The following is a 55,349-nucleotide window of genomic DNA, read 5'->3' on the forward strand; positions in this document are numbered from 1 at the left end:
CTGGCAGCCCAGGCCCAGGCGCAGCGCCCGCCCGCGGGCAACGCCGGAGGGGGCAAGGGCGATCGCGCGCTGGGCAATCGCCACGAGCTGGGCGACACCCGCTTTCGCCTGGTGCGCTACCGCTTGCGCGCCACCACGCGCTTTCGCGAATACCTGCCGCCCGCGCTCTACGCGCAGACGGAGCTGGTCACGCGCGCCGGGCCGTTTGCACTGCAGCGGCGAGCACTGCTGGGCGCCGACACCGACCCCGGAGCGCCCGTGCTGTTCGACGTGGAGGGCGCTCAGCCCCAGGGCGTTGCCCTGCTCAGCAGCGCCGCGCCCGACGTACCCGTGGTGATCTACACCGTGCCCACGCTGGGCTGGCAGCGCGACCTGGCGCCCGGCCAGGCGCAGCGCACCAGCGAGCGGCTGGGCGGCGGCCTGCGCGTCTACCTTGACCGGCCCTGGTTCAGCTCGGGCGACGGCGAGCTGCTGGGCGTGGTGCTGCAGCCCGAAGGCCAGCGCTTTGGCGCGCTGGCGCCCGAGCTGCAGCCCTACGTCACGCAGTGGGGGCTGGACCCGATGTTTGACTCGGCCCTGCCCAAGGAGGCCAGCCAGGCGCGCCATTTCACCGCCCAGGTGGCCAGCGCCAGCGTCGAGCTGCTCGAACTGCCGGGCCGCCAGGTGCTCGTCGTTGGCCACCGCGTGCAGTGGGACGCGCAGCGCCGCCTGTGGTTTGCCGACATCGAGCTCGACGTGGGCAACAGCTATATGCCGTTTGTGCGCCTGTCGCTGGTGCGCTGGCAGCCGCAGTCGCTCGATCGTTTGAGCGTCTCGCGCACCGTGCTCACCGAGTTTGCCCAGCTGCTGGCGCACCGGCGCGCCGTGCTGCGCCAGGGCGCTGCCGGCGCCTGGGACATGGCGCTGTACGGCCCGGTGCCGGCCCAGGGCCCGATGCGCCTGTACAACGATTCGCCGCACCTGAACATCTCGCTGCAGCCCCAGCCCGGCAGCGAGATCGAAGGCGGGCGCAACCGCGTCGAGCTGGTGCTGCAAGAGCGCGACGCCAAGCTCGACTCCGACCTGGCCTGGAGCGACGTGGCCGTGCTTGCCGACGGCCAGGCCCTGCCCCCGGGCCAGCAGCCCGAGCGCGTGCCGGGAGTGGTGATCGTGCCGCCCAGGCTGCCGCTGCCGCGCCTGCCGGACCTTTTCGCGCAGCCGGCGCAAGCGCCGCAAGTGGTGGCGCCCACGCAGGTCACGCGCCAAAGCCGGCTGGGCGAGGCCTTGCGCTTTGATACCAGCATCGAGCTGCAGCGCCAGCCGGGGGCCATTACGGATCTCGACCGGTTCAAGGATTTGTTCGACCTGGCCGTTTGGCGTGCGTCGTTCCAACTGCCCGCAGACCAGGGCAAGGCGCCGCGGCGCCTGGTGATTCGCGAGTTCGAGCGCTACTACACCGACCGCTTCGTGGCCGAGACCGCCGGCGGGCGCAAGCTGCAGCGCCGCGTGGTCGAGGAGCGGCTGGTCTACACAGAGTTTTTCCCGCTGTAGAGCGGCTGCATCGCCGTTATCGCTATTTCAGGCGGATGGGAATGGTGGCTGCGTCGTTGTCAGGATCGCCAATTTGCAGGACGACCTCGCTCACGTCATCCGCAACCACGAACTCGACGGTGCCGTCCATCGCGGCATGGCTGGCGACGAGCTGGTTGAGTTCGTTGGTGGGTGCCTGGGGCTGGTTGCCGACCAGCAGGCGAAACGAACGATCCCAGAAATTGGCGTCATACCTGTCGTTGTTCGTCATTTGCACTTGAAAGACCAGCAAGCGCTTTCCAGGGGCATAACGATCGACGCCAATTGATCATATGTTGTAAACCACCTGCCCGATCCGGACTTGTTGCCCAGAGGGGAGCGCGGCATTGTGAGGGGCGGCCTCCTGGCCTGCCGCAGCGCCGGGTGCGCCTGCCGCGACAGGGGCTTGTTTGCTGGTTTCGGGCGGCTTGGGGTCGCTGCGCGCAATCACCGGCTTGGCTTGCGAAGAGTCAAACAAACCGGTTTGGTGCAGCGCCGCGACCAACCCCGCGATGGCCGTGATGACGGCAGCGACGGCCGTCAAAACTCCTGGAAGGGTTTGCCACCACCCCTTGGCGATGGGATTCTTGTCCATGATTCGAACTCCATGCTTTGCATTTGTGGAACTCGTGAACAAACACGCTTTTGTGCATCTTCTCTGCGTTTGAATATGCTTTTATTCGGCAAGAGTGAGGCGGAAGGCGAGCGCTTGCACCAATGGTAGCAGTCGAACAGGGTGTTGATCCAGTACAGGACGGCAGTGTCGCGTTGCGCCGTCGTGCCGTATCGCGGTATAGGCCTGTTCGCGAAACTCCTCAGTGCATGGCCCGCGGCCAGGCCGGACGCCGGCCCGTCAGCTGGCTGACGATGAGCGCCTGCAGCGGCGGCAGGCGGTTGGAACCGGCCAGCACCGCGCGCCGCAGCAGCCGCGCGGGGGTGCGCGTGTCGGTGTACAGGCGCACGATGGCGTTGGTGCCCTGGTACAGCGGCCAGCCGTGGCGCTGCTGGGCGCTGGCGTAGTGCTGCAGCACGCTGGCCGCGCCGATGTCGTGGCCGCGTGAGCGCGCCGTGGCCACGGCCTGCGACAGGCGCTCGACGCCCGCCAGCCCCAGGTTGAAGCCGTGCGCAGTGACCGGGTGCATGCCAATGGCCGCGTCGCCCAGCAGCGCGCAGCGTGTGCCGGCAAAGCGGTGGGCGTAGACGGCGACCAGCGGGTAGGCGTGGCGCTCGCCGACGGGCTCCATCGCGCCCAGCCGCCCCTGGAACTGTTGTTGCACGACAGCGGCGTAGTCTTCGGGTGAGAGGGCCAGCAGCTCCTGCGCTTCGTGCGTGCCGGCGGTGACGACGGCCGAACACAGCGGGCTGGCGTCCTCCACATCATCGGGCAGCGGCAGGATGGCCAGCGTGCGCTCATAGCCAAAGCATTCGTGCGCCGTCTCGTGGTGCGGGAGTTCGTGGCGAAAGCGGCTGACGATGACGGTGCGGCCAAAGTCGGTCATCGCCGCGCCAATGCCCAGCTGGCGGCGCACGGCGGAAAAGCGGCTGTCGGCGGCCACCAGCAGCGGCGCCTGCAGGCGCACGGGCGCGGCGTCGGGCTGGTCGGCGGGCACGTAGTGCAGCTCGGCGTGGTCGGGCGAGACGCTGACCGAGGTCACGCGCACGCCGCTCAGAATCCGCACCTCGTCGAGCTTGGAAGCCACCGCATACGCCGTGCGCTTGAGCGCCTGGTTGGGCACGATAGAGCCCAGGTGATCCAGCCCGGTGCCGCCGGCGTGCAGCAGCATCGATCCGTGCTGGCCGACCGGGCCGTCGTGCACCTGGGCGCTGCGCAGCAGGCCGATCTCGTGCGCCTGCAGCTGCTGCCAGTGGCCCAGGCGCTGCAGCAGCGCCACGCTGGGGTGGGTCAGCGCAATCTCGCGCCCGTCGGGCGCAGGATCGGCCAGCTGGGCCTCGGTCTGCATCTCCAGCACCGTGCTGCGCAGCCCGGCCTGGGCCAGCGCAATCGACAGGGACAGGCCGGCCGGGCCGGCGCCAATGATCAGAACGTCGCTTTGTTGCATGGCGCGATGGTACGGCGCGCGCGCCGTACTCGCGCCATTGTTGGGGTTGGGCCTGGGGTTTCCGCGCCATTGGCGTGAAGGGGACGCGGCACTGGCATGGTTTGTGTGCCGCGATTGGAGGGTGAGGGGTAGAGTGATGGCTCTCTCTTGATCGAGGATCTGACATGCGTGTGGACATCTATCGCCGAGCCGAGGCCCAGGGGCGCTTCTCCTACCTGGTCGTGCCCGAGAACAAAGTGCTACCCCAGGAGGTCACCAACCTGGACTGGGAGCGCCATGCCCAGGGCAAAGACCTCAACGAAGAGGCCAAGCGCTGGCCCGAGCTGGGCATAGAGCAGCCCGGGCAGCAGCTGCGCGACAAGGGCTACGCCATCACCAGCCTGGACGAGCAGCGGCCGGGATAACCGTCTGGGACGGATCGTCGCCCCTCAGCTTCCGCCTTGCGCGTGGGCCGCGCTGGCGCAGTGCAGTGCGTGCTCGGCAAAGCGCTGCACCACGCGGTTGGGTTCGCCTGCCAGGCGCGCCAGCGCAATGCCCAGGTGAAAGCCGGCGGGGTTGTCTGTGAGGCGCAGGCATTTCACGCCGGCGGGCAAAACGCGCTGGGCCACGCCGGCGACCAGCGCTACGCCCAGGCCGGCGGCCACCAGGCTCAAAATGGTCTGCACCTGCATGGCTTCCTGCGTCACGCGCGGCACAAAGCCCGAGAACTGGCAGCGCATCTGCGCCAGCGCGGCCAGCCCCGGCACCGGGCCGTGCGGGTACATGATGAAGGGTTCGTGCGCCGCAGCGCTCAGCGCAATGGCGTCGTGCGCGGCCAGCGCGCTGTGCGTGCTCACGGCCAGCACGAATGCGTCGCGTTCGAGCGCCAGCACGTCAAAGCCCGCCGGGTCGGGCAGCGGGTAGCGCAGCAGGCCGGCGTCGAAGCGCCGCTCGAGCAATCCTTGCAAAATCTCGCTGGTCGTCGCCTCGGTCAGCTCCAGCCGGATCTTGGGCAGGTGCTGGCGCAGCGACGGAATCAGCGCCGGCAGCAGCGCAAACGTGGCCGTGCCGACAAAGCCCAGGCGCACCACGCCGCCCTCGCCCTCGCGCGCGTCCTGCACTGCCTGGCGGCAGCGCTGCGCGTGCGCCAGCGCCAGGCGCGCGTCGGCCAGCATGGCATGGCCCGCGGCGGTCAGCAGCACGCCAGTGGTGGTGCGCTCGAACAGCTCGCACGCCAGTTCACCTTCGAGTTTGCGTATCGACACCGACAGCGGCGGCTGCGCCATGAACAGCTTTTCGGCCGCGCGGTGAAAGTTGCCCGTCTCGGCCAGGGTGACGAACTGCTGGAGTTGGCGCAGGTTCATGTCGATATTCAAACGATATTGAAAACAGGTTTTTTAATATTAGACATCACGCAAGCGGCTGACTACAGTGGTTTGGGCGTCGCTCTGGCGCTGTTGCTGCGTTTCTTTCATGTCGACCTTGCAATCTCTCTCGCTCACCACCATCCCGCCCGAGGACGAGGCGCTGCGCGCCGAGGTGCGCGCTTTTCTCGCCGAGGCGACCAAGAGCTTGCCCGCTCATATCCGCGCTCGCTCCTGGGGCGGCTACAGCGCCGAGTTGAGCCGCAAGCTGGGGCAAAAGGGCTGGATAGGCGTGACCCTGCCCAGGGAATACGGCGGCGGCGGGCGCAGCGCCTTTACGCGCTATGTGCTGGTCGAGGAATACCTGGCCTGCGGCGCGCCCGTGGGTTCGCACTGGATTGCCGACCGCCAGAGCGCGCCGCTGATCCTGAAATACGGCACCGAGGCGCAGAAGCGCTTCTACATCCCCCAGGTCTGCCGCGGCGAGGCGTTTTTCTGCATCGGCATGAGCGAGCCCAATTCCGGCTCGGACCTGGCCAGCGTGAAGACGCGCGCCACGCCCAACGACAAGGGCTTTGTGCTCAATGGCCAGAAGATCTGGACCACCAACGCCCACCACTGCCGGTACATGATCGCGCTGGTGCGCACTTCCGGCAGCAGCGAGGATCGGCACAAGGGGCTCTCGCAGGTCATCGTCGATCTGCAGCTGCCGGGCGTCACGGTGCGCCCCATCGAGGATTTGTCGGGCGACAGCCATTTCTGCGAGGTGTTCTTCGACAACGTGCAGTTGGACGCCGATGCGCTGATCGGCGCCGAGGGCCAGGGCTGGAGCCAGGTGACGGCCGAGCTCGCCTTCGAGCGCAGTGGACCCGAGCGGCTGTTCTCTTCCATCGTGCTGTTCGACCAGTGGCTTCAGTATGTGCGCACACCGCAGGGGCGCACGGATGCGGCGGTGCGCCTGGCTGGCAAGGTGCTCACGCAGCTCAGCCCCCTGCGCGCCATGTCGGTGGCGATCCAGGAAAAGCTGGTGCGCGGGCAAAGCCCCATCGTCGAAGCCGCGCTGGTCAAGGAGCTGGGCACCACGCTGGAGCAGATGATTCCCGCGGCGATTGCCGACGACCTGTTCGCGCGCGACGCGCAGGACGTTCCCGTGGAGCTGCTCATGACGCTCAAGTACATCACCGAGGCCTCGCCCTCGTTCTCGCTGCGCGGCGGTACGCGCGACATCCTGCGCGGCATGATTGCGCGTGGCCTGGGCTTGCGCTGAAACGGAGGCACGCAACATGAGCCAAGACAACGATCTCTTTGCCGACGCGGCCCGCCAGCTGCTGGCGGCCGAATGCACGCCCGCCGTCGTGCGCGCCATCGAAGCCGGTGGTCGCGCCGCGCCCGAGGCGGCCGCGCTGTGGGCGCAACTGGAAGCAACGGGCCTGGCCGATGCGCTGCTGAGCGAGGCCGACGGCGGCGCGGGCCTGGGCCTGTCCCAGGTCTTTGGCGTGCTGGAGCAGTGCGGCGCCCACGCGCTGCCGCTGCCGCTGGCCGACACCCTGGTGGCGTGCGCGCTGCTCGCCGCCGCTGGCGCAGTCCGGCCCGAAGGCGCGATTGCGCTGGCGCGTGGCGAGCGGCTGGCAGATGGCGGCCTGCGCTGCGCCCTGGTGCGCGGCGGGCGCGTGGCGGCGTCGGTGCTGGTGCAGGCGCAGGCGGGTGGTGAATGGCGCTTGCTGCCCGTGGCCGGAGCGCAGGAATCGCCCCAGGCGCTGGCGCTCGATGCGGCGTTCACATGGACGGCCGCGCAGGTGCAGGCCGCGATCCGCATCGCCGTGGATGCCGACGCGCGCACGCTGCAGGCCGCGGTGCTTGCGCCGCAGATGGCCGGCGCGCTGGCCAGCGTGTTCCAGCGCACGCTGCAATACGCCAACGAGCGCCAGCAGTTCGGCCGCCCGATCGGCAAGTTCCAGGCCATACAGCACCAGCTGGCCGTGATGAGCGAGCATGTGTTCGCCGCGCGCATGGCGGCGCAGCTGGGCTGCAGCGGCGCGGGCGCGGTGCCCAACCATTTGCCCGACTTGCTGCGCGTGGCCACCGCCAAGGCGCGCTGCAGCGAGGCGGCGCTGGCCGTCAGCGAACTGGCGCATTCAATCCACGGCGCCATCGGCTTTACCGCCGAATACGACCTGCAGCTGTTCACGCGCCGCCTGCACGCCTGGCGCCAGAGCGCGGGCAGCGAGTCCTGGTGGCACGACGTGGCCGGCCGGGCGCTGCTGGAGCACGAGGGGCTGACGCTGGACATGGTGCGGCGCATTACCGACGTGGAAGCCTTGCCTTGAAACCGTGGCTGCCCGTGCTGTGACCCTGAACAGCAGGCGCCGGCAGCCTCTTTTTTGCTAACGGAGAACCACCTATGGCCTTTCTCACCCTGGAGCGCGACGGCGCCATCCTCACCGTCACCATGAACCAGCCCGAGACGCGCAACGCGCTGACCGGCAACACGGCGGTGGCCGAGTTCGTCCAGCTGTGCGACGACCTGCGCCGCGACGCCAGCGTCAAAGTCGTCATCCTCACCGGTGCCGGCCCCATCTTCAGCTCGGGCGGCAACGTCAAGGACATGAAGCGGTTTTTTGACGACGCGCTCACGCCCGACCTGATCCGCGAGGAATACCGCCAGGGCATTCAGCAGATACCGCTGGCCATGCAGCAGCTGGACGTGCCGGTGATCTGCGCGGTCAATGGCCCGGCCATCGGCGCGGGGCTGGACCTGACCTGCATGTGCGACATCCGCATCGCCAGCGAGACGGCAACGTTTGCCGAGAGCTTTGTGCGCGTGGGCATCGTCCCCGGCGACGGCGGCGCCTGGCTGCTGCCGCGTGCCGTCGGCATGGCCAAGGCCAGCGAGATGGCGTTCACCGGCGAGGCCATCAACGCCCAGGAGGCGCTGGCCTGCGGCCTGGTCAGCCGCGTCGTGCCGCCCGCCGAGCTGCTGCCCACGGCCCGCGCGCTGGCCGCAAAGATCGCCGCAAACCCCGGCGCCGTGATGCGCATGACCAAGCGCCTGCTGCGCGAGGGCCAGGGCGCCACGCTGGCCAGCGTGCTGGAACTGTCGGCCGCCTGCCAGGCGGTGGCGCACAAGACGGCCGACCACCGCGAGGCCGTCACCGCCTTCATCGAGAAACGCGCACCGCGTTTCCAGTGAAAGCGCCCGCTGCGCTTTTGTTGAGGGCGCTCAGCCGCGCCGGTTGACCAGCACGATGCCGACGGCGACCAGCGCCAGCGCGGCGACCAGCGCTAGCGTGATGGGCTCGCCCAGCCACGACGCGCCGATCAGCAGCGTGAATACCGGCGTGAGAAACACAAAGGCCGACAGCCGCGTGGCTGGGTAGTGCGTCAGCATCCACATCCACAACAGGTAGCTGACGAAGCCGCCCAGGCCCTGGATCAGCAGCGACGTCCAGGCAAACGCGCTGAAATCGATCTGCCAGGGCTCGCCCAGCAGCAGCGACAGCAGCGGCAGCACCGCTGCGCTCACACCCATCTGCATCAGCAGCTGGCGCGCCGGCCGCGCCTGCGCCAGCGGTGAGGCGCGCAGCACCACGGTGGTCAACCCCCACAGCAGGCCGGCGGCCAGGCCCAGGGCATCGCCCAGCCAGGTGCTGTCCGGCTGCGCGGAGCCGAACAGGCCATCGCCCAGCGCCAGCAGCACACCGACGAAGGCGCATACCAGGCCCAGCCACTGGACGCGGCGCAGCCGCTCGGCGGCAACGAAGTGCGGCAGCACCAGCGCCACCCAGAACGGCGAGCAGTACAGAAACACGGTCAGGCGCGACGCGCCCGTGTACTGCATGCCGATGAACAGCAGCGCAAACTCGCTGGCAAACAGCGCGCCGGCCAGAAGCCCCCAGCGCCACACACCGGGCGGCTCGTCGTTGCCGGCCAGAGACACGCCGCGGCTGCGGCACCACAGCCACAGTGCCAGCGTGCCCAGCGCAAAACGCCAGAAGGCCTGGTAGACGGGCGCCACCTCGGTCACCGTGGCCTTGACCAGCACCTGCTGAAAGCCCCAGAACAGGCAGCAGGCGAGCAGCAGGGCGGCGGCGCGGGTGTCAAGGTGGTTTTTGCGGGCGGAGGGCATGGGGCGCCATTGTGATGCGCTTGCCGGGTGGCGCCGGTCGCCCCCGCTACTGCACCGCCGTGGCAGGCGGTCGTGGGCTGGCCTGGCGGTCATTTGGTTACACCCAGGGGGCGAGGCCAGAGGGACGGTGCAAGGTAAACTTGCGCGTTTTGCGCCCTCTACCTTCCCATCGTCTCCATGCCCGTTGAATCCGCGGGGCAAGCCCGCGCCAGTTTTGACCTGAAAAGCGCCCAGCTGCCCGTGGTGGCCGTTGCGCTCAAGTCCACCGACGTGCAGGAGATCGCCCAGGAGCTTGCGCAGCGCCTGGGAGGCGAGGCTGACTTCTTCGACAACGACCCGGTGCTGATCGACCTCGGCCTGGTTCACGACGCGCCCGGGCCGATCGACTTTCCCGCACTCATCGCCGCGCTGCGCAGCTACCGCACGCGTCCGGTGGCGGTGCGCGGCGGCAACGGCGCGCAAATGCAGGCGGCGCACGAAGCCGGGCTGATCGCCGCTCCCGACGCGCCGCAAGGGCGCACGGCGCCCGCCCAGCCAGTGGTACGCGAAGTGATCCACGAGGTCGAGGTGGTGCGCGAAGTGGCGGTCGGCACGCCGACGCTGGTCGTCGACAAGCCGCTGCGCTCGGGCCAGCAGGTCTATGCGCGCGGCGGCGACCTGATCGTGCTGGCCATGGTCAGCTTTGGCGCCGAGGTGATCGCCGACGGCAACATTCACGTCTACGCGCCGCTGCGCGGCCGGGCGATGGCCGGTGCGCGCGGCAATGCCGATGCGCGCATCTTCGCCACCTGCCTGGAGGCGCAGCTGGTGTCCATCGCCGGCATGTACCGCACCAGCGAAAATGCGCTGCCCGACAACGTGCGCGGCAAGCCCGCCCAGGTGCGCCTGGAGGGCGAGAAACTCGTCATCGAGCCGCTTTGACTTCACACTGAGACAGACTGCTTAAGGAAACCGCACCCATGGCCAAAATCGTCGTCGTCACCTCCGGCAAGGGGGGGGTGGGCAAGACCACCACCAGCGCCGCGTTCGCCTCGGGCCTGGCGCTTGCCGGCCACAAGACCGCCGTCATCGATTTCGACGTCGGCCTGCGCAACCTCGACCTGATCATGGGCTGCGAGCGCCGCGTGGTCTACGACTTCATCAACGTCATCCAGGGCGAGGCCAACCTCAATCAGGCGCTGATCAAGGACAAGCAGTGCGACAACCTGTTCGTGCTGGCCGCCAGCCAGACGCGTGACAAGGACGCGCTGACCCTCGAAGGCGTGGAGAAGGTGCTCAAGGACCTGGCGGAGATGGGTTTCGACTACATCGTCTGCGACTCGCCCGCCGGCATCGAGAGCGGCGCGCTGCTGGCCATGCACTTTGCCGACGAGGCGCTGCTGGTGACCAATCCCGAGGTGTCCAGCGTGCGCGACTCCGACCGCATCCTCGGCATGCTGGCGAGCAAGACGCGCCGCGCGAGCGAGGGCGGCGAGCCGATCAAGGAGCATCTCCTGATCACGCGCTACAACCCCAGCCGCGTCGAGGACGGGCAGATGCTCAGCCTGGAGGACATACAGGACATTCTGCGCATCAAGTTGATTGGTGTGATCCCGGAGTCAGAGAGCGTGCTGCAGGCGTCCAACCAGGGCTTGCCGGCGATCCACCTCAAGGGCAGCGACGTGGCCGAGGCCTATGGCGACGTGGTTGCGCGCTTTCTGGGCGAGGAGCGGCCGATGCGCTTCACTGATGCGGCCAGGCCCGGCTTCTTCAAGCGCATCTTCGGCGGGAGGTAAGCGGCCATGTCCCTGCTGTCCTTTTTGCTGGGCGAGAAGAAGAAGTCCGCGGCAGTCGCCAAGGAGCGGCTGCAAATCATCCTGGCGCACGAGCGCAGCGGCCGCGGTGCCGGCCAGCCCGATTACCTGCCGGCGCTGCAGCGCGAGCTGGTGGCGGTGATATCCAAATACATCAAGATCGACCCCGACGACCTGAAGGTGCACTTCGAGCGCCAGGATGACCTGGAGGTGCTGGAGGTCAAGATCGAGCTGCCCGATACGGCGCGCTGACGCCGCACCTCTCTATTTGTTCATCGGCCGCGACGCGCGCGGCGACAGGCTGCCCAGCGGGTGCTCGGTGTAGAACATGCCGCCATGGTAGAGCAGCGGGGCCGCACCCGCGCGGTGGCTGCAGTGCTCGACCTGGCCGACGAAGATGGTGTGGTCGCCCTCGGGGTACTGGCTGCGGTTGGCGCAGACGAAGACCGCCGCAGTGTCGTCGATGATCGGCAGGCCGTGCATGCCTTCGTGCCAGGCGGTGCCGGCAAAGCGGTCGATGCCGCGCGTGGCGAAGCGCTCGGCCAGCGCGCGCTGCTCGACGGCCAGCACATGAATGGCGTAATGCCCCGCCTGGGCAAACACCGGCATCGACGCGGTCAGTTGCGACAGGCTCCATAGCACCAGCGGCGGGTTCAGCGCCACCGAGTTGAAGGAGCTGGCCGTCATGCCGATGGGCTGGCCCTGGGGCGTGAGCGTGGTCACGATGGTCACGCCGGTGGCAAACATGCCCAGCGCATCGCGCAGTGCGCGCGTCGTGAAAGTGCTGGAGTGGGAGGGGGCGTCGATCAGGCTGGAGGTCACTGCAAGGCTGCGGCGCGGCGCAGTACGGTCTGAAAAAGCATGGGCATATTATCGCCAGCGGCCGGGCCAGCGCGGGCGGTCATTGACGTTGGGCCCGGTGGGGGCTCTTGCCGCCATGCGGCGCTGCGGTGGAAAAGGCCTCTACCATCGACGCCATGAGCACCTCCTCGCTGTCCGAGCGCCCATCGTTCAAGGCGCAGATGCACCAGGCGCGCGAAGACGCCATCGTGCAGGCCGCCTGCCGCCTGCTGGGTGAAAAAGGCTTCGAGACCATGACGGTCGACGAGGTGGCCGCCTCGGCTGGCATTGCCAAGGCCAGCCTGTACAAGCATTTTTCCGGCAAGGACGATTTGTGTACCGCAGCCATCGTCCATGGCGTGCAGCGCCTGCTGCAACAGGTGCAGGACATGCCGGAAGACATGCCGGCGCTCGAACGCCTGCAGGCCTTGCTGCGCTGGTTGCTGGAGCAGCAGCTGTGCGAAGAACCGCCGCTGTTGCCGCCGCGCCATTCGCCGTTGGCGCAGGCGGTGCGCTCGTGCCCGTCCTATCTGATTGCGATGGGCCAGGTGCAGGCCTGCACGCTGCAGTGGATCGCGCAGGCGCAGGCGCTGGGGCAGCTGCGCAGCGAGCTGCCCGCCGACGTCGTGATGTGCGCGCTGCTGGCGCGCGCCAGCGGGCCGATGCTGGAGATGCTGCGCGAGCGCGGTGGCTACAGCGACGCGCAGGTCGTCGACTGGGCCATGGACGCCTGCCTCAACGGGCTGCTCAACTGCACGCAGGCCAATTGCACGCGGGTCACGCAGTAGCGCGCCCGCGTCCTGGTGGAGTCGCGGAGCTCAGCGCACCAGCAGCACCGGAACGTCGCACTTGGCCAGCACCTGGGTGCTCACCGAGCCCATGACCAGGCGGCCCAGCGCGCCGTGGCCATGCGTGCCCATCACGATCAGGTCGTACTTGCCCTGCTGCGCCACCTTGGCGATGACCTCGCCGGCCGGGCCCACTTCGGTGATGGTCTTGAGCTGGACGCCGTGGCGCGCCATGTACTCGGTGACCGGAGCCATGACCTTCTCGGACTCTTCGGTGTAGAACTCGTCAAGCACCTCCTTGCTCAACGTGGCGCGGGCGCGCGGCGGCAGCTGGGGCTGGACCGTGATCGCCGTATAGCTGTGGTTTGCGCCCAGCATTTCCTCGTTGGCAGCCAGGTAGGCCAGCATTTTCTTGGTGTAGGCACTGCCGTCGACGGCGAGCAGGATGTTCATGCCAATTCTCCAGGAGGTAGAAAGGAAAGCCGCGCCGGACACAAGACCATGGCGGCCAAGGGGAAATCATACGTCGATTGTGCAGTGCGGCCGGAACAGGTGTTGCTCCGCCTTGCGTCCATAGCCCAGCGGGTTGGCCACCACGCGGCAGCGCCAGGTGCTGGCGTCTGCGCGTCGGCCCTGGGCCACGTAGTCGCACGGTGTGTGCAGATGGCCGTGCAGCCACAGGTCGGCATGCGCGAGCGCGTCGTCCAGTGCGTTGCAAAAGCCCGCGGTGCCCGGCACCAGGCCATAGCGCGGGTCGGCGCTCCTCAGGCTGGGTGCAAAGTGGGTGACGGCGACGGTGGGGCCGCCAAAGGGCTGGGCCAGCGCCTGGCGCAGCCACTGCTGGCAGCGAAGCGACTGCTCGCGCACCTGCGGAGCCAGGAATGGCTGGCCGGCGCGCGTGCCGCCGGTCTTGGACAGGTAGAAGTTGGCGGCGCGCCAGGCCTTGTCGCGCTGGACTTGCTGCTGGGCGGGGTCGGTGATTCCGGCGTGCACGATCAGCGCTTCGAAGTCGCTCCACAGCGTGGTGCCGATGAAGCGTACGCCGTCGATGACCACGCTCTCACGCTCCAACCAGATCAGGCCCAGCCGCTCGCAGGTGGCGCGCAGCCGCGCGTGGGCTGTGTCGAAGTCCTGGTTGTCGTATTCGTGGTTGCCGGGCACGAAGACCACCGGCGTGGGCCAGCCGCCGTACTGCGGCAGTGGCGAGAAGCGCGCCAGGCCGAAATCCTCATCCTGCAGGCGCGAGCCGCGCTGATAGGAGCCGATGTCGCCGGCCAGCACCAGCAGGTCGGCGCCCACGGCAGGGCTGGCGGCAAACTGCGGCTGCGCCTCCAGGTGCAGATCCGACAGCAGCTGGATGCGCATCGCAGGCGGGTTCTCTCAGCGCCCCAGCGCGTCGACCAGCGCCGCGAACTCGGCGTGGGGCACGGGCAGCTTGCGGTCGTGGCCGCTGCCGCTGGTGATGTGCAGTGGCCAGTCGGTGCGCGCGCCGCGCTGGTACTGGCTGGCCAGTTGCCGCGCCAGCGCCAGCGGAATGTCGAAGTGGTGCGTTTCGTAGTACGAGCATTTACGCGCCATCAGATCGCGCATGGTGCACACGGTGCTCTCGCGCTCTTGCGTCAGGGGGGCCGCCTGCTCGCCTTGCGAGCCACCGTCAAAGTGCGCCTGCGTGTAGTGGTGCGGCGCGTAGTCGGTGTAGCTGAGCACCGCGGTCACGCGCACCGTGTCGGGCGCGTCGGCGCGAACCGACAGAAAGGTGAGGTTGGGGTAGTCGCGGTCTTCGATGTAGTGCGCGGCCTCGGTGCTGACCAGCGCGTCTGCACCATCGCCGCTGCGTGCCAGGCGCTCGGCGTAATAGCGCTTGCGCCAGTGGTGCGCCATGGCGTCGAACGCCTGCTGGCTGTCGACTGCCTTGAACAGGTAGTCGCCATGCTTCCACGAGTCGCCTTTTTGCATCAGCGTGTAGCTGCTGGCCACGCCGCGCGGAAAGAAGGCGTGGTAGCTGCTCTTTTCGGCCGTTTTGCCCGGCTCGGTGATGGTGCTGCGCTCGGTGCCGCGGCATTCCAGCGGCTTGCCCTCGGGGTCGGCCAGCGTGGTGATGGTGGCCTCGCACACGCCATCGGCATCCACCGTGCAGCGCCACGGGGCGCTGTGTTTTTGCGCCTTCCAGAACGATCCCGCCGATGCCTCGCAGGTGCCGGCGAGCTGCGTGCCCTGCAGTGGGTAGGACTGGGCGTCGAGCACCAGGAAGTGGGCCGTGCCCTGCATCGTGGACAGTGGTGCGGCGGAGGCGTCGGGCGCGGCCTGCGCGCCCAGGGACAGCGCAGCGCACAGCGATGCGGCCAGAACCGGGACAAGGAGTTTCATGGGTGGTGGGGATGCGGTGTCTTGCGGCGGCGCGACGTTGCGCCACCGGCCGCGCGCATCGTAGCGCCGTGGGTGCAGCCAAGCGCAGCATTCACGCACGGCGGCGCGGGATATCGCCGGCCGTGCGTGTACGCCGCCCAGGCGCTTCAGGCCGCGGGCAGGCGCTGCTCCAGCTGGGCGCGTACCTGCAGCAGCTCCTGTGGCAGGTGGTAGGCCAGCTTGGTGAAGTGCTCGTCGTGCAGCTTGAGTTCGTCGAGCCAGGCGGCGCGCTCGATGCTGGTGACGCTGTCGTACTGCGCGGCGCTGAAGTCCAGGCCCTGCCAGTGGATCTCGCCATAGGTGGGTGCGATGCCGAAGGCGGTTTCCTGGCCGGTGGCCTGGCCCTCGATGCGGTCGAGCATCCACTTGAGCACGCGCATGTTTTCGCCGTAGCCTGGCCAGACGAACTTGCCGTCAGCGCCCTTGCGGAACCAGTTCACGCAGTAGATGCGCGGCAGCGTCGCGCCCTGTGCAGCAATCTTGCCGCCCAGATCCAGCCAGTGCTGGAAGTAATCGCTCATGTTGTAACCGATGAAGGGCAGCATGGCGAAGGGGTCGCGGCGCACCACGCCCTGCGCGCCAAAGGCGGCAGCCGTGGTCTCGCTGCCCATGGTGGCGGCCATGTACACGCCCTCGGTCCAATTGCGCGCTTCGGTCACCAGCGGCACCGTGGTCGAGCGGCGTCCGCCGAAAATGAAGGCGTCGATCTTCACGCCGGCCGGGTCGTCCCAGGCGGCGTCGAGCGCCGGGTTGTTGGTCGCGGCGACGGTGAAGCGGGCGTTGGCATGCGCTGCCTTGCGCCCGGCCTTGCCGTCCTCGGGCGTCCAGTCCCGGCCCTGCCAGTCGATCAGGTGCTCGGGCATCACGCCGGTGTCTTTTTCCATGCCTTCCCACCACACGTCGCCGTCGTCGGTCAGTGCGACGTTGGTGAAGATGACGTCCTTGTTCAGGCTGAGCATGCAGTTCGGGTTGGTCTGCATGTTGGTGCCGGGAGCCACGCCGAAGTAGCCCGCTTCGGGGTTGATGGCGCGCAAGCTGCCGTCGGACTGGGGCTTGATCCAGGCGATGTCGTCGCCAATCGTCGTCACTTTCCAGCCGTCGAAGGCCTTGGGCGGCACCAGCATCGAGAAGTTGGTCTTGCCGCAGGCGCTGGGGAAGGCGGCGGCGATGTGCGACTTCTTGCCCTCGGGGCTGGTCACGCCAAGGATCAGCATGTGTTCGGCCAGCCAACCCTCGTCGCGGCCCATCTTGGAGGCAATGCGCAGCGCCAGGCATTTCTTGCCCAAGAGCGCGTTGCCGCCGTAGCCCGAGCCATAACTCCAGATCTCGCGCGTCTCAGGGTAGTGGACGATGTACTTGGTCTTGGCGTTGCAAGGCCAGCTTGTCGTGTCTTTTTCGCCGGCGGCCAGCGGCGCGCCCACGGTGTGCATGCAGGGAACGAACTTGCCCTCGGCGCCGATCACGTCGTAGACGGCGCGGCCCATGCGCGTCATCAGGCGCATGTTGACGGCGACATAGGCGCTGTCCGACAGCTCCACGCCCACATGGGCGATGGGGCTGCCCAGCGGGCCCATCGAGAACGGCACCACATACATGGTGCGCCCGGCCATGCAGCCGTCGAACAGCGGCTGCAAGGTGGCGCGCATCTCGGCCGGCGCCATCCAGTTGTTGGTGGGGCCGGCGTCTTCCTTCTTGTCGGAGCAGATGAAGGTGCGGTCTTCGACGCGCGCCACGTCCGACGGGTCGGACCAGGCCAGGTAGCTGTTCGGGCGTTTGGCTGGGTTCAGGCGCTTGAAGGTGCCGGCGTCGACCAACTGCTGGCACAGCTGGTCGTATTCCTCTTGCGAGCCGTCGCACCAGTGGATGCGGGCGGGCTTGCACAGCGCGGCCATGTCGGCCACCCAGGCGATCAGTTTGGCGTTCTTGACGTAGCCGGGCGCCTGGAGGTTCAGGCCTTGCGTGTAGGGAGCGTTCATCGGAGGACTTTCGGGAGTTGGGTAACCGTTTTGTCAAAGGCGGGCGTCGCACCGGCGCGTGCGGGCGGGGCACAGCATGCAGGGGGGAGCGCAGGCCTTTGAGAAAGCGGCTGCAAGCGGGGTGCAGACTTGCTCTGCACGAGGCCAAGCATTTGATTTTAGAGAGAGCCCCTGGATTTGTCTTTGTGCCGGGTGCCAAAACTATGCAAACAATGCATGAATATATGTTTGCATAAAGATGCGGACGCTGGCGCCGCAATGACAACGGCCCCGCAAGCGGGGCCGTTGGATGGCAGGCGGTGTTGCCGTGGTGGGTGCGGACGGTGACTCAGCCGACGACGATGGCGATCAGGGCCAGCAGGAAGATCACCAGTGCGCCGACCACCGGAATGACGATAGGGATCTGGCCCATGATGCCGTCGGTGATGTCGTCGTTGCCGATGTCGGCGGGGTGGCGCGCAATGGCCTCGCTCTTGTCCATGGTCTGTCTCCTCGGGTTGCTGTCGTTTGCGCGCCAGTGTAGCGACTTGCGCCTGGCCGTGCCATGCGCGCGGCGTTGATGGCCTTGACCGGGGCCGGCGACGGCGCTGTTGCCGTCAGGGGTATTGCCGCGAGTATGTAAAAAAATGTCAATGCCTGCAGAATGAGCGCTTTTCATTCTCACGGACGACCGGAAGACGTGGTTCCCAGCGTATGAACATTGACAAGTACAAGCACACCCATGTGGACATCCTCCAGCGTATCGACCGGTTGCGTGCGCTGACGCGCACCGGCGTAGAGGACAACGCCGCGGCGATTGCGCAGGGGGTGGTCGCGCTCAGCGCGGTCGTCAAGCTGCACCTGGCGGCCGAGGATCAGGCGCTGTACCCGTCGCTGCAGCGCAGCGGCAACGCCGCGCTGGCGCAACTGGGGCTGCGCTTCCAGCAGGAGATGGGGCCGATTGCCGCCGCCTTCGACGCCTTTGCCCATGCCTGGAACACGCCGGCGCGCGTGCGTGGCGACGAGGCGGGCTTTCGCGCGGCGGCCAACGACGTGCTGCGCCGCGTCTATGAGCGCATGCGCCAGGAAGACCGTGACTTCTATCCGGCCATCGAGTCCGGCGCTTGATCAACGCCCAGGCTTGAGCCCCAGGCGCCGCGCCAGCTTGTGCAGGTTGCTGGGGTCGACGTCCAGCCGCTGCGCCGCCTGGCTCCAATTGCCCTGGTGCAGGTCCAGCGCCGCGGTGATGGCCTGGCGCTGGCAGCTGTCGACTGCGTCGCGCAGCGTGCTTGCCAGCGGTGGTGGCGCGCTGGCCGCGGCCGCTTCGGCGCGTGCGGAGGCGGGTTCGAGGGCGGGCGTTGCCGGCGCGGTGTCGACCGGATCGAGGTCGAGCAGGGCGGCCTCCAGCGTGATGATGGCGTGCGGGTTGGCGCCGCGGCTGAGGCTTTTGAGCGTGGCGCGGCTGATCACGTGCTCCAGCTCGCGCACATTGCCCGGCCAGCGGTAGTCGCGCAGCGCCGCCTGGGCCTGTGGCGACAGGCGCAGGCCGCGCAGGCCCAGGCGCGCACGGTTCAACTCCAGAAAGCGCCAGGCCAGCAGCAGCACGTCGGCGCCGCGCTCGCGCAGCGGCGGAATCGGCACCGGGTAGACCGACAGGCGGTGGTAGAGGTCGGCGCGGAAGGCGCCGCTGGCCACCTGCTCGTGCAGGTTGCGGTTGGTCGCGGCGATCACGCGCACGTCCACACGGCGCGGGCGGTCGGCGCCCAGGCGCTGGATTTCGCCGTTCTGCAGCGTGCGCAGCAGCTTGGCCTGCACCGCCAGCGGCAGCTCGCCGACCTCGTCGAGGAACAGGGTGCCGCCCTCGGCCGCCTCGAAGCGGCCGGCGCGGTCGCTCACCGCACCCGAGAAGGCGCCGCGCACGTGGCCGAACAGCTCGGTCTCGGCCAGCGATTCGGGCAGCGCCGCGCAGTTGACGTGCACCAGCGCTCGCGCGTGGCGCGGCGAGCGCTGGTGCAGCAGGCGCGCGAACAGCTCCTTGCCCACGCCCGTCTCGCCCAGCAGCAGCACCGGCAGCTGCGACTGCGCGACCACGCCCAGCTCGTGCAGCAGGCGCTGCAGCGCCGGGCTCTCGCCGACGATCTCCAGCTCGTCCAGGCCCGGCTCGGCCGGCGATGCGGCCAGGTCGCCGCGGTGCAGGCCGCCGGCGCTTGTCGCCGCCAGACGCAGCGCGCGCAGATCCTGCTCCAGCCGGGCGATGCGGATCACCGCCTCGACCAGCGGCACGCAATGCGCCACCCGCTGGCGCGCGTCGCCCCCCAGCCGGCCCAGATCCAGCGACTCGAAGGTCAGCACGCCCCAGGGCTGGCCGTTCAGGTGCAGGCTCACGCCCATGCAGTCGTGTACCGGCAGCGGCTTGCCCGCCAGCGCGTCGAGCAGGCCGTCGAAGGGTTCGGGCAGGTGGCTGTCGTGCTCGAAGCTGGTGACCTCGTGGCGCGCCAGCACCGTGGCCAGGCGTGGGTTGTGCGCCAGCGAAAAGCGCCGCTGCAGCGCCTCGGGCACCAGCCCGCAGACAGCCACCGGGCGCAGCGTGTCCTCTTCCAGGCGCAGCAGCGCCACCGCGTCGCAGTCCAGCTGCGTGCGCAGCAGCTCGACCATGCGCTGCAGCCGCACAGCGTGGGGCAGCTCGCCGGCCAGGTCGACGAACATTTGCACCATCGCGGTGACTGCGGGGGGCAAATCAGTGAAATGAATGGTCATAACAACCCGAAAAGGTAATTTATACCCTGTTTATATTGGGTGATTATGACCTATACAGGGATAAACCCTTGATTCATGGGCGTGCTTAAAGTGGCATGGAATTTGCCTCTTTGGAGCCAACGCCGTCGATGACGGTTCGCATGCGGGGAGGGCGTTTCAGGCCCCGTCCGCATGCGAGGTGCGCTGCATGGCGGGTTCAGACGTTTCATCCGAAGGAGGCCCTGCATGGGGAAATATGCCAAGTATTGGTACACGCTGATCGGCGTGTTGATCGCGACGTTCAGCCTGTTGGGCTATTACGGCGTCGAGGTTTATCGCACCGCGCCGCCCATTCCGGCGCAGGTGCTGGTGCAGGGGCAGGACGAGCCGCTGTTCACCAAGGACAGCATTCTGGACGGCCAGACTGCCTGGCAGTCGATCGGCGGCATGCAGGTCGGCTCCATCCTGGGCCACGGCGCCTACCAGGCACCGGACTGGACGGCCGACTGGCTGCGCCGCGAACTGACCGCCTGGCTCGGCGTGGCAGCGCAACAGGAATTTGGCAAGCCCTTTGCCGACCTGGACGCCGACCAGCAGGCCGTGCTGCAGGCGCGCCTGAAGAAGGAATACCGCACCAACACCTACGACAAGGCCGCTGACCAGGTCGTGCTGACGCCGCTGCGCGCACGGGCGATCGCCGAGGTGGCGTCGTACTACGACAAGCTGTTCAGCGACGACCCGTCGCTGCAGCAGTCGCGCGAGCATTTCGCGATGAAGGAAGACACGCTGCCCAGCAGCGAGCGCCGTGCGCAGATGGCGGGCTTCTTCTTCTGGACCGCGTGGATGGCCTCTACCGAGCGTCCCGCCGACGTGGGCGGGGGCACCGGCGCCACCTACACCAACAACTGGCCGCACGAGCCTTTGATCGGCAACACGCCGACGGGCGAGAACATGGTCTGGTCGGTGATGAGCATCGTCATCATGATTGCGGGCGTGGGCTTCCTGGTCTGGGGCTGGGCGTTTCTGCGCAAGCACGACGAGGAGCACCCGACGCCTCCGGCGCACGACCCGCTTTCGCGCATCGCGCTCACGCCGTCGCAGCGCAGCCTGGGCAAATACCTGTTCATCGTCGTCGCCCTGCTGATGGTGCAGGTGCTGCTGGGCGGCGTGACTGCCCACTACACGGTGGAGGGCCAGCAGTTCTACGGCATCAACATCTCCAAGTGGTTCCCGTACTCGCTGGTGCGCACCTGGCACCTGCAGGCGGCGCTGTTCTGGATCGCCACGGGCTTTCTGGCTGCGGGCCTGTTCCTGGCGCCCATCATCAACGGCGGCAAAGATCCCAAGTTCCAGAAGCTGGGCGTGGACATCCTGTTCTGGGCGCTGATCGTCGTGGTCGGCGGTACCTTCGTCGGCACCTTCCTGGCGATTGCGCAAATCATGCCGCCCGAGCTCAACTTCATGTGGGGCCACCAGGGCTATGAGTTCATCGACATGGGCCGCGTGTGGCAGTTCGGCAAGTTCGCCGGCATCGCCTTCTGGCTGGTGCTGATGGCGCGCGCCATCTTCCCCGTGCTGCTCAAGCCCAGCGGCCAGGACAAGAACCTGCTGGCGCTGCTCACCTTCTCGGTCGTCGCCATCGGCCTGTTCTACGGCACGGGCATGTTCTACGGCGAGCGCACCCACATCTCGGTGATGGAGTACTGGCGCTGGTGGGTGGTGCACCTGTGGGTCGAGGGCTTCTTCGAAGTCTTTGCCACCACGGCGCTGGCCTTCATCTTCTCGACCATGGGCCTGGTGTCCTACCGCATGGCCACGGCCGCCAGCCTGGCGTCGGCCTCGCTGTTCATGCTGGCCGGCGTTCCCGGCACCTTCCACCACCTGTACTTCTCGGGCACCACCACACCGGTGATGGCAGTGGGCGCCTCGTTCAGCGCGCTGGAAGTGGTGCCGCTGGTGGTGCTGGGCCACGAGGCCTGGGAGCACTGGAGCCTGCAGCACAAGACCGAGTGGATGAAGAAGCTGCGCTGGCCGCTGATGTGCTTCGTCGCCGTCGCCTTCTGGAACATGCTGGGCGCGGGCGTCTTCGGCTTCATGATCAACACCCCCATCGCGCTGTTCTTCATCCAGGGCCTGAACACCACGCCGGTGCACGCCCACGCCGCGCTGTTCGGCGTCTACGGCTTCCTGGCGCTGGGCTTCACGCTGCTGGTGCTGCGCTACATCCGCCCGGAGCTGCAGTTCAACGAGCGCCTGATGAAGACCGGCTTCTGGTGGACCAACGCCGGCCTGGTGCTGATGATCGCCACCAGCCTGCTGCCCATCGGCCTGTTCCAGTTCCACGCCAGCGTCACCGAAGGCCTGTGGTACGCCCGCAGCGAAGCCTTCATGCAGCAGCCCTTCATGGTCACGCTGCGCTGGGTGCGCACCTTTGGCGACGTGGTCTTCATCATCGGCTGCCTGGCCATGGCCTGGCAGGTCGTCACCGGCGTGTTCGGTTCGCGCGCGCCGGCGCTCACCGGCGGCAAGGCCCTGGCCAACGGCTGATTGCCGCACCCGCACCACCGCCGTGCCGCCGGCACGGCGGTGCCAGACAAACCAAGGGCCGCTTTCGAGCGGCCCTTTGCTTTGGCTTAGCTCCTGCCAGGGCACCATCGCCCGAGACCTCTTGACATATGGTCAGCTTGACCTGAACATTGATTATCTGTCTGACCAGGTTGACCAGAATTGGAGCTATTCCCCATGTCCGCCACCTTCAAATCTCCAGAGAGCGCTCGCGCCGACGTGTTCACCGAAGCGGTGGAGAGCCTGGCGCGCAAGCTGGGCGTGGCCGCCAGCGACACGCCCATGCCCATCTCCAAGTTCAAGTCCGACTACAGCGGGCTGCTGCGCGACGCCCGCGCCGGTGCGCTGCAGCAAATCTCGCGTGGCGGCGAGCGTTATTTGGTGCTGAGCGAGGCGCAGGTCATCGCCATGGAGCGATCGAGCAGCCAGCGCCGCACCTTGGCAGACACGCTGGCATCGGTGCAGGCGCCATCGAGCGCACTCGACACTGGCGCTGCCCTGCTGCCCGGCGCGCAGTACGACGCGTTCACCCTGCCCACGGCCCAGGACGAGTCGCAGGCCGCGTTGCAGGCCCAGCTGCAAGTCCAGTCGCAGGCCTGACATGGCGCGCCCCAACCGCTATCTGCTGGGCCCGCAGCTGCTGCTGGGCCTGTGCGGCAAAGAGGCCCGCGCCGTGCAGTGGGCGGGCGGCGTGCAGGACGGCGAATGCGTACTCAGCCGCCTGGCCATTGCCATCGCCCGCTCGGTCATCAACAGCGGCGCCGCCTCCGAGGTGCAGCGCCAGGACTGGCACCAGGCGCTGGCTGCCACCGTCTCGCGCATGGAGGCTGGCGGCGCCACCCTGGTCGACCTCAATGAAACCGTGCTCGAGCGCTTTCACGAGTACCGCACCCATGCGCCGCTGGATTTCAAGACACCTCGGGGCAGCGTGCCGCTGGCCCAGGACGTGCGCCTGCTGATCACCACCGCCGCTGTCATGGATTTGGTCTATGCCGAGTACGCCGACCTCTACATGGAGCAGCTCAAGACCGGCACCAACGTCCGGGTGCAGGCACTGTGAGCGCAACGCGGGACGACCCCTTTGCGCTGCCCGCCGGTCTGCCGCGCGCGAGGCTCGGTCCCGTGCGGGTTCTGAGTCTGTCGGGCGGTGGCTACCGAGGCCTGTTCACTGCTGCCGTCATCAAGGCGCTGGAGGCCAGACTCAGCCCCGATCCGGCCCGCCCCGTCCCCTTTGGCCAGCATTTCGACCTGATCGCTGGCACCTCCATCGGCGGCATCTTGGCCACCGCCCTCAGCTGCGGTGCCACGGGTGCTGCGCTGCAGGTGCTGCTGCAGCGCAGCGGCAGCCATATCTTTCCGCCCATGCGCCTGCGCGGCCTGCGCAAGCTGCTCGGGCGCGCACCCTACGACCCGCGGCGCCTGCGCGCCGCCATCACCGAGCTGCTGCCCGATGCGGAGCGGCAACTGCTGGGCGAGCACGCGCCTGCATTGCTGCTCACCACCGTCAACTGGACGACGTCCAAACTGCAGCTGCTGGGCAGCGCGCCCACGCGCACCCTGCGCGACGCGCTGGGCCTGACGCTGATGGATGCCATGCTGGCCACGTCGGCGGCGCCGGCGCATTTCCCGGTGCACGCCTTCGAGCACCACCGCTTCGTCGATGGCGGCCTGGCGGCCAATGCGCCTGATTTGCATGCGCTGCAATGCGCCCAGCAGATGTACCCCGGCGCCGAGGTGCGCATGCTCAGTATTGGCACGGCCAACCCGCTGCACGGCCGCGACCCGTCGGCCGTACCCGGCCGCGGCGTTCTGTGGGCCGGCCCGGTGATCGAGCTGGTGACCAACGCCCAGGAAATGCTGGCCGTGCAGGAATGCGCCGCGCGCCTGGGCACGCACCGCTATCTGCGGTTGAACGTGCCGCCCAGTGATGTCCAGCAAAAACAGATGGACTTCGACGTGGCGAATCAGATCAGCACAGATTTGCTGCTGACGCTGGCGCACGACTGCCTGGCATCGCTGCAGCCGGCCGACTGGCACCGGCTCAAGGCCATGCTGGGGTAGACCTGCTGGTTTTCAGCTGCGGCACACGCGCAGCACCTCGTCGCCGTAGGCCTCGCGTTTCTTCTCGCCCATGCCGCTGATGTCGTGCAGCTCGGCGCTGGTCTGCGGGTTGCGCTGGGCGATGGCGGCCAGCGTCGCGTCGTGAAAGATCACGTAGGCGGGCAGGTTGTGCTCGCGCGCCACCTCGGCGCGCCAGGCCTTGAGGTTGATGAAGCGCGCCTGCGCATCGGGATCCAGATCCTGCGCCGCAGCCGACGCCACGCCGGTGCGCCGCGTCTTTTTTGCCGGCGTCGCGGCGCTGCTTTGGCGCAACAGCAATTGCTGCTCGCCGCGCAGCACCGGGCGCGAGCCGGCGGTGAGCGTCAGCGTGTCGAAGCTGTGGCCGGCCTCGGTGGCGACGCGCTGCACACCCAGCGCCGCCAGCGACAGCAGCTGGCGCGCCACGGCGCGCAGCTGTGCCTCGCTGTACTGCGCGCCCACGCCGAAGGTGGACAGGCGCTCGTGTCCGTGCTGCAGCACCTTGTCGGTGCCCTTGCCGCGCACGATGTCCATCAGGTGGCCCATGCCGAAGGTCAGGCCGCTGGCCGCGTGCACGCGGTAGATGGTCGACAGCAGCTTGCGCGCTGCGTCGGTGCCGTCCCAGACGGCGGGCGGCTGCAGACAGTTGTCGCAGTTGCCGCAGGGCTGGGACTGCTCGCCAAAGTAGGCCAGCAGGCGCTGGCGGCGGCAGTCGGTGGCCTCGGCCAGCGCCAGCAGCGCGTCCAGCTTGCCGCGCATCACGGCCTTGAAGTCCTCGCTCGCGTCGCTGCCCTCGATCATGCGCCGCTGGTTGACCACGTCCTGCAGGCCGTAGACCAGCCAGGCGTCGGCGGCCAGGCCGTCGCGCCCGGCGCGGCCGGTCTCCTGGTAGTAGCTTTCGATGTTCTTGGGCAGATCCAGGTGGGCGACGAAGCGCACGTCGGGCTTGTCTATGCCCATGCCGAAGGCAATCGTCGCCACCATCACCACGCCTTCCTCGCGCAGAAAGCGATCCTGGTGCGTCTGGCGCAGCTCGGCGGGCAGACCGGCGTGGTAGGGCAGCGCGTCGATGCCGGCGCTGCACAGCGCGTCGGCCGTCTGTTCGACGCGCTTGCGCGATTGGCAGTAGACGACGCCCGCGTCGCCCGGGTGCTCGCGCTCGATGAAGTGCAGCAGCTGCTGCAGCGGCTCCTTTTTCTTCTCTTCGAGCCGGTAGCGGATGTTGGGGCGGTCAAAGCTGCTGATGAAGCGCTCGGCCGCCTGCAGCTGCAGGCCTTGGGCGATGTCGCCGCGCGTGAGCTCGTCGGCCGTCGCCGTGAGTGCGATGCGCGGCACGCCCGCGTAGCGCTGGCCCAGCAGCGCCAGCTGGCGGTATTCGGGGCGGAAGTCGTGGCCCCACTGGCTCACGCAGTGCGCCTCGTCGATGGCGAACAGCGCCAGCTGCCCGCGCGCGTGCAGGTCGTCGAGCAGACCCAGGAAGCGCTCGGTCAGCACCCGTTCGGGCGCGGCATACAGCAGCGTGAACGCGCCGCGCGCCAGGCCTTGCTCCACGTCCAGCGCCTCCTGCCACGACAGCGCTGAATTGAGGCAGGCGGCGGCCACGCCGGCCTCGCGCAGCGCGCCGACCTGGTCGTGCATCAGCGCAATCAGCGGCGAGACCACCACCGTCACGCCCAGGCCGCGCTGCTGGCGGGCAATGGCCGGGATCTGGTAGCACAGGCTTTTGCCGCCGCCCGTGGGCATCAGCACCAGCGCGTCGCCGCCGCCGGCCACGCGCTCGATGATGGCCTGCTGCGCACCGCGAAAGGCGGCATAGCCGAAAACGTCGAGCAGGATGCTGTGGAACGGGGACGACACGAAAACCTGAAGCAAGAAGACCGAAGGATGCGCCCCGGGAGGGCGCAGACGCAAAACCCGGTATTGTGCGCCCGCGGCCCGGGCTGACGGCGCAAGCGCCGCAGTCGGCCCGGGCGCAAGCGGGCCATTGCGGCGAAAATGCCCCACCATGCCATCACCGAGCACGAGCGACCACGACCCGCAAGGCCAGACCCCCGCCCAGGCCCGGGCCAGCGCAGCCGCCGACGCGGCCCAGGCCGCGGCCGAGGTTCGCCTGGAGGGCAGCGGCGCGCAGGGCGGCGACCTGTCGACGCTTGGGCCGCTGAGCGAGCCGGTGTTTCGCATGCTGTGGCTGGCGTGGCTGGCGGCCAACATCTGCATGTGGATGAACGACGTGGCCGCCGCCTGGGTGATGACCAGTCTGACCACCTCGCCCGTGCTCGTCGCGCTGGTGCAGACCGCGTCCACGCTGCCGGTGTTCCTGCTGGGCCTGCCCAGCGGCGCGCTGGCCGACATCCTGGATCGGCGGCGCTATTTCATGGTCACGCAGTTCTGGGTGGCGGCCGTGGCCGTCGTGCTGTGCATCGCGATTGCGCTGGGGGGCCTCAGCGCCTGGGGGCTTTTGCTCCTGATCTTTGCCAACGGCATCGGCCTGGCGATGCGCTGGCCGGTGTTCTCGGCCATCGTCCCCGAACTGGTCAACCGCCACCAGCTGCCCGCGGCGCTGGCGCTCAACGGCGTGGCGATGAACGTCTCGCGCATCGTCGGCCCGCTGGCCGCCGGCGCCATCATCGCCAGCATCGGCAGCGCCTGGGTGTTCGTGCTCAACGCGGTGCTGTCGCTGGTGGCGGGTTTCATCATCATGCGCTGGCGGCGCGTGCCCACGCTCCACCCTCTGGGGCGCGAGCGCCTGGGCAGCGCGATGCGCGTGGGCATGCAGTTCGTGCGCGAGTCGCGCGCGATGCACGCGGTCATGGCGCGTATCGCGGTGTTCTTTCTGCACTGCACCGCGGTCACCGCGCTGCTGCCGCTGGTGGCGCGCGGCCTGCGCGGCGGCGACGCGGCCACGTTCACGCTGCTGCTGGCGTGCATGGGCGCGGGTGCCATCGTCTCGGCCATGTTCCTGCCGCGGCTGCGCCAGCGCATGTCCAAGGACGCGCTGGTGGCGCGCGGCACACTGGCGCAGGCGCTGGCCACGTCGGTCATCGCCATTGCGCCCAGCCTGGCGCTGGCGGTGCCGGCCATGCTGGTTGCCGGCGGCGCGCTCCTGATCACGGCCAACTCGCTGGTCATCTCGGCCCAGCTGGCGCTGCCCAACTGGGTGCGCGCGCGCGGCATGGCCATCACGCAAATGGCCATCATGGGTGCGACTGCGATCGGTGCCGCACTGTGGGGCCAGGTGGCCGGCATGACCAGCGTGAACCTGAGCCTGGCGCTGGCGGGCCTGTCGGCCGTCGTGATGATGACGCTGGTGCAGCGCGTGGTGCCCGACCCCCAGGGCGACGAAGACCTGAGCCCGGCGCAGACCGCCTTCAAGCGCCCGCAGACCGACACGCCGCCGGCCAAGGGTCTGCGCCTGGTGACCTGCATCGAATACCGCATCGACCCGGCGCGCACCCAGGCCTTTCGCGCGCTGATGCAGGAAAGCCGCAGCGCGCGCATGCGCCAGGGGGCACTGGACTGGGCGCTGCAGCATGATCTGGCCGATCCCAGCCGCTACGTCGAGCGCGTGGTCGACGAGTCCTGGACCGAGTACCTGCGCCGCTTCGATCGCGTCACCGCGTTCGACGTGGCGCTGCGCGACCGCAAGTTCGCGTTCCACACCGGCGACGAGCCACCGGTGATCACGCGCTACGCGGTCGAGGAGGAATAGGCCGCGCCGGCATTGAGCTGCGCCAGCCGCTCGGGCGTGCCCACGTCGACCCAGCGCCCGCGGTACAGCGCGCCGCTGACGCGCCCCGCGTCCATGGCCCGCCGCAGCAGCGGCGCCAGCGGCGCGGACATGCCCTCGGGGTTGCCGGGCGCAATGGCGCACCAGGGCGGCGCGAACAGCGCGCGCTTGAGCAGCGCAATCGTGCTGTAGGTGTAGCGCGGCGCGGCGCTGCCAGCGCCCAGGTTGAGTACGCGGCCGTCTTCGGCCAGGCCAAAGTCGCCCTGCGGATGGTGCGGCGGGTTGGGCACCAGCCACAGGTGGGCCAGCGCGTCGCTGGCGGCAAAGCGCGCCGCCTCGTGCGCATCGAAGGCAAAGTCGGGCGCCCACACGTCTCCCGCGGCCAGCCAGAAGCAGTCGCCGAGCAATGGCAGCGCGCGTGCAATGCCGCCGGCGGTCTCAAGCGCCCGGCCAAAATCCCGCCCTTCGTGCGAATAGGCAATCGGCAATTGCACGCCATCCGCAGCAGTGAACGCGGCGCCGAAGTGCGCATCGATCTGCTCGCCCAGCCACGCGGTGTTGATGACTGCGCGCGGCACGCCGGCGCCGGCCAGCGCCTGCAAATGCCAGTGCAGCAGCGGCCGCCCCTGCACGGCCAGCAGCGGCTTGGGGCAGTGGTCGGTCAGTGGGCGCATGCGCTCGCCGCGGCCGGCGGCCAGCAGCAGGGCGGGGGGCTGGATCAGGAGCATGGTGCAGGTGGGATGAGGCGCGCCCCGCTGCGATGGCGGTTGCGCGTGGGTTTTTCCGGGTTCGGTTCGTTGTGACCAGAATGGCGATTTTGCGTGAAGGAAAGCCATGCGCTACGAACTCTCGGACTTGCGCCTGTTTCTTGAGATTGCCCAGGCGCGCAGCCTGACGGCGGGCGCCGCGGCCGTGTTCATCACGCCGTCCGCGGCGAGCTACCGGCTCAAGAACCTGGAGCAGACGCTGGGTACGGCGCTGTTCGAGCGCACGCCCCGGGGCATGGATCTCACTCCCGCAGGCGATGCAGTGCTGCAGCATGTGCGTGAGTTGTTCGAGGGCATAACGCGCATGCAGGGTGACGTCAGCCGCTTCATCTCGGGCGTCAAGGGCCATGTGCGGCTCATCGCCAACAGCAGCGCGCTCAACGGCTTCGTCACGCCGACCCTGGGGCGCTTCCTGGTCGCCCATCCGGGTATCGACGCCGAGATCGAGGAGCGCCAGAGCGAAGCCATACCGGCCGCGGTGCTGGCGCGCGAGGCCGATGTCGGCATCTTCGCCGGTCCGTCGGGCGTGCAGGGTCTGATCACCCATCCGTATGCCGTGGATCGCCTGGTCATCGTCACGCCGCGCGAGCACGTGCTGGCCGCGCAGCCCAGCCTGCGCCTGGGCGCGGCGCTGGATTTCGATTTCGTCTGCATGGCACGCAGCAGCAGCAACTACCTGTTCCTGCGCGACAGCGCGCAACGCCTTGGCAAGGCCGTGCGCGCGCGCCTGCATGCCCACGGCTTCGACGCCGTGCTGTCGCTGGTTGCCGCGGGCGTGGGCATTGCGCTCGTGCCCAGCAGCGTGCTGGGCGGCCGGCTGCAGCCGGAGCAGGTCGCGGTGCTGCAACTCGACGAACCCTGGGCCCTGCGCGAGCTGAGCCTGGTCATAAGGCAGGACGCCCGGTTCCCGGACTTCATCACCGAGTTCGTGAACTTCCTGCTCGAAGACCCGCAGGTGGCGATGACGCGCTCCAGCGGTTGAACGGCCGTTCGAAATTCTCCAAAGCGGCGTTCGAATCTTTGCGATGGAACGAATGGCGTGCGATTCCTACACTGAATCAACGTCATTTCAGGCGTTCGAGGGTGTCTGTCATGCACCCCGAGACACAAGGAGACATCGCATGGACTTCACATTGCTGCGCCGGGCTCGCTCGCTGGCTTGCGCCGCCACGATCGGCGGCTTGGCCTTGTCGGCTTCGCTCATGCCGGCATACGCGCAAGGCGACGCCTATCCGGCCAAGCCGGTCACGGTCGTCGTGGCTTTCCCACCGGGCGGCATGACGGATATCGTCACGCGCACCTTGGCCAAGGAGCTTCAGGAAAAGCTCAAGCAGCCCTTCGTCGTGGAGAACCGTCCGGGCGGTGCCGGCCAGGTGGGCACCGAATACGTGGCCCGCCAGGCGCATGACGGCTACACCCTGCTGGTGGGGGCGACCGGCTATGTGATTGCGCCGGCGATGAAGAAGGTGGGCTACGACCCGCTCAAAAGCCTGGAGCCCGTGGCCGTGCTCGCCCGGGCGCCCAACCTGATCGTGGTCAACCCCAGCGTGCCGGCCAGGAACACCCAGGATTTTTTGGCCTGGGCCAGGGCGCAGTCCAACATTCCCTTCGGCACGGCGGGTGCCGCGGGCTCCACCCATCTGGGCGGAGAGTGGCTGCGCAAGGTCACGGGCTATGAATTCACCCATGTGCCGTACAAGGGCGCCGCGCCAGCAACCAACGATGCCGTGGCAGGGCAGATACCCATGGCGGTGCAGGACTCGATGAGCGTCTCGGCCTTCATCGCATCGGGTCGGCTGCGCCCCATCGCCAACATGGCCGCCGAGCGCAGCAAGCTCTTCCCAGAGCTGCCCACGCTGCGCGAGGCGGGGCCGCAGTTCAAGGACTTCGACGTCTACACCTGGCTGGGCCTCTACGCCCCTGCCGGTACCCCGGCACCAGTGCAGACCCTGCTCAACAGCGAGGTCAACAAGATCATGAATTCGCCCGAAATGACCGAGCGCCTGCGCCAGCAATACAGCGAGCCGCTGGGCGTGATGGATCTGGCGCAGACGCGCGGCTTCGTCGCGGGCGAGGTGGCGAAGTGGCAGCGCGTCGTGGCTGAAACGGGCGTGCAGACGGAGGAGTAAAGCCATGCCTGATATCGGTGCGCCGCAAGCGGCGACGGCCCATGCCTGCGACCAGCGCTATTTCGGTGCGCTGGCCGAGGGGCGCTTCGAGATACCGTGCTGCCTGTCTTGCGCCAGGTTCCATTTCTATCCGCGCCTGTGCTGCCCCTATTGCGGTTCGCAGGAACTGCAATGGGTCGCGCCCTCGGGCCATGGCACGGTGTATTCGGTGACCATCGTGCGCCGTGCCGAGGGCGACTACACCGTGGTGTTGGTGGACCTGGACGAGGGCCCGCGCCTGATGAGCCGCGTCGTGGACATGCCGGTGGAGCAGGTGCGCATAGGCCTGGCCGTGCGCGCCCGCATCGACGCCGCGGACGAAGGGCCGCTGCTGGTGTTCACCGCCAGCGAGGAGCAGGCATGACTACGAACACCTCACGCGGCTCCGTCGCCATCCTGGGCACGGGCCTGGCCGGCATGGGCCATGCCGGCGGCGCCACCGAGCAGGAAATCATCGCCCGGGCCTCCTGCCTGGCGATCGAGCGCAGCGGCCTCGCCAAGTCCGACATCGACGGCATCATCACTTCCAGCCTGACCTCGCCCTGGTGGGTGATGCGCATGGCGGAATACCTGGGAATCAGGCCGCGCTTTTCCGACAGCACCATGTTCGGCGGCTCGGCCTTCATCGCCGACCTGAAGATCGCGCAGATGGCCATAGACGCGGGCGAATGCGAGAACGTGCTGATCTGCTACGGCGCCACGCCTCGCAGCGCGCCCAGCAGCTCGCGCATCAACCAGATGCGTGCCGAGCTTGACCCGCAGCCCTACGAACATCCGTACAAGGCCTTCAACCCGGTGTCGAGCTACGCACTGGCCGCGGCGCGCCACATGTACGAGTACGGGACGACGCGCCAGCAGCTGGCCGAGGTGGCGGTGGCAGCGCGCAAGTGGGCGCAGCTCAACCCTGACGCGTTCTCCAGAAAACCGCTCGGCGTGGACGACGTGCTCAACGCCAGGATGATCTCGGATCCGTTCACCACGCTCGACTGCTGCCTGGTCACGGACGGCGCGGGCGCCATCGTGGTCAGCTCGGCCAAGCGCGCCCAGGGGTTGCATGACAGGCCCATCTATGTGCTGGGCAGCGGCTTTGCGCACTGGCACCGCCAGATCTCGTGCATGGAAGACCTGACGGTGACCCCGGCTGTGGAATCCGGGCGCAAGGCCTTCGCGCAGGCGGGACTGGCTCCGGCCGACATCGACGTGGTGGAGCTGTACGACGCCTTCACCATCAATCCCATCCTGTTCCTGGAAGACCTGGGTTTCTGCAAAAAAGGCGAGGGCGGCGCCTTCATCGAGGGCGGGCGCATCGCGCCGGGCGGCGCCTTCCCGATGAACACCAACGGCGGCGGCCTGTCCTGCGTGCATCCGGGCATGTACAGCATCTTCCTGATCATCGAGGCCGTGACGCAGCTGCGCGGCGAAGGCATGGCCCGGCAGGTGGCCGGTGCGCAGACCGCGCTGGTGCATGGCAACGGCGGCGTGCTGTCCAGCGAGGCCACGGCGATTCTGTCGTCCGAGTTGTAGGAGAGACGTGATGCTTGCGAACGCACTGCAAGGCGTGCGGGTGGTGGACTTGTCGCGCATCCTGGCCGGTCCCTGGTGCACCCAGAACCTGGCCGACCTGGGCGCCCATGTGCTCAAGGTGGAGCGGCCCGGCCAGGGCGACGACACGCGCGGCTGGGGGCCGCCCTTCGTCACCACAGCATCGGGCGAGAAGGTGGCGGCCTATTTCCTGTCCTGCAACCGTGGCAAGCGCTCGGTGACGGCGGACTTCGCCGACGCCGCCGACCGCGACTGGCTGCTGCGCCAGATTCGCGACGCCGACGTGCTGGTGGAGAACTACAAGGTCGGCACGCTGGCCAAATACGGCCTGGACCATGCGTCGCTGGTGGCGCTCAACCCGGGCCTGATCTACCTGTCGGTCACCGGCTTCGGCCAGAGCGGCCCCTATGCCAGCAGGCCAGGTTACGACTACATCTTCCAGGGCATGGGCGGCCTGATGAGCTACACCGGCGTGGAGGATGGCGAGCCCGGCGCCGGCCCGCTGCGCGCCGGCGTGGCCGTGGTGGATCTGATGACCGGCATGTACGCCACCAGTGCCGTGCTGGCTGCCCTGGTGCAGCGCGGCCGCACGGGCCGCGGCCAGCACCTGGACATCGCCCTGCTGGACGTGGCCGTGGCCATGAATGCGAATCAGGCGAGCAACTACCTGGTGTCCGGCGAAAGCCCGGCGCGCAGCGGCAATACGCACCCCAACCTGGCGCCGTACGAGGTGTTTGCCTGCGCCGACGGCTACATGATCCTGGCCATAGGCAATGACCAGCAGTTCGCGGCGTTCTGCCAACTGATGGGCACCGACTGGCACGACCGGCCCGAGTTTGCGACCAATGCCGGCCGCCTCACGCACATCAGGCAGCTGCGCCCGCTGCTGCGCGAGAAGCTGGCGCAATGGCAGGTGGCAGAGCTGGGCCAGGCGCTGGACGCCCATGGCATCTCCTGGGGAAACATCAACGACCTGGAGCAGGTGTTCGAACACCCCCAGGTGCGGCACCGCCAGATGCTGCAGAGCGTGGAGCACCCGCAGCTGGGCAGGATCAGGCTGGTGCGCAACCCCATGCTGCCCGTGGGCCAGGACGCGCTTATCGCCCCGCCGCCGGTACTCGGGCCTGCGGCGCAGTCTGGGTGCGCGTGACCAAAGACATAGTTTTCGAAAAATACGACTGGAGGCCGAACCATGTACTCTGAAATTTCCTACCCCACGCCCACCACCGCCGTCCTGACGATCACCGACGCCGGGCCGCTCAACGTGTTGAGCACGCCGGTGATCAAGGCGCTGACGGCACAGCTCGGCCAACTGGCCGAAAACGCCGGGTTGCATTGCCTGGTGCTGCGCGGCTCGGGTTCGCGTGCCTTCATCGCCGGCGCCGACATCAAGGAGCTGGCCACGCTGACGGCGGACACCGGGCGTGTCTTCATCAGCGCGCTGCGCGACCTGTGCAATGCCGTGCGGCATTTCCCCGTGCCGGTCATCATGCGGCTCGAAGGGCATACGCTGGGCGGCGGCCTGGAGCTGGCCATGGCCGGCGACCTGCGCATTGCGGCCGATGACGCCGTGGTCGGCATGCCCGAGGTCAAGGTGGGCATCCCCTCCGTCATCCACGCAGCGATGATGCCGGCGCAGATCGGCTCGGCGCGCGCTGCCTGGCTGCTGCTCACGGGCGAGAACATCCCCGCCACCCAGGCACAGCAATGGGGCCTGATCAACGAATGCGTGCCCAGGGACAGGCTGGACGCGCGCATCCTGGAGATCGCTGCCGGCCTGGCCGAGATCGGCCCCGTGGTGCTGCGCCAGCAAAAGCGTCTGCTGCGGCGCTGGGAGCGCATGAACGTGGACGCAGCCATCGACGACAGCATTGGCGAGTTTGGCGAGGCCTTCAGGACGGGCGAGCCGCAGCACCACATGAACGCGTTTCTGGAGCGCAAGAACAAGCGCTCTTGAGCGTGCGCCCGCCCACAACGGGCTGTCGGGCGCATGCAGTGGCGCCGCAGTACGATAGAGCATGACCTCGATCCACGCACAACGCCGCGCCCGCCTGGCCGCCCAATTGGGCGAGGGCGGCATTGCCATCGTTCCGACCGCGCCGCAGTACCCGCGCAACCGCGACAACGACTATCTGTACCGACACGACAGCTATTTCTACTACCTCACCGGCTTTACCGAGCCCAATGCCTGCCTGGTGCTGACCGCCGAGGGGCACGCCACGCTGCTGTGCCAGCCCAAGGACTTGGAGCGCGAGATCTGGGATGGCTACCGCCTGGGGCCGGAGGCGGCCGTCGCCGCGCTGCAGGTCGACGAGGCCTATCCCATTGGGCAACTGTCCGAACGCCTGGCGCGCTTGTTGGAGAACCGTCGCTGTGTCTGGTGGCCGTTCGCCACGCATGAGGGGCTGGCCCAGCGCGTCGAAAACTGGCTGGCGCCGGTGCGTGCGCGCGTGCGCGCCGGCGTGCTGTGCCCCGACCAGCAGCGCGACCTGTGCGTGCTGCTCGACGAGATGCGCTTGTTCAAGGACACCAGCGAGCTGGCCACGATGCGCCGTGCCGCGCAGATCAGCGCCGGCGGCCATGTGCGCGCGATGCAGACGAGTGCCCGCATGCTGCGCGCCGGCGGCGATGTGCGCGAGTACCACCTGGACGCCGAGCTGCTGCACGCGTTCCGCTCGGGCGGCGCGCAATACCCGGCGTATGAGTCCATCGTCGCCGCCGGCGCCAACGCCTGCGTGCTGCACTACCGCGCCGGCGACACGCCGGTGCGAGCGGGCGAGCTGGTGCTGATCGACGCCGGCTGCGAGCTCGACGGCTACGCCGCCGACATCACGCGCACCTTTCCGGCCGATGGGCGCTTCACCGGGCCGCAGCGCGCGTTGTACGAACTGGTGCTGGCCAGCCAGCAGGCGGCGGTCGACGCAACGCGCGCCGGCGCGCGCTTCAACGACCCGCACGACGCAACCGTCGCCGTGCTGGCGCAGGGGCTGCTGGATCTGGGCCTGCTGGACGCCAACAAGGTGGGCAGCGCGCAGGACGTGATCGCGCAGCGCGCCTATTTTGCGTTCTACATGCACCGCACCAGCCACTGGCTGGGCATGGACGTGCACGACTGCGGCAGCTATGTCGAGCCCACGGAGCAGGGCCGCACCAGCGAGCGGCGCGATCCGCTGTCGGGCGAGACCGTGACCGACCGCCCCAGCCGCATCCTGCGCCCGGGCATGGTGCTGACCATCGAGCCCGGCCTGTACGTGCGCCCGGCCGAGGGCGTGCCCGAGCGCTTCTGGAACATCGGCATCCGCATCGAGGACGACGCCGTCGTCACCGACGGTGGCTGCGAGCTGATCACGCGCGATGTCCCGGTCGACCCCGACGCGATCGAGGCGTTGATGCGCTGATGTACTGACGCGTGGCCTGGCCGTGGCCGAACATGTGCACAATGGCTTTTTCATTGATGGACGCCTTGCCATGCCGCTGCAGATTCGCCGAGCCACCAAGATCGTTGCCACGCTGGGGCCCGCGTCCAGCGACCCTGCGCTGCTCGAACGCATGATCGCCACCGGGGTGAATGTCGTGCGCCTGAACTTCAGCCACGGCAGCGCCGCCGACCACGTGCAGCGTGCCCAACTGGTGCGCGAGGCAGCGCAGCGCGTGGGGCGCGAGGTGGCCATCATGGCCGACCTGCAGGGTCCCAAGATCCGTGTCGGCCGCTTTGCTCAGGGGCGCGTCATGCTGCGCGCGGGCCAGGGCTTCGTGCTCGACGCCTCGCGCGAGGCCGAGGGGGACGAGGATGGCGTCGGCCTCGATTACAAGGAGCTGCCCCACGACGTGAAGGCGGGCGACATGCTGCTGCTCAACGACGGCCTGATCGTGCTGCAGGTGCAGGCGGTGCGCGGCGAGGCGGTGCACACCACGGTGCGCGTGGGCGGCGAGCTGTCCAACAACAAGGGCATCAACAAGCAGGGCGGGGGGTTGACGGCGCCGGCGCTTACCGCCAAGGACATGGAGGACATCAAGACCGCCATGGGCTTTCAGGCCGACTACGTGGCGGTGAGCTTCCCCAAGAACGCCACCGACATGGAGATGGCGCGCCAGCTGTGCAACGTGGCCGGTGCGCAGTGGCGCCACAAGCCGGGGCTGATCGCCAAGATGGAGCGCGCCGAAGCGGTGCCGCACCTGGAGGAAATTTTGCGTGCCTGCGACGGCATCATGGTCGCGCGCGGCGATCTGGCCGTCGAGGTGGGCAACGCGGCGGTGCCGGCGCTGCAGAAAAAGATGATCCGCAAGGCGCGCGAGATGGACAAGGTGGTCATCACCGCCACGCAGATGATGGAGAGCATGATCACCAACCCGGTGCCCACGCGCGCCGAGGTCAGCGACGTGGCCAACGCGGTGCTCGACGGCACCGACGCGGTGATGCTCAGCGCCGAGACTGCCGCCGGCAAATACCCGCTGGAGACGGTCGAGGAGATGGCCAAGATCTGCGCCGCCGCCGAGGCCGCCGAAGACCCCGAGCGCGACACCGACCTGAGCGGCCAGACGCTGGGCAGCATCGACCAGTCGATCGCCATGGGCGCACTGTTCACCGCCCATCATCTGGGCGCCAAGGCCATCGTCGCGATGACCGACAGCGGCTCGACCGCGCTGTGGATGAGCCGCTACCGCATCCACATTCCCATCTACGCGCTCACGCCGCGCGTGAGCACGCAGCGCCGGATGGCGCTGTACCGCAACGTGCGGCCCCTGCTGATGGACACCAGCGCCGACCGCGACACCGCGCTGGCGCAGGCCGAGCGCCACCTGCTGGAGCTGGGCATCGTGCATTCGGGCGACCTGTACGCCATCACCTGCGGCGAGCCCATGGGCCAGCCCGGCGGCACCAACATGCTCAAGATCTGCCGCGTGGCCTAGGAGCCTGTCGGACTTGGAAATCGTCGGCTGCAAATCGACCGCAGCGGCTCATTTTTTACCGTCTTTTTGCCCAATAGCTCGGCTATTGGGCTGCAAATCCGGCAAAAACTGTGCTCGCTGGGGCCGATTCTTGCTTTCGACGCTCCAAGTCCGACAGCCTCCTGGCGCTGGGCCGGCCGGCGCGCCCGCGAAATGGCGAGGCGGGCAACCCTCACGGTGCTGGTTTCGGCCCGATATGCCCCCGACCCGGCGCCGTGATGGCGTGGGCGACGTCGTGGCGGCTGGGTAGAATCAGCGGGTTACCAAGCGGTTACAGCGTCTGCGGCGCGACCGTTCTTCTGCAACCCTTCTGACAGGACTCTGGATCATGCCTCTCGTCTCGATGCGCGAATTGCTCGACCACGCCGCCGACAACGGCTATGGCATCCCCGCCTTCAACGTCAACAACCTGGAGCAGGTGCAGGCCGTGATGGCCGCCGCCGACGAGGTGGGCGCCCCCGTCATCCTGCAGGCGAGCGCCGGCGCGCGCAAATACGCGGGTGAGAGCTTCATCAAATACCTGATCACCGCCGCCTGCGAGGCCTACCCGCACATTCCGCTGGTCATGCACCAGGACCACGGCACCAGCCCCAAGGTGTGCGAGGGCGCGATCGCGCTGGGCTTTGGCTCGGTGATGATGGACGGCTCGCTTCGCGAGGACGGGAAGACTCCGTCCGATTTCGACTACAACGTGGACGTCACGCGCCAGGTGGTGGCGATGGCGCACAAGGTCGGCGTCACCGTCGAGGGCGAGCTAGGCTGCCTGGGCAGCCTGGAGACGGGCGAGGCAGGCGAGGAAGACGGCATCGGTGCCGTCGGCAAGCTCAGCCACGCGCAGATGCTGACCGACCCCGAGGAGGCGGCGCAGTTCGTGCAGGCGACGCAGCTCGACGCGCTGGCGATTGCCATCGGCACCAGCCATGGCGCCTACAAGTTCACCCGCCCGCCCACCGGCGACGTGCTGTCGATCCAGCGCGTCAAGGAAATCCACGCCCGCCTGCCCAACACCCACCTGGTGATGCACGGCAGCTCCAGCGTGCCGCAGGACCTGCTGGCCATCATCAACCAGTACGGTGGCAAGATGAAGCAGACCTACGGCGTGCCGGTCAAGGAGATCCAGGAAGCGATCAAGCACGGCGTGCGCAAGATCAACATCGACACCGACATTCGCATGGCCATGACCGGCGCGGTGCGCAAGTTCCACGCCGAGAACCCCGACAAGTTCGACATGCGCGAATGGATGAAGCCCGCGCGCGAAGCTGCCAAGGCGATCTGCAAGGCGCGCTACCTGGAGTTCGGCTGCGAGGGCCAGGGCGCCAAGATCAAGGGCCACACGCTCGACGAGATGGCGCGCCAGTACGCGGCCGGTGCGCTCAAGCAGGTCGTGAACTGAGAGGCCGAGACGAAATTCCCCATGCCCGCTTTGCACACCAAAACGCCCCCACTCATCGTTGCGAATACTCGCCATAGCCCGCGCTATGGCTGCGTTTTGCCCTTGCAGGGCGCAGGCCAGCCAGAGGCTGACCTTCTTCGTGCTGGAGCCGCAGCACTCAGCCTCGGTTGGGTGCGTTTTGGCGCGCCTCTCGGGCACGGCCAATTTATTCTCGGCCTCTGACGTCCAGTTGGCATGCGCATCGACGGCAGCCTGCGGGCTGCCGTTTTTTTGAGCTGTGCCCCACGTTGGATGCGCCGGCCGGGCGGCGCGCTTCGCCGCTGTGACGCAGCGTTGTTTTTTTTGTTTTGGCGGCTGTCAACCCTCGTTCAGGCGAAAGGGCAAAGCGGCTTCTTCATGTAAGCTCTTGGTCAGATTGCCGAAACAGGGGCAGGAGCATGGGTTCAGTCCTTGGGCACCCGGGCCGGGCAGGCCGGGGGAAAGAATTCAAAACTCAAAGGAGCGATCCATGCAGACCAACCCCGTGCCAGTGGGGCAGCGCATCGGCGTGCCCCGGGAGATATTCCCGGGAGAAAAGCGCGTCGCCACCGTGCCCGACGTAGTGGAAAAACTCATCAAGCTCGGCTTTTCCGTGGCCGTCGAGGCGGGCGCCGGTGACGGCGCCAACTTCAGCGACGACGCCTACCGCGCCGCAGGCGCCGAGGTGCTTCCCGACGCGGCCGCGCTGTGGACCGCCAGCGACATCGTGCTCAAGGTGCGCCCGCCCAGCAGTGACGAGGTCGCGCTGATGCGCGAGGGTGGCACGCTGATCGGCTTCGTCTGGCCGGCGCAAAACCCCGAGCTGATGGCGCAGCTGACCGCCAAGCGCGCTACCGTGCTGGCCATCGACTGCCTGCCGCGCACGCTGAGCCGCGCGCAGAAGATGGACGCCCTCACCTCCACCGCCGGCGTGTCGGGCTACCGCGCGGTGATCGAGGCGGCCAACGCGTTCGGGCGCTACTTCAATGGCCAGATCACCGCCGCGGGCAAGGTGCCGCCAGCCAAGGTGTTCATCGCCGGCGCGGGCGTCGCGGGGCTGGCCGCCATCGGCACGGCGGCCAACCTGGGCGCCATCGTGCGCGCCAACGACACGCGCGCCGAGGTGGCCGACCAGGTCAAGTCGCTGGGCGGCGAGTTCGTCAAGGTCGACTACGAGGAGGACGGCTCGGGCGGCGGCGGCTACGCCAAGGTCATGAGTGAGGGCTTCCAGGCCGCGCAGCGTCAGATGTACGCAAGCCAGGCCAAGGATGCGGACATCATCATCACGACGGCGCTGATCCCGGGCAAGCCCGCACCCAAGCTCATCACCGCCGAGATGGTGCAGAGCATGAAGCCGGGCAGCGTCATCGTCGACATGGCCGCCGAGCAGGGTGGCAACTGCGAGCTCACGGTGCCGGGCGAGGCCGTGGTGCGCCACGGCGTGACCATCATCGGCTACACCGACCTGCCGTCGCGCCTGGCCAAGCAGTCGTCCACGCTGTACGCCAACAACCTGCTGCGCCTGACGGAAGAGCTGTGCAAGGCCAAGGACGGCATAGCCGTGGTCAACATGGAGGACGACGCGATCCGCGGGCTGACCGTCACCCGGGACGGCGTCATCACCTGGCCAGCGCCGCCGCTCAAGGCGCCGCCCGCACCCGCGCCCAAGGCGGCCGCCGCGCCGGTGGCCGAGAAGAAGTCCGCCCACGGGCCAGGCGAGCCGATGTCGGCCAAGGCGCTGACCATCGTCTTTGCGGTGCTCGCAGTGCTGTTCTGGGCCATTGGCGTCTACGCGCCCGAGGCCTTCCTGGGGCACTTCACGGTGTTCGTGCTGGCCTGCTTCATCGGCTACATGGTGGTGTGGAACGTCACGCCGTCGCTGCACACGCCGCTGATGAGCGTCACCAACGCCATCTCCAGCATCATCGCCATCGGCGCGCTGGTGCAGATCGCGCCGCCCGATACGGGTGCCAGCGGGCGCCCCGACGGGCTGATTCTGTGGCTGGCCTTTGCCGCCCTGGTGCTCACCGGCATCAACATGTTCGGCGGCTTTGCCGTCACGCGCCGCATGCTGGCGATGTTCCGCAAATAAGCACGAGAGGCAAGAACAACCATGTCCCCAAGTCTTGTGTCGGTGGCCTACCTGGGAGCGGCCATCCTCTTCATCCTGAGCCTGGGAGGGCTCTCCAACCCCGAAACCGCGCGCCGCGGCAACCTGCTGGGCATGATCGGCATGGCGATTGCCGTGCTGGCCACCGTGTTCGGCCCGCGCGTCGGCGCCGAGGGCTACGCCTGGATCATCGGTGCGCTGGTGATCGGCGGCGGCATCGGCCTGTGGGCCGCGCGCATCGTCAAGATGACGCAAATGCCCGAGCTGATCGCGCTGATGCACAGCCTGGTCGGCCTGGCGGCCTGTATCGTGGGCTTTGCCAGCTATGTCGACACCTCGCTCCAGTTCGAGGGGGCAGAGAAGACCATTCACGAGGTGGAGATCTACCTCGGCATCCTGATCGGCGCATACACCTTCTCGGGCTCGGTCATCGCGTTTGGCAAGCTCTCGGGCAAGATCGGCGGCAAGCCCGTGCTGCTGCCCGCGCGCCACTGGATCAACCTGGTGGCGTTGCTGGCGATGGTCTGGTTTGGCCGGCAGTTCCTTGCTGCGCCCGACGTGCAGGCCGGCATGACGCCGCTGCTCATCATGACGGTGATCGCCGTGCTGCTGGGCATCCACATGATCATGGCCATCGGCGGCGCAGACATGCCGGTGGTGATCTCCATGCTCAACAGCTACTCGGGCTGGGCGGCGGCGGCCACGGGCTTCATGCTCAGCAACGACCTGCTGATCGTCACCGGCGCGCTGGTGGGCTCCAGCGGCGCCATCTTGTCCTACATCATGTGCAACGCGATGAATCGCAACTTCATCAGCGTGATCGCCGGCGGCTTTGGCTCGGGTGGCGGTGCAGCGGCCAAGAAGGGCGACGCCGCCGAGCCCCAGGGCGAGGTGGTGCCGGTGAGCGCGGCAGAGACCGCCGAGCTGCTGCGCGAGGCCAAGCGCGTCATCATCGTGCCCGGCTACGGCATGGCCGTGGCGCAGGCGCAGCACACGGTCTACGAGATCACCCAGACGCTGCGCGACAAGGGCGTCGAGGTGCACTTCGCGATCCACCCGGTGGCCGGGCGCATGCCGGGCCACATGAACGTGCTGCTGGCCGAGGCCAAGGTGCCCTACGACATCGTGATGGAGATGGACGAGATCAACGAGGAGTTCCCCGACGCCGACGTGGCCATGGTCATTGGCGCCAACGACATCGTCAACCCCAGCGCGCTGGAAGACCCGGAAAGCCCGATTGCCGGCATGCCGGTGCTCGAAGTGTGGAAGGCGCGCCACTCCATCGTGATGAAGCGCTCGATGGCCTCGGGCTACGCCGGCGTGGACAACCCGTTGTTCTACAAGGAGAACAACCGCATGCTGTTCGGCGACGCCAAGAAGATGCTCGACGAGGTTCTGGTCGCATTGAAGGCGTGACACGTAACAGGGCATAATCTGTTACGTAAAAAAGCACGACCGTGCCAAAATTTTCGGCACGGTCGTCGTTCGTTCGATCCATACGACAGGAGGCAGCAATGACCGATCGCCCCTGGCTCGCCGCCTACCCCCAGGGCGTGCCTGCCGACATCGACCCGACGCAATACCAATCGCTGGTGCAGCTGATGGAGCAGGCCTTCACCGAGTACGCAGACCGCACGGCGTACAGCTTCATGGGCAAGGACGTCAGCTACGGCCAGACCGATGCGCTCAGCCGGCAGTTCGCCGCCTACCTGCAAAGCCTGGGCCTCGCGCGCGGCGACCGCGTGGCGCTGATGATGCCCAACGTGCCGCAATACCCGGTGGCCGTGGCTGCGGTGCTGCGCGCGGGCTTCGTCGTCGTCAACGTCAACCCGCTGTACACGCCGCGCGAGCTGGAGCACCAGCTCAAGGACTCGGGCGCCAAGGCCATCGTCATCATCGAGAACTTTGCCGCGACACTGCAGGCCTGCATTGCCAATACGCAGGTTCAGCACGTGGTGCTGTGCGCCATGGGCGACCTGTTGGGCACGCTCAAGGGCACGCTGGTCAATTACGTCGTGCGCCACGTCAAGAAGCTGGTGCCGCCGTTCTCGCTGCCGCAGGCGGTGCATTTCAACGACGCGCTGGCCAAGGGCGCCGGGGCCAGCTTCACCGCGCCGACGCTGCAGCCCGACGACGTTGCGTTGCTGCAATACACCGGCGGCACGACCGGCGTCTCCAAGGGTGCGGTGCTGCTGCATCGCAACATCATTGCCAACGTGCTGCAGTCCGAGGCCTGGAACGAGCCGGCCATGCAGAAGCTGCCGGCCGGCGAGCAGCCCACGGCCGTATGTGCGCTGCCGCTGTACCACATCTTCGCGTTCACGGTGAACATGATGTTGTCGATGCGCACCGGCGGCAAAACCATTCTGATTCCCAATCCGCGCGACCTGGCGGCCACGCTCAAGGAGCTGGCCAAGCACCGCTTTCACAGCTTCCCGGCGGTCAACACGCTGTTCAACGGTCTGGCCAATCATCCCGACTTCAACACCGTGGACTGGAGCCACCTGAAGGTATCGGTCGGCGGCGGCATGGCGGTGCAGGCGGCCGTTGCCAAGCTGTGGCTGGACAAGACCGGCTGCCCGATCTGCGAGGGCTACGGCCTGTCGGAGACCAGCCCCTCGGTCAGCTGCAACCCGGTCACAGCGACCGAGTTTTCGGGCACCATCGGCGTGCCGCTGCCCAGCACCTGGATGCGCATCGTCGACGAGGAGGGCAACGACATCTCGGCCAGCGGCCAGCCCGGCGAGATCGCGATCAAGGGCCCGCAGGTCATGGCCGGCTACTGGCAGCGCCCGGACGAGACTGCCAAGGTCATGACGGCCGACGGTTACTTTCGTACTGGCGACATCGGCGTGGTGGATGCGCGCGGCTACTTCAAGGTGGTCGACCGCAAGAAGGACATGGTGCTGGTCAGCGGCTTCAACGTCTATCCCAACGAGGTCGAGGACGTGATCGCGCTGATGCCCGGCGTGCTTGAATGCGCGGTCGTCGGCATTCCGGACGAGAAAACCGGCGAGGCGGTCAAGCTCGTCATCGTCAAGAAGGATCCGAATCTGACCGAGGAGCAGGTCAAGGCTTTTTGCCACGACAACCTTACCGGCTACAAGCGGCCCAAGGTCATCGAGTTCCGCACCGACCTGCCCAAGACGCCGGTGGGCAAGATACTGCGGCGCGAACTGCGCGACCGCAAATAAGCGGCGCTGCGCAAGCGTTCATCAGCAGCCGGGATAATCCCGGCTTTTTCTCGCCTGCCGCGCCGGCGCACACCTATCCGAAGCCATGACGATTGCCATCTTGAGCGCCTTGCCCGAAGAGCAGGGCAGCCTGGTGCAGGCCCTGCACGCACCCGAATGCACGACGCATGCCGGCCGCCAGTTCTGGCGCGGCCGGCTGCACGGCCACGCGGTGGTGCTGGCGCTGTCGGGCATCGGCAAGGTGGCCGCGGCGACGACGGCCACGCTGCTGGCCGAGCGCTTTGGCGCGCGCCAGCTGGTCTTCACCGGCGTTGCCGGCGGCCTGGGCGCAGGCGTGCAGGTGGGTGACGTGGTGGTGGCGCGCAGCTATCTACAGCACGACATGGACGCCTCGCCCATCTTCCCGCGCTGGGAGCTGCCGGGCTATGGCACCGCGGTGATGGCCTGCGACGCTCGCCTGAGCGCGGCGCTGCAGGACGCGGCGCAGGCTTATCTGGCGCAGCCGGGCGCCGGCTACGTGCCCGCGGCAGCGCCCGGCGTGGCACACCGCCATGCGGCGCGGGCGCATGCGGGGCTGGTCGTCAGCGGTGATCGCTTCGTCAGCACCTCGGCCGAGTCGGATGCGCTGTGCAGCGCGCTCACCGGCGCGGGCCATGCGGTGCTGGCCGTCGAGATGGAGGGCGCGGCCGTCGCCCAGGTCTGCCGCGACTACGGCCTGCCGTTTGCCGCGGTGCGCACCATCTCCGACCGCGCCGACGACAGCGCGCACGTGGACTTTTCGCACTTCGTGCGCGAGGTGGCGCGCCCCTATGCCGACCACATCGTGCAGGGGCTGCTCGAACGCCTGTGATCAGCGCCGCGCGTCGGTGGCCAGCGTGAAGCTTTCCTTGACTTCCTCGATCGCCACGTAGCTGTTGGACTGCGCCGGCACGGGCATGCGCTGCAGGATGGTGCCCAGCAGCGCGCGGTACTCCGACATGCCCGCCAGCCGCGCCTTGACCAGGTAGTCGAAGCTGCCCGAGATCAAATGGCATTCCAGCACCTCGGGCATGTTCTGCAATTCGTCGCGCACCTTCTTGAAGATCTGCTCGGACTTCTCGGCCAGCGTGATCTCGACGAACACCAGCATCTTCTTGCCCAGAGCCTGTGGGTTGACGCGCGCGTGGTAGCCCATGATCACGCCCTGCGCCTCCAGGCGCTTGACGCGTTGCGAGCATGGCGAGGTGGACAGGCCCACGCGCTCGCCCAGCTCGGTCATGGTCAGGCGTCCGTCCTGCTGCAGCAGCGCCAGAATGCGCCGATCTATCGTGTCGAGTTCAAACATTGCTGGCAAAACCCGTGTTTTCAAAGATGTGCAGCAATTATTGCCGTGCAAGTGCTTGATTTCAGCAAAAGATCCGCGTGGAAATCCCTAAAGTCACGACCATCAACCTCATAACGGAGACAGGTCGTGAAAGTTGTCGTATTGGGTTCTGGCGTTATCGGCGTGACCACCGCCTACTACCTCGCCCGCGCGGGCGCCGAAGTCACCGTGATCGACCGCCAGGACGGCCCGGCGCTCGACACCAGCTTTGCCAATGCGGGCCAGGTCTCGTTCGGCTACTCGACGCCCTGGGGCGCGCCCGGCATCCCGACCAAGGCGCTCAAGTGGATGTTCGAGAAACACGCGCCGCTGGCCATCCGTCCCGATGGCACGCTGTTCCAGTTGCGCTGGATGGTGCAGATGCTGCGCAACTGCTCGGCCGAGCGCTATGCGGTCAACAAGGAGCGCATGCTGCGCTTGTCCAACTACAGCAGCCATTGCATAGCCCAGTTGCGCGCTGACACCGGTATCGAATATGAAGGGCGCCAGGCCGGCACGCTGCAGCTGTTTCGCTCGCAAAGCCAAGTGGATCAGGCCCAGCGCGACATCGACGTGCTCAAGGAATGCGGCATCGACTACGAACTGCTCGACCGAGAAGGCGTGTGCCAGGCCGAGCCCGCGCTGGCGTGTGCCAGCGCCCCGATTGCCGGCGGCCTGCGCCTGCCGCAGGACGAGACCGGCGACTGCTACAAGTTCACCAACGCGCTGGCGCGCATGGCGCAGGAGCTGGGCGTGAAGTTCCGCTTCAACACCAGCGTCGACTGGCTGCTGTTCGACGGCCAGGGCGCGGTCAGCGGCGTGCAGCTGGCCACGCCCGAGCGCGAGGTGGTCAAGGCCGACCGCTACGTGCTGGCCATGGGCAGCTACTCGCGCCAGCTGTTGCTGTCGACTGGGCTGGACATTCCGGTCTACCCGGTCAAGGGCTACTCGCTCACCATCCCGATCCGGGACGAGGCGCTCGCGCCCGTCTCCACGGTGCTCGACGAGACCTACAAGATTGCGCTGACGCGCTTTGATAGCCGCATCCGCGTCGGCGGCATGGCCGAGCTGGCCGGCTTCGACAAGACGCTGCGCCCGCAGCGCCGCAAGACGCTGGAGATGGTCACCAACCAGCTCTTCCCCGGCGGCGACCTGGCGCGCGCCGAATTCTGGACCGGCCTGCGCCCGATGACGCCCGACAGCACGCCCATCGTCGGCCGCACACCGCACAAGAATTTGTTCCTGAACACCGGCCACGGCACGCTGGGCTGGACCATGGCCTGCGGCTCGGGCCGGCTGCTGGCCGACATCGTCACAGGCCGCAAGACAGAGATATCCACCGACGGCCTGTCGGTCGACCGCTACCTGCGCAGCGCCCCGGCGCTGCCTGTGCGCCACGCCGCCGGCAAAGTCGCATGAGCCGCCCGGCCCAGGCGACCTTTGACCTGGCCGCGCTGCGCGCCAACTACGCCCACGCCAAGGCCGTGCACGGCGGCCGGGCGGCAGCCACGCTCAAGGCCAACGCCTACGGCCACGGGGCGGTGCAATGCGCCCGGGCCCTGGCTGGCGTGGCCGACGCCTTTGCCGTGGCCTTCGCGCAAGAGGCGCTGGAGCTGCGCGAGGCGGGCATCCGCGAGCAGCCCATCCTGGTGCTCGAAGGCGCCTTCGACATAGGAGACGTGGAGCTTGCTCGCCAGCACGGCCTGTGGCTGGTGGTGCACCAGGAGGAGCAGCTGCGCATGCTCGAATCGCTGCGCGGCGGGACTGCGGTGCATGCCTGGCTCAAGATCGACACCGGCATGCACCGTGCCGGCATCGCTCCCGATCAGACCCGGCCGTTCTGGCAGCGCCTGGCCGACTGCGAGCAGGTGGCCAGCACCACGCTCATGACCCACCTGGCCTCGGCCGACGAGCCCGACAACCTGGCAACGGAAAGGCAGCTGGCCGTCTTCGAGGCTGCAACGCATGGCCTGCCCGGGCCGCGCAGCGTGGCCAACTCAGCCGGCGTGCTGTGCTGGAAGGGTGCGCACCAGGATTGGGCACGGCCCGGCATCATGCTCTACGGCGCCGACCCGCGCGGCACGCCGTCCGACGTGCTGCAGCCGGTCATGCAACTCACCAGCGAGGTCTTTGCCGAGCGCTGGATCCCCGCGGGCGAGGCCCTGGGCTACGGCGGCAGCTTCGTCGCCGACCGTCCCACACGCGTCGGCCTGGTGGCCATGGGCTATGCCGACGGCTATCCACGTACCGCGCACACGGGCACGCCGGTGGCTGTTGGTGGGTGCGCCAGCCGCATCATTGGTCGGGTGGCGATGGACATGCTGACCGTCGACCTGACCGATCTGCCCGAGGCGGGGCCGGGCTCGCAGGTCGAGCTGTGGGGGCGGCAGGTGAGCGTCAACGACGTTGCGGCGGCGGCGGGGACGATTGCTTACGAGCTGTTGTGCAATGTGAAGCGGGTGGGGCGGGTTTATTGGTAGTTTGGGTGGGGTGGTTTGGATGTGGCTGGCCGGGTTTCGCCCCGGCGGGCGCCTCACTTTCTTTTGCTTCGCCAAAAGAAAGTAAGCAAAGAAAAGACGACCCCAAGTCTGCGGCCCCGGCGCTGCGCTCAGACAGCCACGGCAAGTCAGATGACGATGCAGGTGTGTCCTGCGGCACACCTGCCACCGCACAAACCGCCCGCCCCAGGCGCAGCCTCAAGGGGGAAAGCCGAATACGGGCCATCGCTGCGCTCGGCCCAACATTGCGCGGCGCATAGCGCCTGCGCCCGAAGGGGCCGAGCGCAGCGATGGCCCGTGCCCACCCCCTTCTGTACGTGCCGAGAAGCGCAGAGCGCGGGGCGGGCTGGCGCCGCAGGACGCCAGCCTTCGTGGTCTGACTTGCCGTGGCTGTTTGAGCGAAGCGCGTCAGCGCGTAGCGAGTTCCACGGCGCGCCCCGTGATCGAGCATCGCAGGTTGCCCCGTAGCGCAGCGAAGGGGACGCGTACAGCAGGGTCGCCTTTCTTTTGGGTACTTTTCTTTGGCGAAGCAAAGAAAAGTGCCTCGCTCGCCGGGGCGAGACCCGGCCAGCCACCTCAACAATCAAAGCAACAATAAAAACCAGCGCCCCCGCAGCGATGCCAGCCAATGCTGCCGGCCGGTCGCGGCGACCACCGTCAAGCCTCATCCTCCCCCGGCCCCGCCCGCACCACCCGCCGCACCACGTCGCCGGAGAACCCGCGCGCGGCGAGAAAGCGCATCTGGCGCGCACGCTCCTGGGGCGTGCCCGGCGGGGGTGCACTGCCAAAGCGCTGGCGCCACACGGCGGTGGCGCGCTCCAGCTCGCTGGCGGCCAGCTGCACGGCGGCGCTGCGCACCAGGTCTTCGTCCAGGCCCTTGCGCCGCAGTTCCTGCAGCACGCGCTGCGTGCCCAGGCGCGGCGCGCGGCGGTGGACGACCGAGTCGGCCACGCGCTGCGCGTTGATGAAGTCCTTGGCCTGCAGGTCGTCGAGCAGTGCAGCCAAGTCGTCGCCCTCCTGCACGTGGCGTTGCAGCTTGGCTTCGAGCTCGCTGCGCGAGTGCTCGCGTTGCGACAGCAGGCGCAGTGCGCGGCCCTTCAGCGAGAGCGGGGCGAATGCCATCGGAGCGCAATTACTGCTCGGCTTCCTTCTTGCCGCGCGCCGGCTTGGCCTCGCTCGGGGCGTCGGCCGCGGGCGCGATCACGGGGGCGGCGGCCATCGGTGGCAGCGGCGCCACGCCCAGGCTGTCGCGCACCTTGTTCTCGATCTCGTACGCCAGGCCCTGGTTCTCGCGCAGGAATTCGCGGGCGTTGTCGCGGCCCTGGCCGATCTTCTCGCCGTTGTACGAATACCAGGCGCCGCTTTTCTCCAGGATGCGGGCGTTCACGCCCATGTCGATGATCTCGCCCAGGCGCGAGATGCCCGTGCCGTAGAGGATGTCGAACTCGGCCTGCTTGAATGGTGGGCTGACCTTGTTCTTGACCACCTTGACGCGGGTCTCGTTGCCAATGGCCTCGTCGCCCTTCTTGATGGTGCCGATGCGGCGGATGTCCAGGCGCACCGAGGCGTAGAACTTCAGCGCGTTGCCGCCGGTGGTGGTCTCGGGGCTGCCGAACATCACGCCGATCTTCATGCGGATCTGGTTGATGAAGATGACCATGCAGTTGGTCTTCTTGATCGTGGCGGTGAGCTTGCGCAGCGCCTGGCTCATCAATCGCGCCTGCAGGCCGGGCAGCGAGTCGCCCATCTCGCCCTCGATCTCGGCCTTGGGCGTGAGCGCGGCGACCGAGTCGACGACGATCAGGTCGACCGCGCCCGAGCGCACCAGCGAGTCGACGATCTCCAGCGCCTGCTCGCCGGTGTCGGGCTGGCTGATCAGCAGGTCGGACAGCTGCACGCCCAGCTTGCTGGCGTACTGCACGTCCAGCGCGTGCTCGGCGTCGACGAAGGCGCAGGTGCCGCCCTGTTTCTGCATCTCGGCAATGACCTGCAGCGTCAGCGTGGTCTTGCCCGAGGATTCGGGGCCGTAGATCTCGATCACGCGCCCGCGCGGCAGGCCGCCCACGCCCAGCGCCACGTCCAGACCCAGCGAGCCGGTGGAGACGACCTGGATGTCGTCGATGGCCTCGCCCTCGCCCAGGCGCATGATCGTGCCCTTGCCGAACTGTTTCTCGATCTGCGCGAGTGCGGCCTGCAAGGCCTTGGCTTTTTCGCTTTGGGCGGCGGTATTGCCCTTGGTGGTGGCGTCCATGGAAAGCTCCCGGTGATGGTGATTGGGTGTGCCTGTGATGATTTACAGGCTGTGTACATGAACAGTAGTTTAGGCGAGACTTTCCGGTAAAACATCCTATAAATAGTCAGTTTGCCTGACAATAATGCGATGGATTTGTCTACCGCACCCGACGACCGCTGGCGCCAGGCGCACCTGGGCTGGCTGCTGGGCCATGCGCTGCGCCGGTTCGACGCGCGCGTATTGCAGCTGATGGCCGCCAGCTGCGAGGCGCCGCTGGCGCTGTCCAACCTGGCCGCGCGCGAGCAGGTGGGCGCGGCCATCGTCCACATCACCCGCCACCTGCCACTGCGCGGCGAGCGCATTGCAGCGCTGGCGCAGCGCGCCGGCATGACGCGCCAGGCCATGCACGACCTCGTCGTGCAGTGCGAGGCCTGGGGCCTGGTCACGCGCCAGGTCGATCGGCTGGACGCGCGCGCGCGGCGCGTGTGCTTCACGCCGCTGGGGCTCGATTGGCTGCAGGCGTTCGAGCGCGCGGTCGCGCAGGCGCAGGCGGAGTTTCGCGCCGAGGTGGGCCAGGACGTGGCCACCGTCGTCGCGCTGGGGCTGGAAGCCTATGCCGCCGGCCTGCCGGATCCGCCAGGGCAGGGCGCGCCAGCTTCTAGAATCACCTGACCATGCCGGGCCGCCGGGGCGCCGAGGAGAAGTGATATGCGCATCTTGATTGCTGAAGACGACCAAGTGCTGGCCGATGGGCTGTTGCGCTCGCTGCGCGGATCGGGCGCGGTGGTCGACCAGGTGTCCAGCGGCACCGAGGCCGACGCCGCCCTGATGACCAACAACGAATTCGACCTGCTCATCCTCGACCTGGGCCTGCCCAAGATGCACGGGCTGGAGGTCTTGAAGCGCCTGCGCGGGCGCGGGTCGGCGCTGCCGGTGCTGATCCTGACGGCGGCCGACAGCGTGGACGAGCGGGTCAAGGGGCTGGACTACGGCGCCGACGACTACATGGCCAAGCCGTTCTCGCTGCAGGAGCTGGAGGCGCGCGTGCGTGCGCTCACGCGCCGCGGCATGGGCAGCACCAGCGCGATGATCAAGCACGGCCCGCTGGTCTACGACCAGGCCGGGCGCGTGGCCACCATCGACGGCAAGCTGGTCGAGCTGTCCGCGCGCGAGCTGGGGCTGCTTGAGGTGCTGTTGCAGCGCGCCGGCCGCCTGGTCAGCAAGGAGCAGCTCGTCGAGCGCCTGTGCGAGTGGGGCGAGGAGGTGAGCAACAACGCCATCGAGGTCTACATCCACCGCCTGCGCAAGAAGATAGAGCGCGGGCCGATCCGCATCGCCACGGTGCGCGGCCTGGGCTATTGCCTGGAAAAGATTCCCGGCTGAACCGCATGCGCCGCGCGCCCAGCCCCACGGGTGCCAGCGCCGCCGCGCGTGACTGGCCGAGCGCAGCAGCACCCCGCCCATGAAGTTCTTTCACCGCGAGCAGCGCTCCCTGTTCGGCGAGATCCTGGACTGGATGCTCACGCCGCTGCTGCTGCTGTGGCCCATCAGCCTGGCGCTGACCTGGATCGTCGCCCAGGGCCTGGCCAACAAGCCGTTCGACCGCGCGCTCGAATACAACGCCCACGCGCTGGCGCAGCTGGTCACGGTGCAGGGCGGGCGCGCGCACTTCAACCTGCCGCAGCCGGCCAGCGAGATCCTGCGCGCCGACGACTCCGACATCGTCTACTACCAGGTGCTGTCGCCCTCGGGGCGGCTCTTGTCGGGCGAGCGCGACCTGCCGCGCCCGCCCGCCGATGAGCTGCCGTTTTCGGGCGAGGTGCGCCTGCGCGACGTTGAGCTGCGCGGCATCGACCTGCGCGTGGCCTACATCTGGGTGCGCCTGCCGCTCGACGGCGCGCCCGCCGCGCTGGTGCAGGTGGCCGAGACGCGCGCCAAGCGCAGCGTGCTGGCCACCGAGATCATCAAGGGCGTGATGCTGCCGCAGTTCGTCATCCTTCCGCTGGCGGTGCTGCTGGTGTGGCTGGCGCTGGTGCGCGGCATCAAGCCGCTGCACCAGCTCGAAGAGCGCATCCGCGCACGCAAGCCCGACGACCTGTCGCCGCTGGACGCCACCGCCGTGCCGATGGAGGTGGCGCCGCTGGTCGACTCGGTCAACGACCTGCTGCGCCGCCTGCAGGAGTCGATGGCCACGCAAAAGCGCTTTCTGGCCGACGCCGCCCACCAACTCAAGACGCCACTGGCGGGCCTTCGCATGCAGGCCGACCTGGCGCAGCGCGAGGGCACCAGCACGGCCGAGCTCAAGCAGTCGCTGCAGCAGATCGAGCGCTCGTCGGTGCGCGCCACGCACACCGTCAACCAGCTGCTGGCGCTGGCGCGCGCCGAGGGCGGCGGCAACGCAGCGGTGCCGCGCGAGCGCGTTGACCTGGCCGGCCTGGTGATCGAGGTGGTCGAGGGCAGCGTGCCGCATGCGATGGAAAAACACATCGACCTGGGCTACGACGGCGCCCAGCCGCGCGCGCCCGGGGTCAGCGTGATGGGCAACAGCACGCTGCTCAAGGAGCTGGTGCGCAACCTGGTCGACAACGCAATCAACTACACGCCGTCCAGCGTCGAGCAGCCCGGCGTGGTCACCGCGCGCGTGCTGGCCGATCCGTTCGCCCGCGTCGTGCTGGTACAGGTCGAGGACTCTGGCCCGGGCGTGCCCGAAAGCGAGCGCGAGCTGATCTTCCAGCCCTTCTACCGCGCGCTTGGCACCGGCGCCGACGGCTCGGGCCTGGGCCTGCCCATCGTGCGCGAGATCGCCCGCCAGCACGGCGCCGAGCTCATCGTCGAAGACGCGCGCCCGGGCGCGGCCATGCCCGGAGCGCGCTTCATCCTGCGCTTCGCGGTCACCGACCTGCCGGCGCTGTAGGTGCCGCTGGCGCAGTGGCGCGCGCAATCCGTGTGCTGCATGCAGGTGAATTCCGGGATTTTCCTGATTGACAACGTGATCGAGTATTCGAAAAACGTGTGAAAACGCACAGACAGGTCAGAGGGTGTCGGGCGACACTTGCGTCCAAGCCCTGCAGCCAGGCACTACAGCCAAACCGCAGGTTCATCCCGGATTCACCCTGTTTGTTGAAGGAAATCGATCATGAAAAACACCCGTACCCTCGCAACCCTGTTCGCCGTTGCCACCGCATTCGCTGCCACTGCCGCTACCGCACAAACCACGCCCGCTCAGGATCAGCTGGTTGCACCCATCACCCAGCAGGCCCAGGGCAAGTCGCGCGCCGAAGTCGTGGCCGAGCTCAACCTGTGGCGCCGTGCCGGCCTGGACGGCCTTGAGATCACCGACATGAGCTATGAGCGCAACGTGGCCGAATACCAGCGCCTGCGCAGCGGCCCGGCCTACCTGGCCGAGGTGCGCAAGCTGGGCGGCGACACCAGCATGCTGGCCGGCGAGCCGGCGAAGAACCAGGCGCAATAAGCCTGTCGGCCCTGGCCTGCGGCAGCGCCCGCAGGCATTGGCGATCAACCCTGACGGCAGCCGCCGCCAGGGTTTTTGTTTTTGGGCGGGCCGATCGCGGCGAGGGCGCCGCTCCCACAACGGCGCAATCCATGGTGCATTCCGTGGGAGCGGCGCCCTCGCCGCGATGGATTTCAGTCGCAGGCGCGCAGCGGCTGGCCGGCCAGGGCCTGTTGCACCGGCTCCAGCGCGGGGCGCTGCGCGCCTGCGGCAGGGGCCGGAAGGCGCAGCGTGCTGCGGGTTTGCGTGGCGCGTTCGCGCAGCACGCGGGCGCCGCGCACGCCCTGGCCGGCCAGCTGCTGCAGTGCGCGCTGCGCCGCCTGCTCGCTGCCGTAGCGTCCCAGCGACAAGCCGGGCTCCCAGGTGCTGCCCGGGCGGTCGACGTCCACCTTCAGGCCGCGCAGCTCGGCGCGCTTGCGCGCCAGCGCGTCCTCGTCGGCCAGGCGGCCGATGTAGACCATCCAGCGCTCTGGGGTGACTGCGTCGTCCAGTTGCCAGCTCCCGGGCGGCCAGGCCGCCAGCGCCTGGCGTACCGCGGCGGCCTGCGCCTCGTCCAGGCCGCTGGCCTGCAGGCAGGTGCCGGCATCGGCGACGACGGTGGCAGGCGCGGGCTCGGCCAGCGGGCTGGTTGGTGCCGCGTCGGGCAGTGGCTGGCCATTGGTTGGTGCGTCACCGGGCGTCGGATCGGCCGGCTTGGGTGCCGCAGTCGTGCCAGCGGCCGCGGCCTGGGGCGCATCGTCCAGCAGGCGCAGCTGCTCGGGGTGTAGCTGCTGCTGCAGGCGCTGGGGTTCGGTATCGCTGGTGGGCGCCAGTCCCCAGGCGCGCATCGCGCCCAGCGTCCAGGCGTAGTAGCCGGCGTTGGCCAGCAACAGGGCGAGTACGAGCGCGCGCAGCATTGCTCAACCCGCCTGCTGCGGGCGCACGCTGACGTCGGCGCTGGTGATGGCTCGCATGCCTGTGCTGGTATGCACCAGCAGCGCGCCATCGTCGCCCACGCCGTGGGCCATGCCGTGCTGGCCGTCGCTGAGCGTGACGGCGCGCCCGGCGAGCACGTCGCGCCGGGCAAAGCGCGGCTGGAACGGCGCAAAACCGTGGGCGGCAAAGCCCAGCAGCGACTGCACCAGCGGCAGCGCGATGCGCTCCAGCGCGCGCGCGGCGTTCAGGCCGCGGTCGACCTCGCGCAGGCAGGCGGGCGGCGTGGACAGCCCTTCGGCCAGTACCGGCAGCACGTTCAGGCCGATACCGACGATCACGTAGCGCGGCGTCTCGGGCGTGGTGTGGCCGAACGACGCGGTCTCCACCAGGATGCCGCCGAGCTTGCGGTCGCCCTCCAGCCACAGGTCGTTGGGCCATTTCAGCAGGATGCGCGGCGCGCCGCTGCCTGCCGGCGGCAGCTGCGGCTGCAGGCTCTCTGCCACGCTCACGCCGACGGCCAGCGACAGGCCAGACCAGTCCGCCGGCGCCAGCGGCAGGCCCAGCGACACGGTGAGCGAGGGGCGCGCGCCCGTGCCCTCATACAGCACGCTGCTGCTCCACGGCCGCCCGCGCCGCCCGCGTCCGGCGGTCTGCTCTTCGGCGATGAGCAGCGTCGGCTCCATGCGGCCGGCACGCGCGCGGCGCATCAGCTCGGTGTTGGTCGAGTCGATGGTTGGCAGCA

General features: G+C 68.2%; 53 protein-coding genes (2 of these 53 cut by a window edge). 34 read left to right on the forward strand and 19 right to left on the reverse strand.

Annotation, left to right across the window (positions count from 1 at the left end):
* Positions 1-1,530: the final stretch of a hypothetical protein gene (locus tag ABD767_RS02775; RefSeq protein ID WP_103044224.1), read on the forward strand. The gene continues 3,204 nt to the left of window position 1, outside the view; only the last 1,530 of its 4,734 coding nucleotides appear in the window; its start codon lies off the left edge, out of view; it ends in the stop codon at positions 1,528-1,530.
* 22 nt (positions 1,531-1,552) lie between these two features.
* Here ABD767_RS02775 and ABD767_RS02780 read toward each other — a convergent pair whose 3' ends face one another.
* The 3 genes from ABD767_RS02780 to ubiM all read right to left on the reverse strand — a co-directional run bounded on the left by ABD767_RS02780 (position 1,553) and on the right by ubiM (position 3,608).
* Positions 1,553-1,780, reverse strand: a complete 228-nt coding sequence (locus ABD767_RS02780; RefSeq protein WP_146031443.1) for a hypothetical protein — start codon at positions 1,778-1,780, stop codon at positions 1,553-1,555.
* Positions 1,781-1,837: 57 nt separating this feature from the next.
* Complete coding sequence (locus ABD767_RS02785; RefSeq protein WP_103044222.1) at positions 1,838-2,143, reverse strand: hypothetical protein; 306 nt, start codon at positions 2,141-2,143, stop codon at positions 1,838-1,840.
* A gap of 220 nt (positions 2,144-2,363) precedes the next feature.
* Positions 2,364-3,608, reverse strand: a complete 1,245-nt coding sequence (ubiM, locus tag ABD767_RS02790) for a 5-demethoxyubiquinol-8 5-hydroxylase UbiM (RefSeq protein WP_103044221.1) — start codon at positions 3,606-3,608, stop codon at positions 2,364-2,366.
* A gap of 164 nt (positions 3,609-3,772) precedes the next feature.
* Between ubiM and ABD767_RS02795 the strand changes: the two genes are divergently transcribed.
* Positions 3,773-4,012, forward strand: coding sequence for a DUF6139 family protein (locus ABD767_RS02795; RefSeq protein ID WP_103044220.1), 240 nt, complete (start codon positions 3,773-3,775; stop codon positions 4,010-4,012).
* Positions 4,013-4,036: 24 nt separating this feature from the next.
* Here the strand turns inward: ABD767_RS02795 and ABD767_RS02800 are convergent, their stop codons facing one another.
* Positions 4,037-4,951 (reverse strand): LysR substrate-binding domain-containing protein, encoded by a 915-nt coding sequence (locus ABD767_RS02800; protein WP_103044219.1) that lies wholly within the window; start codon positions 4,949-4,951, stop codon positions 4,037-4,039.
* A gap of 109 nt (positions 4,952-5,060) precedes the next feature.
* Here ABD767_RS02800 and ABD767_RS02805 point away from each other — a divergent pair, with 109 nt between their 5' ends.
* From ABD767_RS02805 to ABD767_RS02815, 3 genes are all read left to right on the forward strand, one after another.
* Complete coding sequence (locus ABD767_RS02805; RefSeq protein ID WP_103044218.1) at positions 5,061-6,218, forward strand: acyl-CoA dehydrogenase family protein; 1,158 nt, start codon at positions 5,061-5,063, stop codon at positions 6,216-6,218.
* A 16-nt stretch (positions 6,219-6,234) separates the two neighbouring features.
* Positions 6,235-7,278, forward strand: coding sequence for an acyl-CoA dehydrogenase family protein (locus ABD767_RS02810; protein ID WP_103044217.1), 1,044 nt, complete (start codon positions 6,235-6,237; stop codon positions 7,276-7,278).
* Between the two features lie 74 nt (positions 7,279-7,352).
* Positions 7,353-8,141 (forward strand): crotonase/enoyl-CoA hydratase family protein, encoded by a 789-nt coding sequence (locus ABD767_RS02815; protein WP_103044216.1) that lies wholly within the window; start codon positions 7,353-7,355, stop codon positions 8,139-8,141.
* 30 nt (positions 8,142-8,171) lie between these two features.
* On the opposite strand, the gene ABD767_RS02820 is transcribed toward ABD767_RS02815, so the two are convergent.
* Complete coding sequence (locus tag ABD767_RS02820; protein WP_103044215.1) at positions 8,172-9,077, reverse strand: EamA family transporter; 906 nt, start codon at positions 9,075-9,077, stop codon at positions 8,172-8,174.
* A gap of 177 nt (positions 9,078-9,254) precedes the next feature.
* Between ABD767_RS02820 and minC the strand changes: the two genes are divergently transcribed.
* Genes minC through minE form a run of 3 tightly spaced genes read left to right on the forward strand, consistent with a single transcriptional unit; the run spans position 9,255 to position 11,122 of the window.
* Complete coding sequence (gene minC, locus ABD767_RS02825) at positions 9,255-9,998, forward strand: septum site-determining protein MinC (RefSeq protein ID WP_103044214.1); 744 nt, start codon at positions 9,255-9,257, stop codon at positions 9,996-9,998.
* 38 nt (positions 9,999-10,036) lie between these two features.
* Complete coding sequence (gene minD, locus ABD767_RS02830) at positions 10,037-10,852, forward strand: septum site-determining protein MinD (RefSeq protein ID WP_103044213.1); 816 nt, start codon at positions 10,037-10,039, stop codon at positions 10,850-10,852.
* 6 nt (positions 10,853-10,858) lie between these two features.
* Positions 10,859-11,122: a cell division topological specificity factor MinE gene (gene minE / locus ABD767_RS02835; RefSeq protein WP_103044212.1), complete on the forward strand. Its 264-nt coding sequence runs from the start codon at positions 10,859-10,861 to the stop codon at positions 11,120-11,122.
* Between the two features lie 12 nt (positions 11,123-11,134).
* On the opposite strand, the gene ABD767_RS02840 is transcribed toward minE, so the two are convergent.
* Positions 11,135-11,692, reverse strand: a complete 558-nt coding sequence (locus tag ABD767_RS02840; protein ID WP_344868105.1) for a flavin reductase family protein — start codon at positions 11,690-11,692, stop codon at positions 11,135-11,137.
* A 155-nt stretch (positions 11,693-11,847) separates the two neighbouring features.
* On the opposite strand from ABD767_RS02840, the gene ABD767_RS02845 reads away from it, so the two are divergent.
* Complete coding sequence (locus tag ABD767_RS02845) at positions 11,848-12,498, forward strand: TetR/AcrR family transcriptional regulator (protein WP_344868107.1); 651 nt, start codon at positions 11,848-11,850, stop codon at positions 12,496-12,498.
* A 30-nt stretch (positions 12,499-12,528) separates the two neighbouring features.
* On the opposite strand, the gene ABD767_RS02850 is transcribed toward ABD767_RS02845, so the two are convergent.
* The 5 genes from ABD767_RS02850 to ABD767_RS02870 form a co-directional block, all read right to left on the reverse strand.
* Positions 12,529-12,951: a universal stress protein gene (locus ABD767_RS02850; protein WP_103044211.1), complete on the reverse strand. Its 423-nt coding sequence runs from the start codon at positions 12,949-12,951 to the stop codon at positions 12,529-12,531.
* 66 nt (positions 12,952-13,017) lie between these two features.
* Complete coding sequence (locus ABD767_RS02855) at positions 13,018-13,863, reverse strand: metallophosphoesterase (protein WP_103044210.1); 846 nt, start codon at positions 13,861-13,863, stop codon at positions 13,018-13,020.
* 15 nt (positions 13,864-13,878) lie between these two features.
* Positions 13,879-14,865: a hypothetical protein gene (locus ABD767_RS02860; protein ID WP_103044209.1), complete on the reverse strand. Its 987-nt coding sequence runs from the start codon at positions 14,863-14,865 to the stop codon at positions 13,879-13,881.
* A gap of 146 nt (positions 14,866-15,011) precedes the next feature.
* The gene (locus tag ABD767_RS02865; protein ID WP_344868109.1) at positions 15,012-16,880 is read right to left on the reverse strand and encodes a phosphoenolpyruvate carboxykinase (GTP); all 1,869 of its coding nucleotides are present in this window, start codon (positions 16,878-16,880) and stop codon (positions 15,012-15,014) included.
* Between the two features lie 328 nt (positions 16,881-17,208).
* Positions 17,209-17,361: a hypothetical protein gene (locus ABD767_RS02870; protein ID WP_344868111.1), complete on the reverse strand. Its 153-nt coding sequence runs from the start codon at positions 17,359-17,361 to the stop codon at positions 17,209-17,211.
* 212 nt (positions 17,362-17,573) lie between these two features.
* On the opposite strand from ABD767_RS02870, the gene ABD767_RS02875 reads away from it, so the two are divergent.
* The gene (locus ABD767_RS02875) at positions 17,574-17,987 is read left to right on the forward strand and encodes a hemerythrin domain-containing protein (RefSeq protein WP_103044207.1); all 414 of its coding nucleotides are present in this window, start codon (positions 17,574-17,576) and stop codon (positions 17,985-17,987) included.
* Here ABD767_RS02875 and norR read toward each other — a convergent pair whose 3' ends face one another.
* Entirely contained in the window at positions 17,988-19,616 is a 1,629-nt protein-coding gene (norR, locus tag ABD767_RS02880; protein WP_103044206.1) for a nitric oxide reductase transcriptional regulator NorR, read from the reverse strand. It abuts the gene before it with no gap.
* Between the two features lie 225 nt (positions 19,617-19,841).
* On the opposite strand from norR, the gene ABD767_RS02885 reads away from it, so the two are divergent.
* The 4 genes from ABD767_RS02885 to ABD767_RS02900 all read left to right on the forward strand — a co-directional run bounded on the left by ABD767_RS02885 (position 19,842) and on the right by ABD767_RS02900 (position 24,221).
* Positions 19,842-22,142 carry a nitric-oxide reductase large subunit gene (locus tag ABD767_RS02885; RefSeq protein ID WP_103044205.1) on the forward strand — a complete coding sequence of 767 codons (2,301 nt, stop codon included), beginning with the start codon at positions 19,842-19,844 and terminating at the stop codon, positions 22,140-22,142.
* 195 nt (positions 22,143-22,337) lie between these two features.
* Entirely contained in the window at positions 22,338-22,760 is a 423-nt protein-coding gene (locus tag ABD767_RS02890; protein WP_103044204.1) for a hypothetical protein, read from the forward strand.
* A 1-nt stretch (position 22,761) separates the two neighbouring features.
* On the forward strand, positions 22,762-23,220 hold the full coding sequence (locus ABD767_RS02895) for a hypothetical protein (RefSeq protein WP_103044203.1): 459 nt from the start codon (positions 22,762-22,764) through the stop codon (positions 23,218-23,220).
* Positions 23,221-23,282: 62 nt separating this feature from the next.
* Positions 23,283-24,221: a CBASS cGAMP-activated phospholipase gene (locus tag ABD767_RS02900; protein WP_344868115.1), complete on the forward strand. Its 939-nt coding sequence runs from the start codon at positions 23,283-23,285 to the stop codon at positions 24,219-24,221.
* A gap of 12 nt (positions 24,222-24,233) precedes the next feature.
* Here ABD767_RS02900 and recQ read toward each other — a convergent pair whose 3' ends face one another.
* The gene (recQ, locus tag ABD767_RS02905) at positions 24,234-26,096 is read right to left on the reverse strand and encodes a DNA helicase RecQ (RefSeq protein WP_344868117.1); all 1,863 of its coding nucleotides are present in this window, start codon (positions 26,094-26,096) and stop codon (positions 24,234-24,236) included.
* Between the two features lie 148 nt (positions 26,097-26,244).
* Here recQ and ABD767_RS02910 point away from each other — a divergent pair, with 148 nt between their 5' ends.
* On the forward strand, positions 26,245-27,948 hold the full coding sequence (locus tag ABD767_RS02910; RefSeq protein ID WP_103044200.1) for an MFS transporter: 1,704 nt from the start codon (positions 26,245-26,247) through the stop codon (positions 27,946-27,948).
* Here the strand turns inward: ABD767_RS02910 and ABD767_RS02915 are convergent.
* Complete coding sequence (locus tag ABD767_RS02915) at positions 27,927-28,694, reverse strand: sugar phosphate nucleotidyltransferase (protein WP_103044199.1); 768 nt, start codon at positions 28,692-28,694, stop codon at positions 27,927-27,929. The genes ABD767_RS02910 and ABD767_RS02915 overlap by 22 nt on opposite strands.
* A 106-nt stretch (positions 28,695-28,800) precedes the next feature.
* Here ABD767_RS02915 and ABD767_RS02920 point away from each other — a divergent pair, with 106 nt between their 5' ends.
* The 13 genes from ABD767_RS02920 (at position 28,801) to ABD767_RS02980 (ending at position 44,958) form a co-directional block, all read left to right on the forward strand.
* The gene (locus ABD767_RS02920) at positions 28,801-29,715 is read left to right on the forward strand and encodes a LysR substrate-binding domain-containing protein (RefSeq protein WP_103044198.1); all 915 of its coding nucleotides are present in this window, start codon (positions 28,801-28,803) and stop codon (positions 29,713-29,715) included.
* A gap of 139 nt (positions 29,716-29,854) precedes the next feature.
* Positions 29,855-30,862, forward strand: coding sequence for a tripartite tricarboxylate transporter substrate-binding protein (locus tag ABD767_RS02925; protein ID WP_103044197.1), 1,008 nt, complete (start codon positions 29,855-29,857; stop codon positions 30,860-30,862).
* Between the two features lie 4 nt (positions 30,863-30,866).
* Positions 30,867-31,265, forward strand: a complete 399-nt coding sequence (locus tag ABD767_RS02930; RefSeq protein WP_103044196.1) for an OB-fold domain-containing protein — start codon at positions 30,867-30,869, stop codon at positions 31,263-31,265.
* A complete protein-coding gene (locus ABD767_RS02935; protein WP_103044195.1) occupies positions 31,262-32,425 on the forward strand; it encodes an acetyl-CoA acetyltransferase in 1,164 nt (387 codons plus the stop codon). Before ABD767_RS02930 ends, ABD767_RS02935 begins: the two co-directional genes overlap by 4 nt.
* Before the next feature lie 10 nt (positions 32,426-32,435).
* The gene (locus ABD767_RS02940; protein WP_103044194.1) at positions 32,436-33,593 is read left to right on the forward strand and encodes a CoA transferase; all 1,158 of its coding nucleotides are present in this window, start codon (positions 32,436-32,438) and stop codon (positions 33,591-33,593) included.
* A 42-nt stretch (positions 33,594-33,635) separates the two neighbouring features.
* Positions 33,636-34,400, forward strand: coding sequence for an enoyl-CoA hydratase (locus tag ABD767_RS02945; RefSeq protein ID WP_103044193.1), 765 nt, complete (start codon positions 33,636-33,638; stop codon positions 34,398-34,400).
* 61 nt (positions 34,401-34,461) lie between these two features.
* Positions 34,462-35,841, forward strand: coding sequence for an aminopeptidase P N-terminal domain-containing protein (locus ABD767_RS02950; RefSeq protein WP_103044192.1), 1,380 nt, complete (start codon positions 34,462-34,464; stop codon positions 35,839-35,841).
* Positions 35,842-35,917: 76 nt separating this feature from the next.
* Positions 35,918-37,354 carry a pyruvate kinase gene (gene pyk / locus ABD767_RS02955; protein ID WP_103044229.1) on the forward strand — a complete coding sequence of 479 codons (1,437 nt, stop codon included), beginning with the start codon at positions 35,918-35,920 and terminating at the stop codon, positions 37,352-37,354.
* A gap of 367 nt (positions 37,355-37,721) precedes the next feature.
* Positions 37,722-38,786: a class II fructose-bisphosphate aldolase gene (gene fba / locus ABD767_RS02960; RefSeq protein WP_344868125.1), complete on the forward strand. Its 1,065-nt coding sequence runs from the start codon at positions 37,722-37,724 to the stop codon at positions 38,784-38,786.
* Between the two features lie 508 nt (positions 38,787-39,294).
* A complete protein-coding gene (locus ABD767_RS02965; RefSeq protein ID WP_103045591.1) occupies positions 39,295-40,896 on the forward strand; it encodes a Re/Si-specific NAD(P)(+) transhydrogenase subunit alpha in 1,602 nt (533 codons plus the stop codon).
* A 21-nt stretch (positions 40,897-40,917) separates the two neighbouring features.
* Positions 40,918-42,330 (forward strand): Re/Si-specific NAD(P)(+) transhydrogenase subunit beta, encoded by a 1,413-nt coding sequence (pntB, locus tag ABD767_RS02970; RefSeq protein ID WP_103045592.1) that lies wholly within the window; start codon positions 40,918-40,920, stop codon positions 42,328-42,330.
* 98 nt (positions 42,331-42,428) lie between these two features.
* Positions 42,429-44,108 carry a long-chain-fatty-acid--CoA ligase gene (locus tag ABD767_RS02975; RefSeq protein ID WP_103045593.1) on the forward strand — a complete coding sequence of 560 codons (1,680 nt, stop codon included), beginning with the start codon at positions 42,429-42,431 and terminating at the stop codon, positions 44,106-44,108.
* Positions 44,109-44,193: 85 nt separating this feature from the next.
* Positions 44,194-44,958, forward strand: a complete 765-nt coding sequence (locus ABD767_RS02980) for a 5'-methylthioadenosine/adenosylhomocysteine nucleosidase (protein ID WP_103045594.1) — start codon at positions 44,194-44,196, stop codon at positions 44,956-44,958.
* Here the strand turns inward: ABD767_RS02980 and ABD767_RS02985 are convergent, their stop codons facing one another.
* Entirely contained in the window at positions 44,959-45,432 is a 474-nt protein-coding gene (locus tag ABD767_RS02985) for a winged helix-turn-helix transcriptional regulator (protein WP_103045595.1), read from the reverse strand.
* Between the two features lie 126 nt (positions 45,433-45,558).
* Between ABD767_RS02985 and ABD767_RS02990 the strand changes: the two genes are divergently transcribed.
* Entirely contained in the window at positions 45,559-46,869 is a 1,311-nt protein-coding gene (locus tag ABD767_RS02990; protein ID WP_103045596.1) for a D-amino acid dehydrogenase, read from the forward strand.
* Positions 46,866-47,930: an alanine racemase gene (gene alr, locus ABD767_RS02995; RefSeq protein WP_103045597.1), complete on the forward strand. Its 1,065-nt coding sequence runs from the start codon at positions 46,866-46,868 to the stop codon at positions 47,928-47,930. The genes ABD767_RS02990 and alr overlap by 4 nt, the downstream gene beginning before the upstream one ends.
* A 675-nt stretch (positions 47,931-48,605) precedes the next feature.
* Here alr and recX read toward each other — a convergent pair.
* Both recX and recA read right to left on the reverse strand, forming a co-directional pair.
* Complete coding sequence (recX, locus tag ABD767_RS03000) at positions 48,606-49,070, reverse strand: recombination regulator RecX (protein WP_103045599.1); 465 nt, start codon at positions 49,068-49,070, stop codon at positions 48,606-48,608.
* Positions 49,071-49,080: 10 nt separating this feature from the next.
* Positions 49,081-50,199, reverse strand: coding sequence for a recombinase RecA (recA, locus tag ABD767_RS03005; protein WP_103045600.1), 1,119 nt, complete (start codon positions 50,197-50,199; stop codon positions 49,081-49,083).
* A gap of 129 nt (positions 50,200-50,328) precedes the next feature.
* Here recA and ABD767_RS03010 point away from each other — a divergent pair, with 129 nt between their 5' ends.
* The 4 genes from ABD767_RS03010 (at position 50,329) to ABD767_RS03025 (ending at position 53,653) form a co-directional block, all read left to right on the forward strand.
* Entirely contained in the window at positions 50,329-50,853 is a 525-nt protein-coding gene (locus ABD767_RS03010; protein WP_103045601.1) for a MarR family transcriptional regulator, read from the forward strand.
* A gap of 36 nt (positions 50,854-50,889) precedes the next feature.
* Positions 50,890-51,564, forward strand: coding sequence for a response regulator (locus tag ABD767_RS03015; protein ID WP_103045602.1), 675 nt, complete (start codon positions 50,890-50,892; stop codon positions 51,562-51,564).
* 79 nt (positions 51,565-51,643) lie between these two features.
* Positions 51,644-53,095 carry a sensor histidine kinase N-terminal domain-containing protein gene (locus ABD767_RS03020; RefSeq protein ID WP_103045603.1) on the forward strand — a complete coding sequence of 484 codons (1,452 nt, stop codon included), beginning with the start codon at positions 51,644-51,646 and terminating at the stop codon, positions 53,093-53,095.
* Between the two features lie 222 nt (positions 53,096-53,317).
* Positions 53,318-53,653 carry a DUF4148 domain-containing protein gene (locus tag ABD767_RS03025; RefSeq protein WP_103045604.1) on the forward strand — a complete coding sequence of 112 codons (336 nt, stop codon included), beginning with the start codon at positions 53,318-53,320 and terminating at the stop codon, positions 53,651-53,653.
* A gap of 173 nt (positions 53,654-53,826) precedes the next feature.
* On the opposite strand, the gene ABD767_RS03030 is transcribed toward ABD767_RS03025, so the two are convergent.
* Together ABD767_RS03030 and ABD767_RS03035 are read right to left on the reverse strand one after the other, a co-directional pair.
* Positions 53,827-54,588 carry an SPOR domain-containing protein gene (locus ABD767_RS03030; protein WP_103045605.1) on the reverse strand — a complete coding sequence of 254 codons (762 nt, stop codon included), beginning with the start codon at positions 54,586-54,588 and terminating at the stop codon, positions 53,827-53,829.
* A 3-nt stretch (positions 54,589-54,591) separates the two neighbouring features.
* Positions 54,592-55,349, reverse strand: the 3' portion of a protein-coding gene (locus tag ABD767_RS03035) for a biotin--[acetyl-CoA-carboxylase] ligase (RefSeq protein ID WP_103045606.1). Its footprint extends 103 nt past the window's final position; 758 of the gene's 861 nt are visible here — the last part of the coding sequence; its start codon lies beyond the right edge, outside the window; it ends in the stop codon at positions 54,592-54,594.

It is taken from the genome of Comamonas faecalis (genome assembly GCF_039538025.1).
Lineage (GTDB): Bacteria > Pseudomonadota > Gammaproteobacteria > Burkholderiales > Burkholderiaceae_C > Comamonas_C > Comamonas_C faecalis.

What these genes read in the sequence shown, in the direction of transcription:
- ABD767_RS02780 (WP_146031443.1), bottom strand. Translation starts at nt 1,780, where the DNA reads ATGACGAACAACGACAGGTATGACGCCAATTTCTGGGATCGTTCGTTT.
- ABD767_RS02785 (WP_103044222.1), bottom strand. Translation starts at nt 2,143, where the DNA reads ATGGACAAGAATCCCATCGCCAAGGGGTGGTGGCAAACCCTTCCAGGA.
- ubiM (WP_103044221.1), bottom strand. Translation starts at nt 3,608, where the DNA reads ATGCAACAAAGCGACGTTCTGATCATTGGCGCCGGCCCGGCCGGCCTG.
- ABD767_RS02795 (WP_103044220.1), top strand. Translation starts at nt 3,773, where the DNA reads ATGCGTGTGGACATCTATCGCCGAGCCGAGGCCCAGGGGCGCTTCTCC.
- ABD767_RS02800 (WP_103044219.1), bottom strand. Translation starts at nt 4,951, where the DNA reads ATGAACCTGCGCCAACTCCAGCAGTTCGTCACCCTGGCCGAGACGGGC.
- ABD767_RS02805 (WP_103044218.1), top strand. Translation starts at nt 5,061, where the DNA reads ATGTCGACCTTGCAATCTCTCTCGCTCACCACCATCCCGCCCGAGGAC.
- ABD767_RS02810 (WP_103044217.1), top strand. Translation starts at nt 6,235, where the DNA reads ATGAGCCAAGACAACGATCTCTTTGCCGACGCGGCCCGCCAGCTGCTG.
- ABD767_RS02815 (WP_103044216.1), top strand. Translation starts at nt 7,353, where the DNA reads ATGGCCTTTCTCACCCTGGAGCGCGACGGCGCCATCCTCACCGTCACC.
- ABD767_RS02820 (WP_103044215.1), bottom strand. Translation starts at nt 9,077, where the DNA reads ATGCCCTCCGCCCGCAAAAACCACCTTGACACCCGCGCCGCCGCCCTG.
- minC (WP_103044214.1), top strand. Translation starts at nt 9,255, where the DNA reads ATGCCCGTTGAATCCGCGGGGCAAGCCCGCGCCAGTTTTGACCTGAAA.
- minD (WP_103044213.1), top strand. Translation starts at nt 10,037, where the DNA reads ATGGCCAAAATCGTCGTCGTCACCTCCGGCAAGGGGGGGGTGGGCAAG.
- minE (WP_103044212.1), top strand. Translation starts at nt 10,859, where the DNA reads ATGTCCCTGCTGTCCTTTTTGCTGGGCGAGAAGAAGAAGTCCGCGGCA.
- ABD767_RS02845 (WP_344868107.1), top strand. Translation starts at nt 11,848, where the DNA reads ATGAGCACCTCCTCGCTGTCCGAGCGCCCATCGTTCAAGGCGCAGATG.
- ABD767_RS02850 (WP_103044211.1), bottom strand. Translation starts at nt 12,951, where the DNA reads ATGAACATCCTGCTCGCCGTCGACGGCAGTGCCTACACCAAGAAAATG.
- ABD767_RS02855 (WP_103044210.1), bottom strand. Translation starts at nt 13,863, where the DNA reads ATGCGCATCCAGCTGCTGTCGGATCTGCACCTGGAGGCGCAGCCGCAG.
- ABD767_RS02860 (WP_103044209.1), bottom strand. Translation starts at nt 14,865, where the DNA reads ATGAAACTCCTTGTCCCGGTTCTGGCCGCATCGCTGTGCGCTGCGCTG.
- ABD767_RS02865 (WP_344868109.1), bottom strand. Translation starts at nt 16,880, where the DNA reads ATGAACGCTCCCTACACGCAAGGCCTGAACCTCCAGGCGCCCGGCTAC.
- ABD767_RS02870 (WP_344868111.1), bottom strand. Translation starts at nt 17,361, where the DNA reads ATGGACAAGAGCGAGGCCATTGCGCGCCACCCCGCCGACATCGGCAAC.
- ABD767_RS02875 (WP_103044207.1), top strand. Translation starts at nt 17,574, where the DNA reads ATGAACATTGACAAGTACAAGCACACCCATGTGGACATCCTCCAGCGT.
- norR (WP_103044206.1), bottom strand. Translation starts at nt 19,616, where the DNA reads ATGACCATTCATTTCACTGATTTGCCCCCCGCAGTCACCGCGATGGTG.
- ABD767_RS02885 (WP_103044205.1), top strand. Translation starts at nt 19,842, where the DNA reads ATGGGGAAATATGCCAAGTATTGGTACACGCTGATCGGCGTGTTGATC.
- ABD767_RS02890 (WP_103044204.1), top strand. Translation starts at nt 22,338, where the DNA reads ATGTCCGCCACCTTCAAATCTCCAGAGAGCGCTCGCGCCGACGTGTTC.
- ABD767_RS02895 (WP_103044203.1), top strand. Translation starts at nt 22,762, where the DNA reads ATGGCGCGCCCCAACCGCTATCTGCTGGGCCCGCAGCTGCTGCTGGGC.
- ABD767_RS02910 (WP_103044200.1), top strand. Translation starts at nt 26,245, where the DNA reads ATGCCATCACCGAGCACGAGCGACCACGACCCGCAAGGCCAGACCCCC.
- ABD767_RS02915 (WP_103044199.1), bottom strand. Translation starts at nt 28,694, where the DNA reads ATGCTCCTGATCCAGCCCCCCGCCCTGCTGCTGGCCGCCGGCCGCGGC.
- ABD767_RS02920 (WP_103044198.1), top strand. Translation starts at nt 28,801, where the DNA reads ATGCGCTACGAACTCTCGGACTTGCGCCTGTTTCTTGAGATTGCCCAG.
- ABD767_RS02925 (WP_103044197.1), top strand. Translation starts at nt 29,855, where the DNA reads ATGGACTTCACATTGCTGCGCCGGGCTCGCTCGCTGGCTTGCGCCGCC.
- ABD767_RS02930 (WP_103044196.1), top strand. Translation starts at nt 30,867, where the DNA reads ATGCCTGATATCGGTGCGCCGCAAGCGGCGACGGCCCATGCCTGCGAC.
- ABD767_RS02935 (WP_103044195.1), top strand. Translation starts at nt 31,262, where the DNA reads ATGACTACGAACACCTCACGCGGCTCCGTCGCCATCCTGGGCACGGGC.
- ABD767_RS02940 (WP_103044194.1), top strand. Translation starts at nt 32,436, where the DNA reads ATGCTTGCGAACGCACTGCAAGGCGTGCGGGTGGTGGACTTGTCGCGC.
- ABD767_RS02945 (WP_103044193.1), top strand. Translation starts at nt 33,636, where the DNA reads ATGTACTCTGAAATTTCCTACCCCACGCCCACCACCGCCGTCCTGACG.
- ABD767_RS02950 (WP_103044192.1), top strand. Translation starts at nt 34,462, where the DNA reads ATGACCTCGATCCACGCACAACGCCGCGCCCGCCTGGCCGCCCAATTG.
- fba (WP_344868125.1), top strand. Translation starts at nt 37,722, where the DNA reads ATGCCTCTCGTCTCGATGCGCGAATTGCTCGACCACGCCGCCGACAAC.
- ABD767_RS02965 (WP_103045591.1), top strand. Translation starts at nt 39,295, where the DNA reads ATGCAGACCAACCCCGTGCCAGTGGGGCAGCGCATCGGCGTGCCCCGG.
- pntB (WP_103045592.1), top strand. Translation starts at nt 40,918, where the DNA reads ATGTCCCCAAGTCTTGTGTCGGTGGCCTACCTGGGAGCGGCCATCCTC.
- ABD767_RS02975 (WP_103045593.1), top strand. Translation starts at nt 42,429, where the DNA reads ATGACCGATCGCCCCTGGCTCGCCGCCTACCCCCAGGGCGTGCCTGCC.
- ABD767_RS02980 (WP_103045594.1), top strand. Translation starts at nt 44,194, where the DNA reads ATGACGATTGCCATCTTGAGCGCCTTGCCCGAAGAGCAGGGCAGCCTG.
- ABD767_RS02985 (WP_103045595.1), bottom strand. Translation starts at nt 45,432, where the DNA reads ATGTTTGAACTCGACACGATAGATCGGCGCATTCTGGCGCTGCTGCAG.
- alr (WP_103045597.1), top strand. Translation starts at nt 46,866, where the DNA reads ATGAGCCGCCCGGCCCAGGCGACCTTTGACCTGGCCGCGCTGCGCGCC.
- recX (WP_103045599.1), bottom strand. Translation starts at nt 49,070, where the DNA reads ATGGCATTCGCCCCGCTCTCGCTGAAGGGCCGCGCACTGCGCCTGCTG.
- recA (WP_103045600.1), bottom strand. Translation starts at nt 50,199, where the DNA reads ATGGACGCCACCACCAAGGGCAATACCGCCGCCCAAAGCGAAAAAGCC.
- ABD767_RS03010 (WP_103045601.1), top strand. Translation starts at nt 50,329, where the DNA reads ATGGATTTGTCTACCGCACCCGACGACCGCTGGCGCCAGGCGCACCTG.
- ABD767_RS03015 (WP_103045602.1), top strand. Translation starts at nt 50,890, where the DNA reads ATGCGCATCTTGATTGCTGAAGACGACCAAGTGCTGGCCGATGGGCTG.
- ABD767_RS03020 (WP_103045603.1), top strand. Translation starts at nt 51,644, where the DNA reads ATGAAGTTCTTTCACCGCGAGCAGCGCTCCCTGTTCGGCGAGATCCTG.
- ABD767_RS03025 (WP_103045604.1), top strand. Translation starts at nt 53,318, where the DNA reads ATGAAAAACACCCGTACCCTCGCAACCCTGTTCGCCGTTGCCACCGCA.
- ABD767_RS03030 (WP_103045605.1), bottom strand. Translation starts at nt 54,588, where the DNA reads ATGCTGCGCGCGCTCGTACTCGCCCTGTTGCTGGCCAACGCCGGCTAC.